Below are 49151 nucleotides of genomic sequence, written 5' to 3'. Positions count from 1 at the left end.
AAACTGGCACCCAGCACAAGCGGCTTGCAGAAGTTGAATCGACGATGAACCTCGACCAATACCTCCCCGTCCTGTTGTTTATCCTGGTGGGCGTGGCTGTCGGCGTGGTGCCCCAGGTGCTGGGCCGTCTGCTCGGTCCGAACAAGCCGGACAGCGAAAAAAATTCCCCCTATGAGTGCGGCTTCGAGGCGTTTGAAGATGCCCGCATGAAGTTCGATGTGCGTTATTACCTCGTCGCCATCCTGTTCATTCTTTTCGACCTCGAAATCGCTTTCCTGTTTCCATGGGCCGTGGCGCTCAAGGAAATCGGTCCGGTGGGTTTCTGGTCCATGATGATTTTCCTCGGCATTCTGGTCGTTGGCTTTGTCTACGAGTGGAAAAAAGGCGCCTTGGACTGGGAATAGCTCACCAAGACTCAGCGGTTGCACGCGCAGCCGCCACAAAGGGACGGGTATGTCACTAGAAGGTGTTTTCAATGAAGGCTTCATGACCACGAGTTACGACTCGGTGGTCAACTGGGCCAAGACCGGGTCGCTCTGGCCCATGACCTTCGGCCTGGCCTGCTGCGCCGTCGAGATGATGCACGCCGGCGCCGCGCGTTACGACATCGACCGCTTCGGCATGTTGTTCCGTCCCAGCCCGCGCCAGTCCGATCTGATGATTGTGGCCGGCACGCTGTGCAACAAGATGGGCCCGGCATTGCGCAAGGTGTATGACCAGATGTCCGAGCCGCGCTGGGTGCTGTCCATGGGGTCCTGCGCCAACGGTGGCGGCTATTACCACTACAGTTATTCGGTTGTTCGCGGCTGTGACCGCATTGTGCCGGTCGATGTTTACGTGCCGGGCTGCCCGCCGACGGCCGAAGCGCTGCTGTACGGCATCATCCAGCTGCAGCAGAAAATCCGCCGCACCAACACCATTGCGAGGGCTTGATGGGTCCTCTGCATCCTGCTACTGCTGAACAACTCGCGGACATTGTTGCTGCCGCCCTCGGTGCAAAAGCCAGACGCGTGAGCGTTGCGCTGGGTGAACTGACGGTCGTCGTGGCTGCGCCCGATTACCTCGCAGCCGCCTTGATCCTGCGCGACACCCCGGGCTGCCAGTTTGAACAACTGATCGACCTGTGCGGCATCGACTACTCCGAATACGCCGATGGCCGTTACGATGGCCGTCGTTTCTGTGTGGCGTCACACCTGCTGTCGGTCAGCCTGAACCAGCGCGTGCGGCTCAAGGTCTTCTGCGATGACGACGATTTTCCGGTCGTGGCCTCGCTCACCGAGGTGTGGAATTCGGCCAACTGGTTCGAGCGCGAGGCGTTCGACCTGTTCGGCATTATCTTTGAAGGCCACAACGACCTGCGCCGCATCCTGACCGACTACGGCTTCATCGGCCATCCTTTCCGCAAGGACTTCCCGACCACGGGCCATGTCGAGATGCGTTACGACCCCGAGCAGAAACGCGTGATCTACCAGCCGGTGACGATCGAGCCGCGTGAAACCACCCCGCGCGTGATCCGTGAAGACAACTACGGCGGTCTGCAGTAAGCAGCGAGGCAAGAGATATCCCCATGGCTGAAATCAAAAATTACACGCTCAATTTCGGGCCGCAGCACCCTGCAGCCCACGGTGTGCTGCGCCTCGTTCTCGAACTCGACGGCGAGGTGATCCAGCGCGCCGACCCGCACATCGGCCTGCTGCACCGCGCCACCGAAAAACTCGCCGAGAGCAAGACCTACATCCAGTCGCTGCCCTACATGGACCGCCTCGACTACGTGTCGATGATGTCCAACGAGCATGCCTACTGCCTGGCCATTGAAAAGCTCCTCGGCGTGGACGTGCCGGTGCGCGCGCAATACATCCGCGTGATGTTCTCCGAGATCACGCGCCTGCTCAACCACCTGCTCTGGCTGGGTGCGCACGGTTTCGACTGCGGCGCGATGAACATCCTGATTTACTGCTTCCGCGAACGCGAGGCGCTGTTCGACATGTACGAGGCCGTCTCGGGTGCGCGCATGCATGCAGCCTATTTCCGGCCGGGCGGCGTTTACCGCGACCTGCCCGAGACCATGTCGCAGTACAAGGTCAGCAAGATCAAGAACGCCAAGGCAATCGAGGCGCTCAACGAAAACCGCCAGGGTTCGCTGCTGGACTTCATCGACGACTTCGCCAACAAGTTTCCGGGTTATGTGGATGAGTACGAAACCCTGCTGACCGACAACCGCATCTGGAAACAGCGCACGGTCGGCATCGGCGTCGTGTCGCCCGAGCGCGCGCTGAACCTGGGCTTCACCGGCCCGATGCTCAGGGGCTCCGGTTTTGCCTGGGACCTGCGCAAGCAGCAGCCTTACGACGTGTACGCCCAGATGGACTTCGACATCCCCGTAGGCAAGACCGGCGACTGTTACGACCGCTACCTGGTCCGCATCGAGGAGATGCGCCAGTCCAACCGCATCATCAAGCAGTGTGTGGACTGGCTGCGCGTGAACCCCGGCCCGGTGATCACCAGCAACCACAAGGTGGCTGCCCCCGACCGCGAATCCATGAAGTCCAACATGGAAGAGCTGATCCACCATTTCAAGCTCTTCACCGAAGGCTTCCACGTGCCTGAAGGCGAGGCCTACGCCGCCGTGGAACACCCCAAGGGTGAGTTCGGCATCTACATCGTCAGCGACGGGGCCAACAAGCCGTATCGCCTGAAGATCCGGCCGCCCGGCTTTCCGCATCTGGCGGCCATGGACGAAATGGCCCGTGGCCACATGATTGCCGATGCGGTCGCCGTCATCGGCACGATGGACATTGTGTTTGGCGAAATTGACCGCTGAAAATCTATGACTTCTGAATCCAACCAAGCGCGCACGTCTGCGCTGTCAGTGCAGACCCTGGACCGTTTTTCCCGCGAGGTCGCCAAGTACCCGGCCGACCAGAAGCAGTCGGCCGTCATGGCCTGTCTGGCCATCGTGCAGGAAGAGCAGGGTTACGTGAGCGCCGAGAGCGAGAAGCTGGTTGCCGCCTACCTCGGCATGGCGCCGATTGCCGTGCACGAGGTCACGACTTTCTACAACATGTACAACCAGCAGCCGGTGGGCAAGTACAAGATCAACGTCTGTACCAACCTGCCGTGCCAGCTGCGCGAGGGCACCAGGGCGCTGGCCTACCTCGAGCACAAGCTGGGCGTGACCATGGGCGGCACGACGGAAGACGGCCTGTTCACCCTGCAGCAGTCCGAGTGCCTGGGCGCCTGCGCCGACTCGCCGGTCATGCTGGTCAACGACCTGCACATGTGCAGCTTCATGAGCAACGACAAGCTCGACCAGCTGATCGATGGCCTTAAATCTGCCGAGGCAAAGTAACCATGTCTGCTTCCAGCATCCTTTCCCAGTTTGAGGCCACCGGCGTCCAGACCTCGTTCCATGGCCGCCATATCGACCCCCAGATCATGGCGGGCCTCGATGGCGCCAACTGGCGCCTGAAAGACTACGAGGCGCGCGGTGGTTACCAGGCCCTGCGCAAGATCCTGGGCAAGGACGGCGGCGAAGGCCTGACGCAAGACCAGGTGATCGCCGAGGTCAAGGGCAGCGGCCTGCGCGGCCGTGGCGGCGCGGGTTTCCCGACCGGCCTGAAATGGAGTTTCATGCCGCGCCAGTTTCCGGGCCAGAAATACCTGGTCTGCAACTCGGACGAAGGCGAGCCGGGCACGGCCAAAGACCGCGACATCATGCAGTACAACCCGCACATCGTCATCGAAGGCATGGCGATTGCCGCCTACGCGATGGGCATCAATGTGGGCTACAACTACATCCACGGCGAAATCTTCACCACTTACAAGCGGTTTGAAGAGGCGCTGGAAGAGGCGCGTGCCGCCGGCCTGCTCGGCGACAACATCCTGGGCAGCAGCTACAGCTTCCAGCTGCATGCGGCCCATGGTTTTGGCGCCTACATCTGCGGCGAGGAAACCGCCTTGCTCGAATCGCTGGAGGGCAAAAAAGGCCAGCCGCGTTTCAAGCCGCCGTTTCCCGCCAGCTTCGGCCTGTACGGCAAACCGACCACCATCAACAACACGGAAACCTTCGCGGCCGTGCCCTGGATCATCCGCAACGGTGGCCAGGCCTACCTGGACTGCGGCAAGCCCAACAACGGCGGCACCAAGATTTTCACCATCAGCGGCGACGTCGAGCGTCCGGGCAACTACGAAATCCCGATGGGCACGCCGTTTGCCAAGCTGCTGGAACTCGCGGGCGGCATGCGCGGCGGGCGCAAGCTCAAGGCCGTGATTCCCGGTGGTTCGTCGATGCCGGTGCTGCCGGCCGACATAATGATGGCCACCGACATGGACTACGACTCGATCGCCAAGGCCGGCTCCATGCTCGGCTCCGGCGCGGTGATCGTGATGGACGAAACCCGCTGCATGGTCAAGAGCCTGTTGCGCCTGTCGTACTTCTACATGCACGAGAGCTGCGGCCAGTGCACGCCTTGCCGTGAAGGCACCGGCTGGCTTTGGCGCATGGTGGACCGCATCGAGCACGGGCACGGCCGCGAGAGCGACCTGGACATGCTCAATTCGATCTCCGACAACATCCAGGGCCGCACCATCTGCGCGCTCGGCGACGCTGCGGCCATGCCGGTGCGGGCCATGATCAAGCATTTCCGCGCCGAGTTCGAACACCACATCACCCACAAGACCTGTCTGGTCCCGGTTTACGCATAACAGCGCCTCCCTCAAAGCAAAATCACCATGGTTGAAATCCAGCTCGACGGTCAGAAAGTGGAAGTGCTCGAAGGCAGCACGGTGATGCATGCGGCCGAAAAGGCCGGTACCTACATTCCCCATTTCTGCTACCACAAGAAACTCAGCATCGCGGCCAACTGCCGCATGTGCCTGGTCGATGTGGAAAAGGCGCCCAAGCCGATGCCGGCCTGCGCCACACCGGTGACGCAGGGCATGATCGTGCACACCAAGAGCGACAAAGCCATCAAGGCCCAGAAGGGCGTGATGGAGTTTCTGCTGATCAACCACCCGCTCGACTGCCCGATCTGCGACCAGGGCGGCGAGTGCCAGTTGCAGGACCTGGCGGTCGGCTACGGCAGCAGCGGTTCGCGTTACGAAGAAGAAAAGCGCGTGGTGTTCCACAAGGACGTGGGCCCGCTGATCTCGATGGAAGAGATGAGCCGCTGCATCCACTGCACGCGCTGCGTGCGTTTTGGCCAGGAAGTTGCCGGCGTGATGGAGCTGGGCATGTCGCACCGCGGTGAACACGCCGAGATCGAGACCTTTGTCGGCATGTCGGTGGACTCCGAGCTGTCGGGCAACATGATCGACATCTGCCCGGTGGGTGCGCTGACCAGCAAACCTTTCCGCTACAGCGCCCGCACCTGGGAGCTTTCGCGCCGCAAGTCGGTCAGCCCGCACGACTCGACCGGTGCCAACCTGATTGTCCAGGTCAAGAACAACCGGGTCATGCGTGTCGTGCCGCTCGAAAACGAAGACGTCAACGAATGCTGGCTTGCCGACCGCGACCGTTTCTCGTACGAAGCCCTGAACAGCGACGAGCGCCTGACCACCCCCATGCTCAAGCAGGGTGGGCAGTGGAAGGCCGTGGACTGGCAGACCGCGCTCGAATATGTCGCCAACGGACTCAAGCAGATCAAGGCCGATCACGGTGCCGACAGCGTGGGCACGCTGGCCAGCCCGCACAGCACGCTCGAAGAGCTGTTCCTGGCGGCCTCGCTGATGCGCGGCCTGGGCAGTGACAACATCGACTACCGTCTGCGCAACGCTGAATTTGCCCCGTCGCCCGCCGTGCGCTGGCTGGGCACCCCGATCGCGTCGCTGTCGAATCTGCAGCGTGTGCTGGTCGTGGGCTCCAACCTGCGCAAGGACCACCCGCTGTTTGCCCAGCGAATCCGGCAGTCCGTCCGCAAGGGTTGTGCGCTGAGTGCTATCACTTCCGTAGCGGAACTGGCCTCGGCCGATGCCTGGGCCATCCCGGTGGCCAACGCTGTCCTGGCCGAGCCGGGTGCCTGGGCGCAGGCGCTGGCCGATGTGGCCGCGGCGATTGCGGCGGACAAGGGTATGGCGGCGCCCGCCGCCGGCCAGGCCACGGAGGCCGCCAAAGCAGTGGCCAAGTCCCTGCAGGGCGGCGAACGCAAGGCCATCCTGCTGGGTAACGCCGCCGCGCACCATGCCAACGCCGCCAGCCTCCTGGCCCTGGCCAACTGGATTGCCGAGCAGACCGGCGCCAGCGTCGGTTACCTCACGGAAGCGGCCAACACCGTCGGCGCCCAGCTGGCGGGTGCGTTCCCGGCGGGCAATGGTCTGGACGCCGGCCAAATGCTGGCGGGCAAGCTCAAGGCCGTCATTCTGCTCAACAACGAGCCCGAGTTCGATTCGGCGGCCGGAGCATCGGCCAAGTCCGCACTCAACAGCGCGCACATGGTGGTGACGCTGAGCCCCTTCAAGGCGAACATGGATTTCAGTGACGTGCTGCTGCCGATTGCACCGTTCACCGAAACGCCCGGCACCTTTGTCAACGCCGAAGGCCGCGTGCAGAGCTTTCATGCCGTGGTCAAGCCACTCGGTGAAACACGCCCCGCCTGGAAGGTGCTGCGCGTGCTGGCCAACCTGCTCGGCCTGCCGGGCTTTGATTTCGAGTCCGCGCAGGATGTGCTGCGGCAGATTCCCGATGCCGACGGCGCGATGGTGCCGGCGCAGCGACTTGGCAATGCAACGCAGGCGGCGGTCCAGTTGACGGCGGCCGGCGCGGCGCCTGTCGTGGCCGGCATTTACCAGCTCGACAGCCTGGTCCGGCGCGCCACCTCGCTGCAGCTCACGGCCGATGCGCGGCAGGCCGCGCACGTAGAAGGAGCCACAGCATGATTGACGCCATTTTCGGCTTCGGCCAGGGTTTGATGGGGGGCATCTGGCCCGGCACGGTCTGGCCGGTGCTCTGGGCCCTGATCAAGATTGTCGTGGTGCTGCTGCCACTGATGGGCTGTGTGGCCTACCTCACGCTGTGGGAGCGCAAGGCGATCGGTTTTACCCAGATCCGCCTGGGCCCGAACCGCGTCGGCCCCTTCGGCCTGTTGCAGCCGATTGCAGACGCGCTCAAGCTGCTGACCAAGGAAATCATCATTCCGACGGCGGCCAGCAAGGGCCTGTTTGTGCTCGGCCCCATCATGACCATCATGCCGGCGCTGGCGGCCTGGGCGGTCGTGCCTTTCGGGCCCGATGTGGCGCTGGCCAACATCAACGCCGGCCTGCTGTTCCTGATGGCCATCACCTCGCTCGAGGTGTACGGCGTCATCATCGCCGGCTGGGCGTCGAATTCCAAATACGCTTTCCTGGGCGCCATGCGGGCGTCGGCGCAGATGGTCAGCTACGAAATCGCCATGGGTTTTTGCCTGGTGGTGGTGCTGATGGTGTCGGCCAGCCTGAACATGACCGACATCGTGATGGGCCAGTCCATTGGCATGGCGGCCGACAAGGGCCTGAACTTCCTGTCCTGGAACTGGCTGCCGCTGCTGCCGATTTTTGTGGTGTTTTTCATTGCCGGCCTGGCCGAAACCAACCGCCACCCGTTTGACGTGGTCGAGGGCGAGTCCGAAATCGTGGCCGGCCACATGGTCGAGTACTCGGGCATGGCCTTCGCCATGTTCTTCCTGGCCGAATACGCCAACATGATTCTCGTGTCCATCCTGACCGTGATCCTGTTCCTGGGCGGCTGGTTGCCACCCTTTGAGTTCCTGTCCTTCATTCCGGGCTGGATCTGGCTGGGCCTGAAGACCTTTGTGGTCGTCACCCTGTTCCTGTGGGTGCGCGCCACCTTCCCGCGCTTCCGTTATGACCAGATCATGCGTCTGGGCTGGAAGATCTTCATTCCTGTGACCCTGGTCTGGCTGGTGGTCATCGGGGCCTGGATGCAGACCCCGTACAGCCTCTGGAAATGATTATGAGCCCCCACGTTCGCTCACTTCGTGTAGCTCTCTGCCCCCCGAGGGGGCGCGTTTTTCCTAGGGGCGGCCCGTCGGAAAAACCTGGCCCATACGTTCGCTCACTTCATGTAGCTCTCAGGAAATCATCATGAGTGCAGTTGCCTCCGTCAAAGACTTCGTATCCAGCTTCATGCTCGCCGAGCTGTTCAAGGGCATGGCCCTGACCGGCAAGTACATGTTCAAGCGCAAGATCACGGTCCAGTTCCCGGAAGAAAAGACGCCGCTGAGCCCGCGTTTTCGCGGCCTGCATGCGCTGCGCCGTTACGAAAACGGCGAGGAGCGCTGCATTGCCTGCAAGCTGTGCGAGGCCGTCTGCCCGGCGATGGCCATCACGATCGAATCGGACGTGCGCGAAGACGGCAGCCGCCGCACCTCGCGTTACGACATCGACCTGACCAAGTGCATCTTCTGCGGCTTCTGCGAGGAAAGCTGCCCGGTGGACTCGATCGTCGAGACCCACATCTTCGAATACCACGGCGAAAAACGCGGTGACCTTTATTTCACCAAGGACATGCTGCTGGCGGTCGGTGACCGTTACGAAAAAGAAATCGCTGCCAACCGCGCCGCGGATGCCAAGTACCGCTGACACCGCCTCCAGGTCGTTGGCTCAAGAAAGACTCGCAGAACATGGACGCTAAAACAGGTCTCTTTTATCTCTTTGCCCTGGTGCTGCTGTTTGCCGCATTCCGGGTGATCACGGCGCGCAATCCCGTGCATGCCGCCCTGTACCTGGTGCTGGCCTTTTTCCAGGCGTCGGCCCTGTGGATTTTGCTCAGGGCCGAATTCCTGGCCATCACGCTGGTGCTGGTGTATGTCGGCGCCGTGATGGTGCTTTTCCTCTTTGTCGTGATGATGCTGGACATCAACATGGAAGGGGTGCGCAAGGGTTTCTGGAAGCACTTTCCGCTGGCTGCCAGCGTGGGCGCGCTGATTGCACTTGAAATGTCTGCCGTACTGATGGGTGGTTTCCGCCTGAGTGAGGCGCCCAAGCAGGCCGTGGTGGCAGGGCAGGCCGCCGCGCAGTATTCGAACACCAAAGAGATCGGCAAGGTGCTGTATTCCGAGTACCTGTACCCGCTTGAAATCGCGGCGGTGATTCTGCTGGTGGCCATCATTGCCGCCATTGCGCTGACCTTGCGCGCGCGCAAGGATTCCAAAAACACCAACCCGGCCGACCAGATCCGCGTCAAGCGCGGCGATCGCGTCAGCCTGGTCAAGATCAAGGCCACGCAGGCGGCCCCTGTGGTTGCCGCACCGGAGGAAAAGGCATGATGCTCACGCTGGGACACTTCCTGACACTGGGCGCGATGCTGTTCGCGCTGTCGGTGATCGGTATTTTCCTGAACCGGAAAAACCTGATCATCATCCTGATGGCAATCGAGCTCATGCTGCTGGCCGTCAACATGAACTTCGTGGCTTTCTCGTACTACCTCAATGACCTGGCCGGTCAGGTGTTCGTGTTTTTCATCCTGACCGTCGCGGCCGCCGAATCGGCCATCGGCCTGGCTATCCTCGTTCTGCTGTTCCGCAACAAGGCCAGCATCAACGTGGACGAACTCAACACGCTCAAGGGATGAAGATGACGCTCCCCCCCGAAGCGGCCTTTGGCCGCCTCCCCCTCCAAGGGGCGCCGCTGACGGCCCGGCAAAGCCGGTTCCGTGGCGGCCTTAGCATGGCTCCCTTGTTTGCCTGCGCAACTGGCTTGGCGGAAGAAATCTGATATGGCATCCACCCTCAACGCTTCAACCCTGCTGGCTGTTCCCCTGGCGCCCCTTGCGGGCGCCTTGCTGGCCGGCATTTTCGGCACCACCTTCGGCGGCAACTGGATAGGCCGCCGCCTGTCGCACACGCTGACCATCGTCGGCGTGCTGGTGGCCTTCATCATCTCGGCCATGACGCTCAAGAGTGTGGCGATCGACGGTGCGCGTTTCAATGAAACGCTTTACACCTGGATGGTTGTTGGTGGCCTGAAGATGGAAATCGGCTTCCTCGTGGACGGCCTGACCGCCATGATGATGTGTGTCGTGACCTTTGTCTCACTGATGGTGCACATCTACACCATCGGCTACATGGAAGAAGACGAAGGCTACAACCGCTTTTTTGCCTACATCTCACTGTTCACCTTCTCCATGCTGATGCTGGTGATGAGCAACAACCTGCTGCAACTGTTCTTCGGCTGGGAGGCCGTGGGCCTGGTGTCCTACCTCCTGATCGGTTTCTGGTTCAACAAGCCGACCGCCATCTTCGCCAACATGAAGGCCTTCCTGGTCAACCGGGTCGGCGATTTCGGTTTCATCCTTGGCATCGGCCTGCTGGCGGCCTATGCCGGCACGCTCAACTACACCGAGGTGTTCGCCAAGTCGGGTGACATCGCCCAGCTTGGATTCCCCGGCACCGACTGGATGCTGATCACCGTGATCTGCATCTGCCTGTTCATCGGCGCCATGGGCAAGTCGGCCCAGTTTCCGCTGCATGTCTGGCTGCCAGACTCCATGGAAGGCCCGACGCCCATTTCCGCGCTGATCCACGCCGCCACCATGGTCACGGCCGGCATCTTCATGGTGGCCCGCATGTCGCCGCTGTTCGAACTGAGTGACACCGCGCTGAGCTTCATCATGGTGATCGGCGCCATCACGGCCCTGTTCATGGGGTTCCTGGGCATCATCCAGAACGACATCAAACGCGTCGTGGCCTATTCCACCCTGTCGCAGCTCGGCTACATGACGGTGGCGCTGGGCGCCTCGGCCTACTCGGTCGCCGTCTTCCACCTGATGACCCACGCCTTCTTCAAGGCGCTGCTGTTCCTGGCGGCTGGTTCCGTCATCATGGGTGTGCACCACAACCAGGACATTCGCTGGATGGGCGGGCTGCGCAAGTACATGCCCATCACCTGGATCACCGCACTGCTCGGTTCGCTGGCGCTGATCGGCACGCCGCTGTTTGCCGGTTTCTATTCGAAGGACAGCATCATCGAAGCGGTGCATTTCAGCAACCTGCCGGGCGCCGGCTTTGCGTACTTCGCGGTGCTCGCCGGTGTGTTCGTGACGGCCTTTTATTCCTTCCGCATGTATTTCCTGGTGTTCCACGGCAAAGAGCGTTTTGACCAGAACCCCGATGCGCACCACGACGACCACCATGGCCATGATGCGCACCATGGAGCCCATGTGCCGCACGAGTCGCCCTGGGTGGTGACCGCGCCGCTGGTCCTTCTGGCCATTCCCTCGGTGGTGATCGGCTTCATGAGCATTGACGCCATGCTGTTCGGCGACTTCCTGAAAGACGCCATCATCGTCAACGCGGCCAAACACCCGGCCATGGCCGAACTGGCGAAAATGTTCCACGGCCCGGCGCAGATGGCCCTGCATGGCCTCATGACGGCACCGTTCTGGCTGGCACTTGCCGGCGTGGCTTCGGCTTATTACATGTACATGATCAACCCGGCCCTGCCGGCGGCCATCAAGCGCCGCGTCGAGCCCCTCTACACGCTGCTCGAGAACAAGTACTACATGGACTGGTTCAATGAGAACGTTCTCGCACGCGGTGCGCGCGGCCTCGGCATCGGCCTGTGGAAGGGCGGCGACGAGAAGCTGATCGACGGCGCGCTGGTCAACGGCTCCTGGAAGCTGGTCGGCTGGGTGTCGGGTGTGGTGCGCAAGGTGCAGACCGGCTACATCTACCACTACGCGCTGGCCATGATCGTCGGTATTTTCATCCTGGTCAGCTATTTTTCGACCTGGCCGATGATCAAAGAACTGCTCAGCAAATAAGCGACAAGGAGAAGAATAAAAATGGGATTGTTGAGCCTTGCCATCTGGACGCCGATCTTTTTCGGCGTCATCCTGCTGGCCCTCGGACGTGACGACCAGGCGCGCAGCGTGCGCTGGATCGCGTTGATCGGTGCCATCGTCAGTTTCCTTGTGACCCTTCCTCTTTACGGCGGTTTTGAAACCGGCACGTCGGCCATGCAGTTTGTCGAGAAGGCCTCGTGGATAGATCGTTTCAATGTCAATTACCACCTCGGCGTGGACGGCATCTCGCTGTGGTTTGTGCTGCTGACGGCCTTCATCAACGTGGTGGTCATCATTGCGAGCTGGGAGTCGATCACCAGCCGCGTCAACCAGTACATGGCCGCCTTCCTGATCCTCAGCGGCCTGATGATAGGTGTGTTCGCGGCGCTCGACGGCATGCTGTTTTACGTGTTCTTCGAAGCCACGCTGATCCCGATGTACCTGATCATCGGTGTCTGGGGTGGGCCGAGAAAGATCTACGCGGCCTTCAAGTTCTTCCTGTACACGCTGCTCGGCTCGCTGCTGATGCTGATCGCGCTGATCTTCCTGTACGTCAAGTCGGGCGGCAGTTTTGACCTGGCCGTCTGGTACAAGCTGCCTCTGGGCGCTACCGCGCAGACCTTGCTGTTCTTCGCCTTCCTGGCGGCGTTTGCGGTGAAGGTGCCGATGTGGCCGGTCCACACCTGGCTGCCCGATGTGCACGTCGAGGCGCCCACCGGCGGCTCGGCCGTGCTGGCAGCCATCATGCTCAAGCTCGGCGCCTATGGTTTTCTGCGGTTTTCGCTCCCGATCGCTCCGGACGCCTCACGCGAATGGGCCGGGCTCATGATTGCCCTGTCGCTGATTGCCGTGATTTACGTCGGCCTGGTGGCCATGGTCCAGCGGGACATGAAGAAGCTGGTGGCGTATTCGTCGGTGGCGCACATGGGTTTTGTCACCCTGGGTTTTTTCATCTTCAACGACATCGGTGTGTCCGGTGGCATTGTGCAGATGATTGCGCACGGCTTTGTCTCCGCCGCCATGTTCCTGTGTATTGGCGTGTTGTACGACCGGGTGCATTCGCGTGAAATCGCCAGTTACGGCGGTGTGGTCAATACCATGCCCCGGTTCACGGCTTTTGCGCTGCTGTTTGCAATGGCCAACGCCGGCTTGCCCGGCACGGCCGGTTTTGTCGGCGAGTGGATGGTCATCCTCGGTGCGGTCAGATTCAATTTCTGGACCGGTGCGGCGGCCGCTTCAGCGCTGATTTTCGGTGCGGCCTACACCCTGTGGATGTTCAAGCGCGTCTACCTCGGACCGGTCGCCAACGACGATGTCAAGGGCCTGGCCGACATCAACAGCCGCGAATTCCTGATGCTGGCCCTGCTGGCCATTGCCGTGTTGTTCATGGGTATCTATCCCAAGCCCTTCACCGATGTGATGGACAGCTCGGTCATCGACCTGCTCAAACACGTCGCGGCTTCCAAACTGCAATAAGCAACCATTTCAAAGAATTCAGATGATTGACAAACTCAGTTGGCTATCGGTCTACCCGGAAATCGTGCTCCTGGTCATGGCCTGCGTGATCGCGCTGGTCGACCTCGGCGTGAAAAGCCCGCAGCGCACCCTGACCTATGTGCTGACCCTGCTGACGCTGGCTGCCGTGGCTGCCCTGGAGGCCGTGTACGCCGTCAAGGGCAACACGTTTTACGGCTTCGGCAACATGGTCGTGAGCGACCCCATGGGCAACTGGCTCAAGTGTTTCGCCTCGATCGCGATGATGGTCACCCTGGTGTACGGGCGTGGGTATGCGGCAGACCGCGACATGCTGCGCGGCGGCGAGCTGTTCACGCTGGGCATGTTTGCGCTGCTCGGCATCTTCGTGATGATCTCCGGCAACAACTTCCTGGTGCTCTACATGGGCCTGGAACTGATGACGCTTTCCAGCTATGCCCTGGTGGCGCTGCGCCGTGACAACGCAACGGCCACCGAAGCCGCGATGAAATACTTTGTGCTCAGCGCCATGGCCTCGGGTTTCCTGCTTTACGGCCTGTCCATGATGTACGGCGCCACCGGCTCGCTGGATGTCAATGAGGTGTACCGGGCCATTGCCAGCCGCCAGGTGAACCACCAGGTGCTGGTGTTCGGCCTGGTGTTCATCGTGGCCGGCCTGGCCTTCAAGCTGGGTGCCGTGCCGTTTCACATGTGGCTGCCCGACGTTTACCAGGGCGCACCCACGGCGATCACGCTGCTGATCGGTGCGGCGCCGCAGTTTGCCGCCTTTGCCATCTGCATCCGCCTGCTGGTGCAGGGCCTGCTGCCGCTGGCCATCGACTGGCAGCAGATGCTGGCGCTGATGGCCATCGGTTCGCTGCTGGTGGGCAATCTGGCGGCGGTGGCGCAGACCAACCTCAAGCGCATGCTGGCGTTCTCCACCATCTCTCAAATGGGTTTCCTGCTGCTGGCGCTGTTGGCTGCTGTGGTTCCCGGCAGGCCGCTCAATGCCGAGTACGCCTATGGCGCGGCCATGTTCTACGTCATCACCTATGTGCTGACCACACTCGCAGTGTTCGGCATCATCCTGCTGCTGGCGCGTGCCGGCCACGAGTCCGAGGAAATCACCGACCTGGCCGGCCTGAACCAGCGCAGCCCCTTGTTTGCCGGCGTCATGGCCATCAGCATGTTCTCGCTGGCCGGTGTGCCGCCTGTGGTTGGCTTCTATGCCAAGCTCGGTGTGTTGCAGGCCCTGGTGTCCTCGCAGCAGACCAGCTACATCGTGCTGGCGGTTTTTGCGGTGTTGATGTCGCTGGTCGGTGCTTTCTATTACCTGCGTGTGGTCAAGGTGATGTATTTTGATGCGCCCAACGTCGGCATGCCCACGGCCATCGTGGCCCCGGCCGATGCCCGCGTGGTGCTGTCGATCAACGGCGCGCTGGTGCTGCTGCTGGGTGTCATGCCCGGCGGCCTGATGACGCTATGCCAGCAGGCGATTGCCAGCGTTGTGAAGTCCCTCGGCGCATGAACCAGACTGTCTCGATATGGTTGGTGGTGGCGCTGGCCCTGCTGGCGGCCAACCTGCCTTTCATCAGCAACCGCGTGCTGCTGGTTTTTCGGCTGCAGAACCCCAAGAATCTGGCGGTGCGTCTTGCCGAGATGGTGTTCTGGTACTTCGTGGTGGGCGGTATCGCCTTGCTGCTGGAGCAGCGCGCCGGCCAGATCGCGCCGCAGGGGTGGGAGTTCTACGCGATCACGGCCACGCTGTTCATCACCTTTGCCTTTCCGGGTTTTGTGTTTCGTTACCTGTTCAAACATCGTTGAGCGCGGCGTCCGCCCGGTCCTCCGACATGCCTGAGCATCCCGCAGAGCCCCTTGGTCCGGCCGACAGCCATCTGATCGAGCACAAGGTCGGCAGCCAGGAGCTGTTGCGCGGCCATTTCCTCCATGCTTTCCGCGACACGGTCCGCCTGCCGGACGGGCGTGAAGCCTCGCGCGAATATGTGCGCCATCCGGGCGCGGTCATGATCATTGCCCAGCTCGGCGACGGCCGCCTGGTGCTGGAGCGGCAATACCGCTACCCGGTGCAGGCCGTGATGCTGGAGTTTCCCGCCGGCAAGCTCGATGCCGGCGAGGAACCGCTGGCCTGTGCGCAGCGCGAGTTGCTCGAGGAAACCGGTTACAGCGCGGCTTCCTGGGCCCGCGCCGGTGTCATGCACCCGGTGATTTCCTACTCGACCGAGTTCATGGACATCTGGTTTGCCCGGGACCTGACCCTCGGGGAGCGCAAGCTCGACGCGGGCGAGTTTCTCGACGTGTTCACGGCCACCCCGGCCGAACTGCTGCAGTGGTGCCGCGATGGCCGTGTCACCGACGGCAAGACGCTGACCGGTGCGCTGTGGCTGCAGAACGTCCTGTCGGGCGCATGGTCGCTGGACTGGCAGACCGGCGCTTCCCGCACCGGGGCCTGATAATCGGCCCATGAAAGTCCTCAACCTCCAGTGTTCGCACCAGCACGCCTTTGAAGGCTGGTTTGCGTCGGAAGATGATTTTCAAAGCCAGCTGGGGCGCGGCCTGGTGACTTGCCCGCTGTGCGCCGACCCGACCGTGCGGAAAATGCCCAGCGCCCCCCGGCTCAATCTGGGCGGCGCGGGCGGGGAGCCGGCAGCGGCTTCACCCTCGCGCGAATTGTCCGTGCCGGCTACCGCGCCGGCCGGTAACCCGGTGCATGAGGTGATGGCTGGCGCCGGCAGCCCGGCCGTGCAGGCCGAGTTCCTGAAGGCCTTGCGCCACGTGATGGCCAACACCGAGGACGTGGGGGAACGGTTCGCCGACGAGGCGCGTGCGATGCATTACGGCGACGCCGAGCAGCGCAGCATCCGCGGCCAGGCCAGCCGGGCCGAAGCGGTCGAGTTGCTGGAGGAGGGCATTGAGGTGATGCCGCTGCCGCTACCGGCCGCAGTCAAGGAAACGCTTCAGTAAGCAGCCACGAGCTCCGGGTCGCAGTCAAGCAGGGGCCGCGGGACTGGTTTTGCCAGACCGCAGGCGCAGCGGCCCCCTCGGGGGGCAGGGAGCTACACGCAGTGAGCGACCGTGGGGCTCACATGCTTCAGGGGTACAAACCGCGCAGCTCGCGCGTGTGCAAAATGCGTTTGCAGGCCACGATAAACGTTGCAGTGCGCAGGCTGACCTTGTGGTCCTGCGCCACCTGCCAGACGCCGGCAAAGGCTTCTTTCATGATGCGCACCAGGCGGGCGTTGATTTCGGCTTCGTCCCAGAAGAAGCTGGAGAAATCCTGCACCCATTCAAAATAGCTGACGGTCACGCCGCCGGCGTTGGCAATCACATCGGGCAGCACCAGCACGTTGCGTTCCTGCAGGATGTCGTCGGCCTCGGGGGTAGTCGGTCCGTTGGCGCCTTCGATGATCATGCGTGCCTTGATGCGCCCGGCGTTGTCCCGGGTGATCTGCTGCTCCAGCGCGGCGGGGATCAGAATCTCGCAGTCAACTTCCCAGAATTTGTCGTCGTCGATTTTTTCGGCCTGCGCAAAGCCGGCCACACTGCCGGTTTCCGCCACGTGTTTGAGCAGCGAGGGCACATCGAGCCCGGCCTCGCGGTAAATCGTGCCGCCGTGGTCCTGCACGGCGACAATGCGTGCGCCGGCTTCGGCAAACAGCTTGCCGGCCACGCCGCCCACATTGCCGAAACCCTGCACCGCCACGCGGGCGGTCGCGATGTCCAGATCGATGTGTCTGGCCGCTTCGGCGCCTACCGTGAACACGCCGCGGCCGGTGGCTTCGCGCCGGCCCAGCGAGCCGCCCAGGTCCACCGGTTTGCCGGTGACCACCCCGGTGGCCGTCGAGCCGGTGTTCATCGAGTAGGTGTCCATCATCCACGCCATGATCTGCTCATTGGTGTTGACGTCGGGCGCGGGAATGTCCTTGTTCGGGCCGATGATGATGCCGATCTCGCTCGTGTAGCGGCGCGTCATGCGCTCGAGCTCGCCGCGCGAGAGTTTCTTCGGGTCCACGCGGATGCCGCCCTTGGCGCCGCCGTAAGGCACGTTGACCGCGGCGTTCTTGATCGACATCCAGGCCGACAGCGCCATCACTTCCGACAGCGTCACGTCCTGGTGAAAACGCACGCCGCCCTTGCCCGGGCCGCGCGAGACGTTGTGCTGCACGCGGTAACCTTCAAAGTGCGCCACCGTGCCGTCGTCCATGTGGATGGGCACGTCGACAATCAGGATGCGCTTGGGCCGTTTGAGTGTCTCGGCCCAGCGCGCCAGGCTGCCCAGGTGCGGAATCACGCGGTCGACCTGCTGCAGGTAATTGCCCCAGGGGCCGAGCTTGTCGGCCTGCAGGTAGGAGGGCAGGGGGTGCAAAAGCGCGGGGGCGCCGACGGTGGTGGCGGTGGTGGCGGGGCTGGAAGCTTGCGACATCAATAAACTCCTGGTGGAAGATCAATGCGCAGAGCTTAGGCTCGCCGTGTCCAGCTGTCCAAGGCCGGGTTTATGGGTTGTTATGCATAAAACACATAACAACGATTTTGAATTTAAAAGTCACGGTTCCGCAACATGGTCCGTCTGCGTCATGCGCCAGGGAAGCGCATGGCCTCAGGCGTTGAACTGCAGCGCAGCCAGCCGCGCATAAATGCCGCCGCGGCTCACCAGCTCGGCATGGGTGCCTTGCTCCACCAGGCGGCCGTGGTCCAGCACCAGGATGCGGTCGGCCTTCTGCACGGTGGCCAGACGGTGCGCCACCACCAGCGTGGTGCGGCCCTGCATGGCCGACTCCAGCGCCGCCTGCACCATGCGTTCGCTTTCGGCATCGAGGGCGCTGGTGGCTTCGTCGAGCAGCAGCAGCGGCGGGTTCTTGAGCATGGCGCGTGCAATCGCAATACGCTGGCGCTGCCCGCCCGACAGGCGCACGCCGCGCTCGCCCAGAAAGGTGTCATAAGCTTCCGGCAGCGCCATGATGAACTCGTGCGCAAAAGCCGCCTGCGCCGCGGTCCGGACTTCGTCGTCGCTCGCGCCGGGCTTGCCGTAGCGGATGTTTTCCAGCGCGCTGGTCGAGAAAATCACCGCGTCCTGCGGCACGATGCCGATGCGCTGGCGCAGGTCGTGCAGCGCCAGGTCGCGGGTGGCCACACCATCGAGCTCGATGCGGCCCGTGGCCGGGTCGTAGAAACGCAGCAGCAGCTGGAACACCGTGCTTTTGCCGGCGCCGCTGGGCCCCACGATGGCCACGGTTTCGCCGGGCGCCACGCTCAGGGAGAAGTCGCTCAGCGCCGCCTGCGCCGGGCGCGACGGGTAGTGGAAAGTCACTGCTTCGAATTTGATAGCGCTTCCCGCCCGTACCACGGGGGCTGGCACCGGATTTGATGGTGATGTCACGGGGGAGCGGGTTTCCAGCAGTTCCATCAGCCGTTCGGTAGCGCCGGCGGCGCGCAGCAGGTCGCCATACACCTCGCCCAGCACCGCGGTGGCGCTGGCCAGGATGATCACGTACACCACCGTCTGGCCCAGGTGGCCGGCGGTGATGTCGCCGCGCATCACCGCCTGCGTGCCCTGGTACAGGCCCCACAGCAGCGCCGCCGAGGTGGCGATGATGATGAAGGCCACCAGCACCGAGCGCGCCCGGGTCCGGCGGATCGCCGTGTTGAAGGCATTGGTGGTCGATTCGTCGAAACGGGCGGCCTCGCGTGCCTCGGCGGTGTAGCTTTGCACCACGGGGATGGCATTGAGCACCTCGGCCGCAATCGCGCTGGAGTCGGCCACCCGGTCCTGGCTGGCGCGCGAGAGCTTGCGCACGCGTCGGCCGAACCACGCTGACGGCACGACGATCAGCACCAGCCCGCCCAGCACCTGCACCATCAGGTAGGGGTTGGTCACCACCAGCATGCCCAGCGCACCGATTCCCATCACGGCGTTGCGCAGGCCCATGCTCAGCGACGAGCCCACCACCGTCTGCACCAGCGTCGTGTCGCCGGTCAGGCGCGAGAGCACCTCGCCGGTCTGCGTGGTTTCAAAAAACTCGGGGCTTTGCCGCACCACGTGTGAATACACCGCGTTGCGCAGGTCGGCCGTCACGCGCTCGCCAAGCCAGCTGACCATGTAAAAGCGACCAGCTGAAAACAGGCCCAGCGCTGCCGCCACCGCAAACAGCTCGAAGAAGTGGGTGCGCAGCGCCATCAGCTGCGCGCCCCTGTCACCCGCACCCAGGCCGCCGTCGATCAGGCCGCGCAGCGCCAGCGGAAACACCAGCGTGGCCACCGCCGCCATCACCAGAAAGAAGATGGCCAGTCCGATGCGGCCGCGGTACGGGCGCAGGAAGGGCACAAGGCCGGAGAGGGAACGCGGCGAACCCTTGGGTGCGTCGGAGGGAGAGGAAGTAGCCATGACGGGAGTTTAGTCGGCACGGCCGGGCCGGCTCAGGCGAGAAAGCCGGATGGCCTTTGCACGGCTTGTCATAGATCAAGCACGCTACCGGGGGGCAGCCCACAATGGATGTTGCAGTTTCACCGGGCGTTGCGCCCGGGTTGTCAGGCTGCAGGGTGGCGGCACCGGGCCGCGCAACACATAAAGGATAAACACATGCTGAAAAACAAGGTAGCACTGGTCACCGGCGCGTCGTCAGGCATTGGTCGCGCCATTGCGCTGGTCTGGGCGCGCGAGGGCGCCCGGGTGGTGGTGTCGGATATCAACGAACAGGCCGGCGAGGAAACGGCCTCGCTGGTGCGTGCCCTGGGCGGCGACGCCATGTTTGTGGCGGCCGACGTTGGCAAGCCCCAGGACGGCGAGGCGCTGGTGGCGCGCACCCTGGCGCTGCACGGCCGGCTCGACATCGCCTGCAACAACGCCGGCATAGGCGGCCCGCAGGCCCCCACGGCTGATTACCCGCTGGACGGCTGGGCGCAGGTCATCAACATCAACCTGTCGGGCGTGTTCTACGGCATGAAGTACCAGATTGCCGCCATGCTCAAAAGCGGCGGTGGCTCCATCATCAACGTCGCCTCCATCCTCGGCAACGTCGGTTTTGCCGGCGCCCCGGCGTACACCGCCGCCAAACACGGCGTGGTCGGGCTGACGAAAGCGGCCGCGCTCGAATACAGCGCACACGGCGTGCGTGTCAACGCCGTCGGACCGGGCTTCATCCACACCCCCATGATCAGCGGCCTGGAAGAAGACCCCGCCATCAACGCCATGCTGGTCGGCGCCCATCCGATAGGCCGCCTGGGCCGCGCCGAAGAAGTGGCCGAACTGGTGGCCTGGCTGTCCTCGGACAAGGCTTCGTTTGTGACCGGGTCCTATTACCCGGTTGACGGTGGTTACCTGGCGCGCTGAAGCTGGCGGCTCGTTGCTATTTATTTGATAGCTGCTCACGCTTTCCGGGAAAGGGCTGGAGGCCTGAAAGGCTTGCAAACCCGGCGTGACATCGTGTTGACCCTGCGCAAGACGTGACCAGCCACGCGGCAAGGGGGCCGGCTACGCCCGTGATAGCCGCCGTGCCGGTCGCGCGCCGCCACCCGGCAGGTTGGCGCTGACCAGTGCCGCGGCCAGCGTGACGAGCCACGAGTAATACACCCACACCAGGAAGGCCAGCAAAGGCGCGAAGGCGCCGTAGATCGTGCGGTATGTGGGCACATTGGCGAGGTAAATCGCGAAGCCGTGCTTGCCCATCTCGAACGCGATGCCGGCGAGCAGGCCGCCCGCGATCGCATCGCGCCACCGCACCACGGTGTGCGGCACGAAGCGGAACAGACAGGCGAAGCCGGCGACGCTCAACACCACCGGCCCCAGGTTCAGGGCATGCGGCACCCAGGCGGGGCGCGTTCCCACCAGTCCGCTGGAGGCCGCCAGAAGGTAAGAAGCGGCCCACAGGCTCGCGCCTATGATCACCGGGCCGGTGAGCAGCATGGCAAGATACAGGGCCAGCCGGCGCAGCACCGTGCGCGGTTTCTTCACGCGCCATATCCGGTTGAGCGTGTTCTCCACGCTCAGTAGCAGCGTGAGGGCCGACACCAGCAGGACCGCGAAGCCCACCTGCGTGAGGCCGCTGGCGTTGCCCGCGAACTGCGCCAGGTGTTTCAGCACCGTCCTGGCGATGTCGGCCGGCAACAGGCCGCGCAGCAGGTGCTCGCGAATCGCTTCCCCGGCCGCGCGCAGGGCCGGGGTCCGCGCAAACAGGGCAAAGCTCACCGCCAGCAGCGGCACCATGGACACCGCCATCGTGAAGGTCAGGCCGCCCGCCGCCTGGGCGAGGCGTTCCTCCCGGCCGCGCCGGAGGATGCGGGTGATCAGGTTGCCCTGGTTTCGGCTTGCAGTGGTCATGGCAGCAATATAGCCACGTCCTTGCAGTTTCTGGCCCGGCGTCGGGGAAATGTGGAAGCTGGCTCGCTCAAACGCGGCATCCGCACGACAAAGTCCAGCCGGCCACCCGCAGCGCGCAAGCAGCGCTTAGGCGATGCAGCAGGCTAGAACTCCAGCCGCACCCCGGCGTTGACACTGCCTTGCACCGACCCGCGACGTGCCTCGCCCGACACGCGCAGATAGGCATACGCCTGGTGGGCAAGCCGGGTCGTACCCTCGAAGCCGGCCTGTACAAAGCCGGAGCCGGCACACGGTGTGTGGATGGTGGTAGGCAGGCCGGCCAGCGAGGCGTCGAGCACGGGGTTGATCAGTTTCGGGGAATCGGCGCCGACCGCGACATTGAAGCGGTAAGTGTTCTGGTCTTTCACGGGGTCCATGGTGCGGGAGGCGACGGTCAGTCCGATCACCGCGCGCAATCCCTGTCCGTCAAAGCTGCTGACGCCCAGTGCAGCCGCAGAGGGGCCTTCGTTCAACGAGGACTGGTGCACCTGTTGCCAGCTGAGGCGGGCATAAGGTGTGAAGCGGGTGCCCTCTGCCTCCATGGGTCGGCTCACGCCCGCGCTGAGCAGGGCGTCCCTGCCGCGCACCTTGGCGCCCAGACCCGCGGTGAAACCCGTCGGGTCCGTTCGTGTGGGGTCTGCGGCGTGCAGGCCCACGCTGCCCATGGCGTCGATTTCCCAAGCGCCGGCGGGCAGCCGGGCGTACGCGAAAAGGGCGCCTTGCTGCACGGTGCCTTGTCCCTGAGCGGCGCTGACCTCGGTGGCTGACAGCGCCATTCCGCCACCTGCCGTGATGCCGTGCGCGGCGTGGGTGTCGGCGCCAAGCACCAGTTGGTACAGGCTGGTGCTCAAGCCGCTGGCCTGGCCGTCGCCGGGGCGGCGACCGCGCTGGTAGGCGATCTCGCCCCAGGCCGCGCCTTGCGCGGTTGCTGCATTGTTGGTGCTGCCGGCAGCGTGGTCAAAGAGGGTGCCCGCGGTCTGGACGCTGCCCACGCTGGCGAGCAGCACGCCACGCTGTCCGTTTGCCAGCCGGGGGGCACTGTCCGTGGCGGCTGGGCCCGCGTCCGCCAGGCGCGACATGACCGCCTGTTGCAGACGCAGCGTGGTCTGGGGAACGGTGGCCAGCGTTGCGCCATAGACCTCGCCGGCCAGCGCACGCGTGAAGGAAGGCAGGCTCGCGGCGCTCTGGCCCGACGCGGCATACAGCAACTGATCCTGCAGGCCGGTGGCCGAGCCGCCCTGGTTGACCCGCACGATGCTGTCCAGCGCGCCGGCCACGGAGCGGGCGTTGCCGTTCTGGGCGCCCAGGGTGGTGGTGTACGAGGTGGGGATCACCGCCAGGTCCAGGCTCTTGCTGCCGGCGACGTTGTAGAACTGCACGAACTGGGTGCCGGCAGCCAGTTCTGCCGGCTGCGTCAGGGTGCTGAAGCGGCCGGAGATGCCGCCGTCGGCCGTCACCAAGCGGAACCGGTCGCCAAGCACCGGCGTGTAGGGCGTGCTGCCGTAACCTGATTCGCCGGGGGTGAAGAGTCCCGAAAGACGCGGCCTCAGGGTGGCGTTGGGCTGGATCACGAACTGCCCGCCCGCGATGTTCATGAACGAGTAGTAGCCGGCCGCGCCCACCGGGCTGGCCGCACTGGCTTGCACGGTGCCTGCAATGTCCTGCTGGTAGGTGCTGCCGGCGTTCATCGTGGTCGTGGCGTTCACCGTCAGGTAACCCGGCGAGTTGCCGGGTTTCAGCGTGCCTGCCACGGTGAGTGGTCCGCGGATGGTGCCGGTGCCCATCAGGGTGCCGGCAGCGGCCACAAAAACCGCCCCTGTGCCCAGCGGCGAACTGCCGCCGACAGTCAGCGTGCCCGAGCTCACAGTGGTGCCGCCCGAGTAGCTGTTGTTGCCCGTCAGCACCAGCGCCCCCGCGCCATTGACGCTCAGCCCGCCCACGCCGGACACGGGACCGGGGAGCTGGGCCGAGCCGTTGCCGGGGCTGGTGAAGGTGCCGCCTGACGCATTCAGCGTAAACGCCTGGCTGGTGTTGGCGCCGGCCAGCAAGGTCAGTGTTCCGCCGTCAAAAACCGGGTTGGCCGAGCCGCCCACATTCGCCAGGGTGTAGCTGTTGCCCGAAGTCATGTTGGCGCTGCCCGCAGAAAAAATGAGGTCCCAGAGCGTGGTGCTTCCCGACGCCAGGCTCAATACCCAGTTCAGTCCGCCGAAGCTTCCGGAGGTTGCGCCTGTGAGGTTGCTGGCTGTCAGCCCGCTCAACACCCCGGTGTAGGACCCGAGGGCCACGGTCGAGGTGCTGTAGATGCCGAAACCCATGCTGCCGGTGACGCCGTCCTTGTTGGCCAGTTTTCCGTAGGTGCCGGGGCTGTTGATGATGATGTTGTAGTTCGTGGGCAGCTCACCCGTGTAGGTGACCGCGCCATTGGCATGGCCCGCGCCCTGCAGGTTGTTGAAGGTCTGCAGCAGGCCGCCTGAGTTGTTGGTAACGCCCGAAAAGGGGCCAACAATGGCACCGGTGTTGGTCAGGACGCCGATCTTGCCGGTGACGCCATTGATGACGATGCCGCGCCTGACATTCGATGAAATCCGTCCGGTGTTGACCAGGCTGTTGAGGGTGCCGTTGACGATGACGCCAATTTGCTGGCCCGTGGAAATCGTGCCGTTGTTGGTCAGGTTGGACGCCGTGGCCGACGCCAGCACCGAGATGGGGTCACCGTTTCTTCCGCTGCCCGCGTCGTTGGAAACCGTCACACCGGCATTGACTGTCAGGTTCGCGCCGGTGTCCATTCCCAGCGGTTTGACCCCGCCGTTGGAGCAACTGGTGCTAATGGTCAGTGTCGACGTTACCGTTGCCCCGCCATTGCACAGGGCCCAGGCTTGGCCCCAGGGCAACACGGAACAGGGCAGCACCAGAAGCAGCAATGAATGTTTGCGGAATACGTGGCCTGGATCGCTAGGCATGGAGGCTCAGAGGTGGAGTGAGGAAGATGAGGAGTCCAGGGGGAGGGTGGAGAGCAGGGCGGCAATTCCATGGTAGTCCAATGGCCGCAGGGGTACTTCGGGATATGGACGGCGTTTACCCCTTTCCTTCCTGAATTGCTATGCCTGCGAACGGTGGGTTCTGCAAAGAGCCATCCATGGGATACCACCCCTCGAACGGCTGGCCGCTCCGGTGGCTCAGTTCATCAGCAGGCGATAGCCGACCGCCGTTTCCGTCAGCAGGTGCTGGGGCCCGGATCGGCCTCCAGCTTTTGCCGCAGGTGTCCCATGTAAATACGCAGATAGTGGTTCTGCTCGGCGTGCGAAGGTCCCCATACTTCCCACAGCAGCTGGCGGTGCGTCCGGACCCGTCCCGCATTGGCCATCAACACGCCAAGGAGCCGGTATTCAATCGGTGTCAGATGAATTTCCACAACACCACGGCGTACGACACGGGCATGGCGGTCCACCTCCACCTCGCCAAAACGGAGCAAGGGGTCGGCCTCTTTACTTTCCGCTTTCGGGGGTGGCGGCCCGAGGCCGGCGCAGGTTGGCGCGCACCCGGACCAGCAGTTCGCCCACGCCAAAAGGTTTGGTCAGGTAGTCGTCGGCACCGGCATCAAGCACGGCGAGTTTGTCGACTTCGTCGGCGCGTCTTGACGCTCTTCCCGTGGCTCGGATGTTTCCCCGCCGCGGGTCAGCCTTTGGAGGTTGACAATCAATCTAATAAACGTTAGATTGATGGCATGAGACAAATCAAGGACCATCTTTACGAGCAGGTCGCCCGCATCGGCAAGGCCGTCGCCAGCCCCAAGCGCCTGGAGCTGATCGAGTTGCTTTGCCAGGGCGAGAAGACCGTCGAAGTGCTCGCGGCACAGGCGGAAATCAGCGTCAAGCTGGCCAGCGCCCACCTGAAGCAGCTGCGCATGGCCCGACTCGTCGATACGCGCAAGGAAGGCAAATACGTCCTGTACCGTCTGGCCAGTACCAGTGTGGCCGATCTCTGGGTGAACTTGCGCGCTGAAGCCGAGGAACGGCTGGTCGAGTTGCAGGTTGCATTGGCCTCCATCGTCGAGCACGGCGATGAACTCGAGGGTATCGACCGGGCGGCCATCCTGAAGAAAGCCAAGGCCGGGGAGGTCCTGGTTCTGGACGTGCGGCCGGAAGAGGAATTCGCCAGCGCCCATTTGCCCCACGCCCGCTCGCTGCCCGTGGACGAGCTCAGGAAGCGGCTGAAAGAGCTTCCCAAAGATGTGCCCGTCGTCGCCTACTGCCGCGGCCCGTTTTGCCTGATGGCCAGGGACGCCGTTGAGTTGCTGCGCAGACGGGGCTACCGCGCCTTTCACCTGACCGATGGCGTGGCCGAATGGCGCGCCCGTGGCCTGCCCCTCGAACAGACAACGTAAGGCTTCGACATGAACACACTGCTCATCCTGAACGACGCTCCCTACGGCAGTGAGCGAACGTACAACGGGGCTCGACTGGCCGGCGCGCTGGCCAGGCAGTCGGGCAACGAGGTCCGGGTTTTTCTGATTGGTGACGCCGCGGCCGCCGCGCACCGCCTCCAGAAAGTGCCAACCGGCTTTTACAACCTTGAAGTGATGCTCGGTTCGGTGGTGAGCCACGCGGGTGTTATCGGCGTCTGCGGCACCTGCATGGATGCACGCGGCATCAGCGTCGAGGACCTCATCCCGGGCGCGCACCGCAGCACCCTGGACGAGCTCACCCAGTGGACGGTCTGGGCCGACAAGGTCCTGGTGTTCTGATACAGGAGGCAAACATGTTCTTCAAACAACGACCGGCGGACAACGCCACCCTGTCCTATTTTTTCGGCTGCGCGGGCCTGGCGAAAGCCGTGGCCGTTGACGTGGTGGCCGGCGACGAGGACTGGTTCCTGGCGGAGGCCCAGAAGGCGGGCGTCAGGATTGCCCACGTCATCGACACCCATGTGCATGCCGACCACTACTCGGGTGGCCCGGCACTGGCCAGGCGCGCCGGTGCGCCGTATTACCTGCACGAGAGCAACCAGGGACGGGTCTTGTTCGAATTCGCGCCAGTCACGGACGGCCAGCGGCTCGAGGCTGGCAACGTGGTGGTTGACGTGATGCATACGCCCGGGCACACGCCAGACAGCATCTGCCTGCTGGTGCGCGACCTGCGCCGGGGCGACGAGCCCTGGTTCGTCATCACCGGCGACACCCTGTTTGTTGGCGCGGTAGGGCGCCCCGACCTGGCGGGCCGCGAACGGGAGATGGCGGGCCAGCTGCACGATACCTTGCATGGCAAGCTGCTGAGCCTGCCCGCCGACCTCGAAATCTATCCCGGCCACCAGGCCGGCAGCGCCTGCGGTGCGGGCCTGTCCGGCAAATCCGCATCGACCCTCGGTTTCGAGAAACGTTTCAACCCCATGCTCGCCATGTCGCGTGAGGACTTCGTTGATGCGCTCACGGCAGAAACTCCGCCGCAGCCGCAGGACATGGCCCGTATCGTGGCGGCCAACCTGCGTGGAACGGCGCCGGAGCCGGCGCACGCCTGAGCTGTATGCAGATGGAATACGGCATCCGCGCCAATCTCCGCCAGGTCCTGCAGCAACTGCTGCAGGTGCTGCTCGTCGGTATGACCATCGGGATGATGCGCAACGTGGTTCCGGCGCTGGCCGAAACCGAGTTCGGCGTGCCGCGCGGTTCGTTCATGCTGCTGGCGGCTTTCGTCGTCGCCTTCGGTTTCGTCAAGGGCGCGATGAACTTCGCCGCTGGTCGCCTGGCTGAACGCATGGGCCGCCGGCGCGTGCTGTTGCTGGGCTGGCTGGTGGCGTTGCCGATTCCGCTGATCGTCTACTTTGCCACGTCGTGGAGCTGGATTGTCCTGGCAACCATCCTGCTGGGCGTCAACCAGGGGCTGACCTGGTCGATGACACAGACGGCCAAGCTCGACATCACGCGGGCCGACCAGCGCGGACTGGTCATCGGACTCAACGAGTTCGCAGGTTATGTGGGTGTCGCCATCGCCGGTGTGGTGACGGGTTATGCCGCCTCGCTGCTGGGCCCGCGTGAAGGCTTGTTGTGGTTTGGTGCGGCCGTCATCGGCCTGGCCACGCTGCTGGCCTGGTTGGGCGTGAAGGAGACGCTGCCCTGGGCGCATGCCGAGGTCAAGCGCCACGCTGCGGCCCCTGCGGCGCATGCCTTGCGGCCGCGCTACCCGACGGGCATCAGCGAGCAACCGACCACGCGGGAAATGTTTGCCCTCATGAGCTGGGGTGACCGCCGCATGGCCGCGCTGTGTCAGGCGGGCATGGTCGAGAAGTTCGTTGATGCGCTGGTCTGGGCCTTTTGGCCGGTGTATCTGCACCAGCAAGGCGTCAGCTTGCCCGGCATCGGCTGGATCGTGGGCGTCTACGGTTTCACCTGGGGTGGGGCGCAGTTCTTCACCGGCAAGCTGTCCGACCGCATCGGCCGGCACCGCCTGAACGTCTGGGGCATGTGGCTGTGCGGCGCCGGTGTCGCGCTGTTGCCGCTGGGCCATGGCTCGGCGTGGTGGAGCGCCTCGGCCGCCATGGCCGGTCTGGGCATGGCCATGCTGTACCCCAACCTCAGCGCGGCGGTGGCCGACATCGCCCACCCCAACTGGCGTGCTTCTGCCATTGGCATTTATCGCTTCTGGCGCGACCTGGGTTACGGCATCGGCGCCCTGGGCCTGGGTGCGGCCGCAGCCCTGGGCGGACGCATCGAGACCGCCTTCTGGTTCGTCGCCGTGGCAATGTTTCTGTCCGGCGCTGTCCTCCATCACTGGGGTGAAGAAACCCACCCCCGGCTCAGCCCCGCGCATTGACGCATTGACGCATTGATTTTTTCAAGCTCTTAAAAAACCCGGAAACAAGCCATGACACTGACGTTCCTCACCCTCTGTTCGCGCCGCCTGGCCGCATCCGCCGCCTTGGCCGCGCTTGCGGCGCTGCCGGTCGTTGCGCATGCCCAGCTCGACAAGGCCACCACCGAAGCGCTCGAGACCTACTTCGAATTTTCCGACTACAACAGCGGCACCATCGCCGCCGAACAGATTCCGGCCGAGGACTACAAGAGGTTCTACGTTCTCGACGTGCGCGACGCGGGGCAGTTCGCGAAGGCGCACATTCCGGGGGCAAGCAACATCGAATGGCGCAAGGTCTTTGCCGAGCGCGCCAAACTGCCCAAGGACAAGACCATCCTGGCGTACTGCAATACCGGTTCGTTTTCAAGCCAGGTGGCGATGGCGCTGAGGATGGCCGGCTACGAAAACGTGCGCATCCTGCATGGCGGTTATGGGGAATGGAAGGCCCGCGGCGGGGTCGATGCCCATGCCCGCGCCAGCAAAGACCGCAAGTGAATCCGCCCACCTGGAGCGCTTCCCGCTGACGAGAGGCGCAGCGTGCCGTCGGGGGGCCGTTGGTTAGCCAATTTCTGCGACATCCATGCCTCAACCCCGCCGTAGAAGAGACACTGGATAGCTATACATTTAATAGCTGCTTGCGCCCGTGCAGAAAGGGCTGGAGGCATAAAACATGCATGAACTTCGCCATGGCGTGTTTTTTTTCGGTGCTGCGGGTCCCGTGAAGCCGCGCGCGTTCTGCAGCACGGCAAGGCCCGCTTCCCCTACGATAGGGTCTGGCGTCAAGCGCACCGGCCGCATCGGTGCGGCCGCCGCAACCTGGGCCCACAGCGATGTACCGTATGCCGGTTGGTCAAGAAACCCATGTCTTCAGCGACCTTGCCACGCTGATGGCGTGTGCCTCGCCGCTGCGCAGCGGCGACGTGCTGGCCGGGCTGGCCGCCACCTCGGCCGAGCAGCGGGTGGCGGCGCAGTTTGCGCTGGCCGACGTGCCGCTGAAAGACTTTCTCAGCCACGCCCTCGTGCCGTATGAGGCCGACGAGGTCACCCGGCTCATCATCGATACGCATGACACTGATGCCTTTGCGCCGGTCGCGCGCCTCACGGTGGGCGGCCTGCGCGACTGGCTGCTGGCCGACAGCACCGATACCGCCGTCTTGAGCGCCCTGGCGCCCGGCCTGACGCCCGAGATGGTGGCCGCCGTCAGCAAACTCATGCGCCTGCAGGATCTGATGATCGTGACCGCCAAATGCAGCGTGGTCACGCGTTTTCGCAACACCGTCGGCCTGCCTGGGCGTTTTTCGGTGCGGCTTCAGCCGAATCACCCGACCGATGATTTGCGCGGTATCGCGGCCAGCATCCTCGACGGCCTGCTGCTGGGCGCCGGCGACGCGATGATAGGCATCAACCCCGCCACCGACAGCCCCGACAGCGCGCACGCGCTGCTGTGCCTGCTCGACGAAGTGCGCAGCAAGCTCGCCATTCCCACGCAAAGCTGTGTGCTCGCGCATGTCACCACCACGCTGGAGCTGATCGCCCGCGGCACGCCGGTGGACCTGGTGTTCCAGTCCATCGCCGGGAGCGAGGGGGCCAACCGCAGCTTCGGCATCAACCTCGCTCTGCTGCAGGAGGCACATGATGCCGCCCAGTCGCTGGGGCGCGGCACGGTCGGCAGCAACCTCATGTATTTCGAAACCGGGCAGGGCAGCGCCCTGTCGGCCGGGCAGCACCACGGCGTGGACCAGCAGACCATGGAGGCGCGCGCCTACGCCGTGGCGCGCCATTTCAAGCCTTTCCTCGTGAACACCGTGGTCGGCTTCATCGGCCCCGAATATCTGTACGACGGCAAACAGATCACGCGTGCCGCGCTGGAAGACCAGTTCTGCGGCAAGCTGCTGGGCCTGCCCATGGGCTGCGACGTTTGTTACACCAACCACGCCGAGGCCGACCAGGACGACATGGACGCGCTGCTGGCCCTGCTGGTGGCCTCGGGCGTCAACTTCGTCATGGGTGTGCCCGGCGCCGATGACATCATGCTGGGTTACCAGAGCACCTCTTTCCACGACGCGCTGGCCATGCGCGACCTGCTGGGCAAGCGGCCGGCGCCCGAGTTCGAGTTATGGCTGGAAGCGCAGGGCCTGGTGGACGGCCAGGGCCGCGTGCGGCAGGGCGGCGTGCCGCTGCCTTTCCGGCAACTGCTGGGCAACAGCACCAACTCATGAACGACAAGCCCCAGCTTCCGGATCCTTTAGATACACCGTCCGGCGTGGCCGAGCTGTGGGCGGCGCTGCGGCCGCTGACCGCCGCACGCATCGGCCTGCCACGCACCGGCGCCTCGCTGGCCACACCCGCCTTGCTGGACTTTCGCCTGGCCCACGCCCGGGCGCGTGACGCCGTGGGCGCCGCACTGAATGCCGATGCCCTGCAGGCCGGCCTGTCGCTTTTGCTGGGCCAGCCCGCACTGGTTTGCCGCAGCGGCGCACCCGACAGGCGCACCTACCTGATGCGGCCCGACCTTGGGCGCCAGCTTGATGCCGGCTCGCTGGCGCTGTTGCAAGCCAGCCCGTCGCGTGGCGGCCTGGCCGTGGTGCTGGCCGACGGCCTGTCCGCGCAGGCCACGCAGCGCCATGCCCTGCCGGTGCTTGAAGCGCTGGTGCCGTTGCTGCACGCGCAGGGCTGGGCGCTGGCGCCGGTCGTGCTGTTGCACCACGGCCGCATTGCGGCGGGCGACGTCGTCGCGCGCGCCCTGCAGGCCGATGCGGTGCTGGTGCTGATCGGTGAACGGCCCGGCCTGTCGTCGCCCGACAGCCTGGGCGCCTACATCACCTGGGCGCCCGGCGCAGCCACCAGCGACGCTGACCGCAACTGCGTCTCCAACATCCGGCCGCAAGGCCTTGCGCCGGATGCTGCGGCCGGCAAAATCGCGTGGTTGCTGGACCAGATGCGCAGTCAACAACGCTCGGGGGTGGCGCTCAAGGACCTGACGGGCCAGCGGGTGCATGGCGACTGATGCGCGCCAGCCCGTATTTGCTTTCAATTTTATAGCTGCTCGCGCCCGCTGGCTATGGGCTGAAGGCCAAAATTGTTGATGAACGCGGGGGTCTGACGGGGTACAGCACCGCCCCATCATTCGTTGTGCAGCTATGCCGCCCGTGCTCAGCGGGCCTGCTTGAGCTCGTCGATAAGCTGTTTCATCTCGGCAATCTCCCGGCGCTGGGCGTCGATGATGGCATCCGCGAGCCGCCTGACACGGGGATCTGAAATGTGGGCGCGTTCGCTCGTCAGGATGGCAATCGAGTGATGCGGAATCATGGCCCGCATCCATGAGACCTCGTCAACCGTCTGCTGGCTGCGAACCAGCCACAGCGACAGCGCGAACATTAGCGCGCTGACCAGCAGCACGCCCGTGTTGACGCGCCGGTCAGGGTACATGGGCCACATGAACACCAGCATGACCATGGCCATGACGGCGCCCATCAGCAACGCCATCCAGGCCCGCGTCTGGCTGAAGAAAATGTGATCCAGCGCGTAGGTGTTCAGGTACATGAGCCCGAACATCACGATGGTCGAGGTCGCAATCATTGCGCCGAACTTGAGATAAGCCTTCATCTGAAATCCCTTTCTGACAGAAAACCATGGCACCGGGCTACCTGACCCGTGCCTTACCCGTGCCGCAAAAGCCTGATCGTGGGGGATGCGGGCGGCCAGCCCTGTCCGCACGACCTGACAAAAGCTGTAGGAAAACGACGGGGAGGCTGGCGGTAGGGCGTCCGGCCGATGGCGTGCCGGAAGCTGCCAAATTGATAGCTGCTGCGCCCGCCAGATAAGGGCTGGAGGCCAAATATGCGAGATCGCGAGGTGTCGGCGAGGCAGTGTCGGTGTCCGTGTCTTCGCAGTGCAGGTATAAGCACAGCATTCCTTTCTCCGACACGCCATGACTTCATCCCCCGCTTCAGACCGCTCCACCCCGCGCATCGCCATCCTCGGCCTGGGCGCCATCGGCCGCAATCTGCTGGCCAGCATCCAGTCGTCCATCCTGCCGGGCGCCCCGGTGGCTGCGCTGGTGCGCGCCGGCTCGACTGCGGCTCACGGACACGCGCCCGGGCTTGAAATATTCACAGACACCGACGCACTGCTGCGCTGGAAACCCGACCTGGCTGTCGAATGCGCTGTCCATGAGGTTGTCAGCTCGGTGGTGCCACCCTTGCTGCAAGCCGGCGTGGACGTGATCGTTGTGTCCCTGGGCGCGCTCGGCGACGCAGCCCTGCGCGAGTCGCTTGCGGCCGCGGCGAATGCGGGCCGCGCACGGCTGATCACCGTGTCGGGCGCCATCGGCGGACTGGATGCGCTGGCCGCGGCACGCGGTGCCGGTATCCGCTTGGTGCGTTACACCGGGCGCAAGCCGCCACAGGCCTGGCTGGGCACGCCGGCCGAGCAGGTCTGTGACCTGGGTGCCATCGGCGAAGCCACGCTGCTGTTCGAGGGTTCGGCCGCCGACGCGGCGCACCTGTACCCCAAAAACACCAACGTCACCGCCGCCGTTGCGCTGGCCGGCGTGGGCTTCGAGAAAACCGGGGTGCGCCTGCTGGCCGATCCGGCCGTCAGCAAAAACGTGCATGAGCTGGAAGTCGAAGGCGACTTCGGCCGCTTCGCCATCCGCCTGGAAAACAGCGCCTTGCCGGAAAACCCGAAGACTTCCTGGCTGACCACGCTGAGCATAGAGGCCGAACTGCGCAAGTACCTGGCCTGGCCGCGCCGATAAGCCCGTGGCGGCTTGGCAGGCCCTGCAGCAAGTTGTGCGTGATGACGGCCCACAGCACCGCAGTTAATGCGCAGGCAAGTTGTTCTGAGGACATCGAGGGGGTGTCGGCCGTCAGATGCTGCAAAAAGGATAGCTGCCAGCGATTGCTGGATATGGTCAGGAGGCCGATTTTGTTTGGGAAGGCGCTTACTGCAGCAATCGCTGCACTTCCTCGAACACCGCCTCGAAAGCCGGTGTGCCCGGGGTCACCAGGTCGAAGTGACCGGCAGCCGCCACATCGCGCAGGCGCACGCGGCTCGCGGCGTCTGCGGCCAGCGCGTTGCGGTACTGGCGCGCGGCAAGCGGCGGCACGATCTGGTCGTTGGCCGCGCTGACCATCACCACGGATCTGACCATCTCGGGCAGGCCCAGCCGCGCCGGTGACACATCGGCATAAGCGTCGCTGCCCCCGCCGCTCAGGCGCTCCAGGATGCCGCGCCCGCAACTGCCGGGCAGGCGCGGGGCAAACGCGGCCAGGTCGCCCACACCGGCGATGCTCACCATGCCACGCACCGGCAGCGGCTCGCCGCCTTGGTGCAATGGGCTGCAGACCGGCAAGCGTGTGCGCGAGGCCGCCCACAGCGCCAGATGCCCGCCGGCCGAATCGCCGGACAGCACGCTGCGCGTTGAGTCGATCCCGAGCCTGGCCGCTTCGCTGCGCAGCCGGTCCACCGCGGTCGCCACGGCGCGGTACAAGTGGGGGTAGCCGCCGCCGGCCTCGTTGGCGCGTCGGTAACCAATGCTCCACACTGCGATGCCGCGCCGCGCCCAGTCGGACGCCAGCGGCCGCATCTGTTCACGCCCGGCCCCCGGAAAGTCCGACCAGTAGCCGCCGTGAATCAGGATGGCCACCGGGTGCGGGCCTTTGCCCGCCGGCAGGAAAACATCAATGCCCTGGCTTTGCGCGGCGCCGTAGCTGATTTCGTGTGTAGGCGCAGGTTTGGGCAGGGCGAGAAAGTCCTTGAGCTCTGCCGCACCCGCGGTGGGCGTCAGCGCGCAGAGGGCGAGGGCCGCCAGCGTTGAAAGTTTCTTGAGAAGGACATGCATGGTGGTGGCCCTGAAGACAATCCGTCAGCAGGCCACGCGCACCCGTGACGCTTTGCAGGCGATCAGTCCGCACGCGTGAACGTCATCACCCAATTTGTTTCCCACGTCGCTCCGCCGTCGCTTGAGAAAGGGTAGCGTTGCCGACATCTTCTGCCCGCCGACAACTGCGTGATCGAGCTCGGCACGTGGGGGCAGATTTGAGGCAGGGCGATGCGCGTTACAGCCGCAGCGGCGAAGCGTAACCCGTCATCTCCAGGTAGCCGCGCCCGACGATCTTGCCGTTGCTGTCTATCAGCTCGCTCAGGCCTTCCCAGTAGATCGCGCCGGTGGATTGGCGGCTGTCGAGCTCCTGGTTGTCGATGACGGCACGCACGGTGTAGACGTCGGCCGGCGTGCGCACCAGCCATTCGACCGGGTAGCTGGCCTGGCTCAACGGGCTTTTCCAGCGGCGCAGCGGCTGGAAGATCACCTCGCCGCGGCTGAAGATGTGGAGTGCACCACTGGCGGAGCGAAACGAGCCGCCGTCCCAAAGCGCCTGGCCCTGTTTGTCACGCAAACGGAAAGCGGTGAGGGCGCTGCCGTCGTCCAGGTTCATGCCTATCCAGTCCCAGCCGGTGGCATCGGGGTGCAGGATCTCTTCGCTCCATTCATGGTCCAGCCAGGCCTTGCCCGTGACCTCGAACTTCTGGCCTTTGACGGTCAGTGCGCCGCGCGTCGCCAGTTGCGGCAGGCTGTAGTAGTAACTGGCTTGCTTCGCTTCCGGGCCCTTGCGCGACAGGCCCTGGTTGCCCTGCAGCAGCAGCGGCTGGGTTTCGGTGAACTGCAGGTCCAGGCTGAAGTCGGTGGCTGGGAGTTTTGCGGTGTGGGTCTTGCCATCGCTGTTCAGCGTCCAGTCGCGCAGCTTGAGGGCCATGCCCTGGGTGTCGGCGCTGGCGATGTCGAAACCTTCGCGCGCAATGCGCTGGTCGTGCCAGAGTTTCTTGCCCTGGACATCGGTGATGGCGGCGTGCGCAAAAATCAGTTGCCTGGCGGCAAACTTCGAGGCCATGGCCTGCGTGCCGTCCACGCGCGAGCGGAAAAAGGTCAACTGGAAGCCGAAGATAGGCGTGCCGGTACTGACGGCGCCGGTGATGTACCACCACTCGGTGCGAAAGTCGGGGTGTGCACCAAAGTCGCGCGGAAACTGCAGCACCCTGGCGGGCAGTGCGAAGGCCGGGCGGGCGCCGGCCGCCATGCCTGCAGCCAGTGCCTGCAACAGGCGGCGGCGCACCGGGCTGTGCGAAAGAGGGGCGGGTGTGGCGGGACGGCGCATCGAATCATTTTCGCAGCAAGCACGGCCGGTGTGCGGGACAACACCGGGTTGCGAGGGCCGGGTGTAAGGTCTATCCTTGAAGCGTTGATGAAACCTTTCCCTTTGACTCTCTGCAGGAGATGCACCCATGTACAAGCAAATTTTGTTGGCGTATGACGGCTCCAAGGCGGGGCAGAAGGCGCTGCTGGACTGCCAGGAGATTGCGCAGTGGAGCCAGGCCTCGCTGACCCTGATTGCCGTGACGCCGCTTTACATGGACCTGATCGGTGTGGAAGGCGGCGTGTACGACAGAAGTTTGGCCGAACACGAGAAGGAAAAATACACAGGCATTCTGGACGAGGGCTTGCGCCAGCTCGCCGGCGCGGGCCACCAGGCCAAAGGGGAGGTGGTGGTTGGTGAAACCGTCGACGAAATCACCAAGTACGCGAAAAAGATCAACGCCGATTTGATCGTCGTGGGTCACAAACATCTGGATGGCTGGGCGGCGCGCTGGTGGCGCGGTTCGGTGTCCAAGTCGCTGATCGAACACGCGCCCTGCAGCGTGCTGGTGGCCATCACCCACTGACCGGCCGCCTGGCCCCTTGCTCGCGTTCGCCCTGAGCTTGTCGAAGGGCCCTTCGTCAAGCTCAGGACAGGCCTCGACAGGCTCAGCCCGAACGGGTGGGGTGTCGTGAGTCGCGAAAACATCACCATCGGCCGGAAGGGCGGGGTGTCCTGAATCACGAGGACATCAAAGCCATTAACAATGCCTGTCCCTGCGCCAGCCCGCCGGGTCGTCGAGCAGGGCGGGAATGTCGCCACGGCTTATGCCCAGGTCGTTCAGCTCCCGCGTACTCATCTGCTCCAGCTCGGCACGGCTTTGCCGCAACCCCTTGTCCTGCACCGGCCCGCCTGGCCTGGGCTGCAGCCGTCGTGCAAGTCCGCGCGCCAAGGCGGCGAAGGGGAGGACGAGGGTCTTGTGCAGCATGGCGGTACTCCTGAGATGGAAGTCCCCGATGGTGCGGTGGATCGTGGTATTGTGGAAGTTGAGTTTTCTGATCAAAACTATCAGGATTTCTGATGCGCGAACTGAATCTTGACCAACTCCGCACCCTGGTGGCCATCACCGACCTCGGCACCTTTTCGGCGGCCGCGCGCGCGCTGCACCTGGCCCAGCCCACCGTGAGCCTGCACATCAGCGAGCTGGAAAGCCGGCTCGGGGCAACGCTGGTGCTGCGCGGCGGCAGAAAGGTGGAGCCCACCGCGGCCGGCGTGGTGCTGGTTGAGCGCGCCAGGCGCCTGCTGCGCGATGCCGACGACGCGGTGGACGCCGTGCAGCGCCATGTCGAGGGCCGCACCGGCCGCGTGCGGCTGGGCAGCTCGACCGGCGTGCTGGTCTACCTGCTGCCCGAGGTGCTCAAGGCCATGGAACGCGCCCACCCGGACATTGATGTCGAGGTCAGCATCCTGGGCTCGACGCAGTCCATGGAGCGGCTCAGCCAGGGCACGCTGGATGTGGGGCTGGTGGCCCTGCCGCAGGCGGACCGGCCCGGCATTGTCATGACGCATTGGCGCAGCGACCCGATGATGGCCTTTGTGCCCCGGGCATGGACCGTGCCCAAACGCATCACGCCGCAATGGCTGGCCGCGCGGCCGCTGATCTTCAACGACTCGACCACGCAGATGTACCGCCTGACCATGGAGTGGTTTGCCGACGCGGGCCTGAGCCCGCGCACCCGCATCGAGCTCAACTACAACGAGGCCATGAAAAGCCTGGTGGCCGCGGGTTACGGCGCGGCGATGCTGCCGCTGGAACATGCTGGTGAGCAGTTGCACCAAGGGGTGCAGGTGGTTCCGCTCAAGCCCGCCTTGACGCGCCACACCGCGGTGGCACACAGGCCGCTGGAAGCGGTGGACGGCGCCACCCGCAACCTGCTGCTGACGCTGGCGCAGTTCCGCCAGGCTTGACGGGGGTCAGTGCCTCGGCGCCGTCTGGAAAACAATTTCGCCGCTGGCGACGTGCACCACACGGATCTCCTGGCAGGTCGGGTCGGCCAGGCTTTTGACCGCGACGGCCACGGCCAGTGAGCGGTCTGCGTAGAGTTGCCGGAGGGTGTTGGGCGGGAGCAGGCTGCCTCTTAGCGTGTTCCTGCTTTCAATGCGGTATTGAGCGGGCGCCATGGTGATGCCTTGTTGAGTGATGTGTTCATCGTAGGCCGATCATGCGGCGTTGTGATGACAATGCCGCCTTCAAAGCGTCATGTTGGTAAGCAAAAGAAAGCGCGCATCGCCCACTGCCGCTGCATAGCCGGCAGCAAACAGCCGGCCGCAAAGCTGGCGAACCGGCCTACCAGTCTTCCTTGACGGCCAACACAGCATCCTTGCCCGCCGCTGCGCGCCCGGCCAGCCAGGCGGTGACGGTGCCAGCCAGGATGACCGCCGCGCACAGGCCCAAGAGCCGCGCCCAGGGCAGGGCCAGGTCCATGGTCCAGTGAAAGCTTTGCGGGTTGACCACATGCACCAGCACCAGCGACACGGCCAGGCCCAGGCCCAGCCCGGCCAGCGCGCCAGCCAGTGTCCAGGCGGCGCCTTCACCGGCCACCAGCGTGAGAATCTGCCGGCGCGTCAGCCCCAGGTGGGCCAGCAGGCCAAACTCCTTGCGCCGCGCCAGCACCTGCGCGCTGAAGCTGGCCGCCACGCCGAACAGGCCGATCGCAATGGCCACGGCCTGCAGCCAGTAAGTCACGGCGAAGCTGCGGTCGAAAATGCGCAGCGAAGTGGCGCGGATCTGGCCGCTGGACGCAAACTCGATCAGCTCGCCCGAACCCGTCTGCGCCTGCGCCAGCGCGCGCACGGCCTGCTGCAGTTGCGCGTCGCCCGCGCCGGGCGCGCGCCACAAGGCCAGGTCGTTCACGCGCCGGTCGCCGGTGAGGGCTTCAAAGTCGCGCCTGTCCATGGCAATGGCGCCGAACTGGCGCGCGTAGTCACGCCAGACACCGGCCACGTAGAACTGTTCGCCCCCACGCTTGTCGCCCCGTGTTTCCGTTCGTCCTGAGCCTGTCGAAGGATGCCCGACCAGGGGGCCGTCGCTTGCTCGGGGCGGCCCTTCGCTGCGCGGATCCTTCCTGGGTGTCGCTTCGTTTGCTCCTGAATTCATAGCTGCTTGCGCCCGTCCATCAAGGGCCAGAGCCGTAAAAGACTGTGAAAGCGGGGCGAACACGGTACCCGGGCGGGCGCCGTACAGGTCGACCATGGGCTCGCTCACATAAATCGCCACGTGACCGGCCGGCACCGGCAGCGCGCTGCCCACCAGTGGCAGGCTGCCGGCGGGGTCCTGCAGGTCGCGCGCAATCAGCGCCACCGCGGGCTGGTTGGGGTCCAGCAGCAGGGAGCTCACGCGCAGCGTGCCCAGGCGCGCCACGCCCGGCAGCTGCGCGAGCGCCTGCACAAACGCCGGCGAGAAAAACACCGTGTCGCTGGCGGCGGTGGAGCTGGCCGTGCGCACATACAGGTCGGCCGGCAGCACTACGTCCAGCCAGTGGGTGACCGAGTCGCGAAAACTCGCCACCATCACCGTCAGCGCCACGGCCAGGCTCAACGAGGCGACCACGCCGCTGACGGCCACTGCCGCACTGCCGCGCACACGGCGCGCGCGTTCCACCGCCAGCAGCGGCAGCAGGCGGCGCGACACATGCGGGGCGATGCGGTCGTACAGCAGGGCAATCAGCCAGGGCAGCGCGCTGATGCCGCCGACCAGCAGCAACCCGACCGACAGGTAGGCGCCGAGTGCAATGCCAAAGACCGGCGGCGTCAAGGCCAGCAGGCCGGCGGCGGCCATCAGCAGCAGGCTGAGCCGGTACGGCGTGCCGCCGGCCGGTGGTGCGCCCAGGCCCTTGAGGGTTTGCGCCGGCGGCAGCTTTTGCGCGGCGCGCGCCGGCCACCAGCCGCCCACCAGCGCCGCGGCCACGCCGAGCAGGCCGTACACCACGGCCGCGCCCGCATTCCACTGCAGGGCCGGGGCCACACCGGAAAAGTAGCCGCCGCCCAGGTCGCCGCCCAGCACCCGCAGCGCCAGCGCGGCCAGCGCCGTGCCCAGCGCAATGCCGGCGGCGCTGCCGACCGTGCCCAGCAGCGCCGACTCCCAGAGCACCAGGCGCAGGCGTTCGCGGCCGGTCAGGCCCAGCACGCCGAGCAGGGCAAACTGCTGCGCGCGTTTGGCCACGCTCAGCGACAGCACCGAAAACACCAGGAAGGCGCCGGTGAACAGCGCCACCAGCGCCAGCACGGTGAGGTTGACGCGGTAGGCCCGCGACAGGTTGCTCACGCGCTGCGCGTCGTCGCCCGGCTCGGTGGCCGTGATGCCGGCCGGCAGTTGCAGCGAGGTGATGAAAGCGGCACGGTCGGCACCAGGCTGCAGGCGGATGTCGATGCGCGAGAGCTGGCCGAGCCGGCCAAACAGTTCCTGCGCCGCGCCTATGTCCATCACCGCCAGCGCCGCACCGCTGGCGCTGATACTGCCGGCCACCCGGGCGTCCAGCAACTGCAGGCCGCTTTGCAACTGCAGCCGTTCGCCGGGCAGGTTTTGCCGCCCTGCCGCGTTGAGGAAAACCGCGCCGGGGGCGAGCAGGGCCAGGCGTTCGGCCCCGGCCGAGGGCACGGGCATCAGGGCCGGTGCCAGCGCGGCGACCACCAGCGCATCGACACCGACCACGCGCAAGGCCACCCGCTGCCCATTCATGGCGACGGCGTAGGTGCTGAACTCCAGCACCGGGCTGGCCAGCGCCACCTGCGGGTGGTTGGCGACCCGCGCGTAGACCGCTTCGTCAAACCCGCCGCGCACCGCGCGCAGCTCCAGGTCGGGCTGGCCGTTGACCGAACGCACGGCCTGCGAAAACTCGGCTAAGGCCGAGGCATTGATCAGTTGCACCGAAAACGCCAGCGCCACACCGAGCATGACGGCCACCACGGCCGCCGCGTTGCGCCACTTGTGGTGCAGCAGCTCCTGCCAGGAGAAGGTGGAAAGAAGGGCGAGCATGCGGCTGATTGTGCCTCCCAGTGTGCCAACGGTGATTAAGCTATGGTCTTTCCAGCCATTGAATGAAAGCCCAATCGCCATGCAGCTCCCTACCTACGACGATGTTGTTGCCGCCGCCGCGCGGATCGCAGGCCATGCGCATCACACACCGGTGCTGCGGTCAGCCACCGCCGATGCACGCTGGGGCGCGCAGTTTTTCTTCAAGTGCGAGAACTTCCAGCGCATGGGCGCCTTCAAGTTTCGCGGTGCCTTCAATGCGCTGTCGAAGTTTGATGCCGCGCAGCGCAAGGCCGGCGCCATCGCGTTTTCCTCGGGCAACCATGCGCAGGCCGTGGCGCTGTCGGCGCGGCTGCTGGGCATGCCGGCGCTGATCGTGATGCCGCAGGACGCACCGGCTGCCAAGCTGGCGGCCACACGCGGCTACGGCGCCGAGGTGGTGCTGTACGACCGCTTCACCGAAGACCGCGAGGCATTGACCCTGCGCCTGGCGGCGGAGCGCGGCATGACGCTGATCCCGCCCTACGACCACCCCGATGTGATCGCCGGCCAGGGCACGGCGGCGAAAGAGCTGTTCGAGGAAACCGGCCCGCTGGACCGCCTGTACGTGTGCACCGGCGGCGGCGGGCTGACCAGCGGCTCGGCACTGGCCGCCCGCGCGCTGGCGCCGCAGTGCAAGGTTTACGGGGTCGAGCCCGAAGCCGGCAACGACGGGCAGCAGTCGCTGCGTGCCGGCCGCATCGTGCACATTCCCGTGCCCCAGACCATCGCCGACGGCGCGCAGACCCAGCACCTGGGCGAGTACACCTTCGGCATCATCCGCCGCGATGTGGACGACATCCTGACCGTCAGTGATGCGCAGCTGGTCGAGGCAATGCGCTTTTTTGCAGAACGCATGAAGATGGTGGTGGAGCCCACCGGCTGCCTGGCCTTTGCCGGCGCCTACATCGACGCGGCGGCGATCAAGGGCGCCCGGGTCGGCGTGATTGTGAGCGGCGGCAATGTGGATCTGGCGCGGTATGCCGACCTGCTGACCGGGCGCTGAGCTGCCTGCGACAGTGCCAGTGGCCCCTTGCAGGCCGTGAAGAGGTTCTTAGGGAACCACCAACACGTCGCGCAAGGTGTGGTGCAGCACGTGCTGGGCGGTGCTGCCCAGGAAGAGCGCCTCAAGCGCACCCTGGCCGTGGTGGCCCACCGCCACGCAGTCTGCGGGAAGCACTTGCGCCTGTTCGATGAGGGCCCGTGCCGGCAGGGCGTTGACCACTTCGGCCGCCACCGGATGCTGCGCAGCCCCGCTCAGTTCCCGTGCCAGCCGGTCCATCTGCTGCACCGTTTCGGTGTGCATGGACTCCCGCAGTACCTGCGCCTGCTCCTTCGTCACGTCGCCCAGCCGCAGGGCGTGATCCAGCGCAGGGTCCATCGCCATGAGCAGGTGGTGCTGCGATGCCGGGAACAGGGCGACGGCGGTAAACGCAGCACGCATGGATACTTCACGCAAATCGACGGCCGTGAGTACCTTGCCGTAGGGGTGGGACGGGGTCAAACGCACGACGAGCACCGGACAGGCCGGCGAGCGGACGACTTTTGACGTGGTACTGCCCACGCCCGGCACGGCGGGGTCGGCACGTGACGCAATCACGACGAGCGAGGTCGCATGGGCCGCTACATAAGCCTTGATCGCGCTGTCCGGGTCGCCGATGTTGAAGCGGGCGTCCACCTGAAGCCCGGTCCGTTCGGCCAGCGCTGCCGCCAGGGCGGTCAGGCGCTGCTGCATGCGCACATCCGCAGGCGGGTCCATGGTCAGGCGCTTGGCGTCGAAAACGCCCTTCAGGCTGTGCCAGGCGCTCACCTCGAACGCATGCAGCAAGCGCAGCGGTGCGCCGTGCGCCAGGGCGATTTGCACAGCGCGTTCGACGGCTGCATCCGAGCCGGGTGAAAAATCGGTGGCAGCCACGATGCTGTGAATCGTCGTCATGGTCAAAATTCTCCTGGAAGGTGAAGCGCTGCTGTCACCTCGTGAGGCGACGTGAGGCGACGGTGCTTGTGCTGATGCTGAATCATTTCCAGGCAGCACGCTTGATCTGCATCAATCTGTACGAACCCCGGCGTTGATCCGGCGGCAGATTCCATCACCACAGAAGTACATGGCGCGGCAGGACCCGCCATGCCGCCTGCGCGAAACGTCACGCGCCCCACACACCACTGACAAGGACCAGGGTCACCAGCAAGGGCACGGCGTAGCGCAAACTGGCGTGCCAGAGCCGGCCCGCGAGGCTGTTGTCCAGGTCGCTGGCCGCCAGCGCATCGCGACGCGGCCAGATCCAGCCCAGGAACAGCGCGATCAACAGGCCGTTCAGGGGCAGCAGGATGTCGGCCGTGATGAAGTCCATCAGGTCGAGAATTCCCCGACCGCCCGTCGTTGTCAGGCCGGCCCAGGGGCCGTACCCCAGCGAAGCGGGGATACCCAGGACGAAGATGAGGCTTCCGAATCCCAGGCTGGCAAGCGGGCGTGACCAGCCGAAGCGTTGCATGGCGAAGGCCACCGGCACTTCGAGCAGCGACACCGCCGAGGTCAGGGCCGCGATGGCCAGCAGCGCAAAGAAGGCGGCTCCGACCCACGCCCCCCAGGGCATCTGGGAAAAAACCTCCGGCAGCACCACAAAAGCCAGGGCGGGACCCTGGGCCGGGTTCAGTCCGAAGCTGAAGACGGCAGGAAAAATGATCAAGCCGGCCGTCACGGCGAACAGCGTGTCGCCCAGGGCGATGGTCAGCACGGCGCCGGGCAAGCGGCGCTTGGTGGGCAGGTAGCTGCCGTAGGTGATCATCACCCCCATGGCCAGTCCCATCGAGAAAAATGCCTGGCCGAGCGCAGCCAGATAGACCTTGGGTTGCGTCAGCGCCGTCCAGTCGGGGCTGAACAGAAAGGCCAGGCCGCGCTGGAAGCCGGGCAGGGTGGCGCTGTGGACGGCCAGTGCCAGCAGCAGCAAGCCCAGGGCCGGCATCAGGAGTTTGCTGACAGCCTCAATGCCACGCTCAATGCCACCGGCGACGACGGCAACCGTCAGCGCCATGACGGCAAGCTGCCAGACCAGCGGTTCGACCGGCTGCGCAATGAAGCTGCGAAACCCGCCGGCGAAACCTGCCACTGCGAATTCCTGCGCGCTGCCACCGAGGTACAGCGAGAAATATTTCAGGACCCAGCCGGCGATCACCGCGTAGTAGGCCAGGATCATGCTGGCGACAAAAACGCCCAACAGCCCCACGCGCCTCCATCGCGAGTCGGGCGCCAGCATTTCCATGGCCCCCGCACCTTCGCGCTGGGTACTGCGGCCCAGGGCGAATTCCCCCAGCAGCAAGGGCACACCGACGAGAAGCACCATCACAACATAGACGAGAAGAAACGCACCGCCGCCGTTTTCTCCCGCCACGTAGGAGAAGCGCCAGACGTTGCCGATTCCCACGGCGGACCCGAGTGTCGCCAGCAGGAAGCCCCTGCCGGGGCCCCAGTGTTCACGATCCTTCTGCTGGCTGGTTTGTTTTTGCATCGAGCTGGTTCCTGTTTCGCGCCGTGCAGTTTTGTGTGAATGAAGCCGCAATGTATCAGGACACTCTACGTGCCAATGTCATGGAGCATCCTTCAGGGGGCTGGCTTCCCCGGAGCGCCAGAAACACCGCGTACGCCGGTCCGTCGGCCGTGAAGGGGCCGCTGGCGACTGGCCGGATTTGTGGGCCTGCATTGATAAATCGCAAATTTCTTTTTCAGCGGCTGCCCACAATGGAAACATCTGTTATTCACTGGGGACGACGATGCAGATTCCGGTTCATATCCAGTTTCGCGGCTTGGCGCCTTCCGACGCGCTGGAGGCCCGTGCACGCGAGCATGCCCACCGACTGGAGACGTTTGCACCAGACATCATGAGCTGCCGGGTTGCCATCGAGCTGGCGCAAAAGCACCAGCACCAGGGGCGGCCTTACAGCGTGCACATCGACCTCACGCTGCCCGGCCATGAACTCGTGGCGAACCGGGTCCAGGATGAGGATGTGTATGTCGCCTTGCGGGACGCCTTCGACAACATGAAGCGCCAGATCGAAGACGTGGTGCGCCAGCGCAGGGGGCATGAAAAGCAGCATGCCGTGCCCTTGCATGGCGAGGTGGTGCGCCTGGACGGTGAGGGCGGCTTCGGCTTCATCCGCACCCCCGATGGCAACGAGTATTACTTCAGCCGCGACAACGTGGCCGGCACGCCTTTTGAACACGTGCAGACCGGCAGCGCCGTGCAGTTCCTTCCCGAGGCCGGCAGCCAGGGGCTGCAGGCCCGGCGCGTGAGCCTGGGCAAACACGGTATGGGTTGAGCGACCAACACGAAGGGACAGGAATTAACAGGAATGGACAGGAATTGACAGGATGTGACATGTCCCGGCAACCAGGAGAAAAGCATGGGTGAACGTTTGACGACAGGAGAAATCTGCACACGCAGTGTGACTATCGCTTTCCGGACGACGCCCGTGGACGGGGCGGCGCGCCTGATGCGGGACAACCATGTTGGCTGTCTCGTGGTGGTCGATGAGGTGGAAGGCCGGCGCATCGTGGTGGGTGTACTCACTGACCGTGACATCGTGACTGCCGTGGTTGCGCGGGGGCTCGATGCCTCGACCCTGACCGTTGACGACGTGATGACCACCGATCTGGTCACCGCACGCGAGGACGACTCGCTGATCGACCTGATGCGCAGCATGCGCCGCAAGGGGGTGCGCCGCATTCCGGTCGTGGGCGGCCTGGATGAACTGATAGGCGTGGTGACACTCGACGATGTGCTCGGCGTCCTGTCCGAGGAACTGGGCCTGCTGGTGGGCACCGTCGACAGCGAAGGCAAACGCGAACGCAAGATGAGGCAATAGGCCCATCACCACCTGAGTTGCCAGCTTCCGTCGGCCTGCGGTTCCAACCCTGTGCCTGATTCCCGGTCCCCGGATTCCAGCAGCGATTGCAGGCGCTGCCGCGCCGCGGCGTCGGCGTGCCTGAGCTGCAGGCAGCGCAGCTGCATGGGCACGATGTCGAGCCGCTGCAGCGCGCCGGTCTCGCGCGAGAGCTGCACAAAATACAGGCACACGGCGCTGGCGTCAAAACGCTCCCCGGACGAGATGCCTTCATAGTCGTTGATGAGGTCGCCGCAGCCATACAGAATGAGCCGCCCGCGGTATACCTCGACAGGCCGCGGAGGGTGCGACGAATGGCCGTGGATCACATCGGCCGCGCCCAGGTCGATCAGGTGCCGCGCAAAACGGCGGTGCAGCCGGGGTACCTCGGCGCCCCAGTTGCCGCCCCAGTGCAGCGAGACCACGACCAGGTCCCCGGCCCGGCGCTGCCGGGCCACCTGTGCGGCAACCCGCTGTGCGCTGGCCTCGTCCCACGCGGGCAGAAGGGCGACGCCGGCGTGGCCCCCAGCATTGCCCGGTGTGGCGGCCCAGTCCGACGGTACGCCGCTGTCCGGCGCCGCCCAGGAAAACACCAGCAGGCGCGCGTTTTCACCGAGAGGCCAGACGGCGGGTGCGCAGGCGGCCTCCAGATGGCTTCCGGCGCCTGCTGTGTGGATGCCGGCCTGCCGCAGGGTGTGCAGGGTCTGGGCCAGTCCCGCCCGCCCCCAGTCCAGCACATGGTTGTTGGCCAGCACGCAGCCGTCAATGCGCGCGGCCGTGAGGCAGCCGATGTTGGCCGGATGCATGCGGTAGTGAATGCCCTTGCCGGGCCAGGGTTCACTGGCCGTCGTGATCGCCGTCTCCAGATTGACGATACGCAGCGCCGGCTCGCGCCGTTCGATCTCGGCCAGCGCGTCGCCCCAGATATAGTCCGGCGCCACCGGTGCCGGCACCGGCCCGCTGACACGCTCGGCCAGCCGCACGTACTCGCGTGCGTCGTGCACCCAGCTCTCGTACAGCTCCGGCGCAACGGCGTGCGCCTGGATCTGGTCGATGCCGCGCCCGGTCATCACGTCGCCGGCGAGCCAGAGGGTCAGCAGGTCCTTGCTGGCACCCATGTCTCAACCCTTGACACACACCAGCGGCTCCAGCCGCGCCACCTTGCGCGCCAGGCCGGCCGCGTCGGCTGCATCGACGACCGCGTTCACGTCCTTGTAGGCGTCGGGCGCTTCCTCGGCCACGCCGCGCATGGAGGGGCTGCGCACCAGGATGCCGCGCCGGGCGAGGTCGTCGACCACGGTGCGGCCGTCCCAGTTCCTGAGCGCCTGGTTCCGGCTCATGGCCCGCCCCGCGCCATGGCAGGCGGACGAAAACGCCAGGGATTCCGAGGCCGCGGTGCCCGCCAGCACATAGGAGCCCGTGCCCATCGAGCCGCCAATCAGCACCGGCTGGCCCGAGGCGCGCAAGGCCTGCGGCAGTTCGGGGTGGCCGGGGCCCCAGGCGCGCGTGGCGCCCTTGCGGTGCACATACAGTTCGCGCTGGCGGCCATCGACCTTGTGCGTCTCCAGCTTGCAGGTGTTGTGCGACACGTCGTACAACACCGGCAGTCGGGCCGAAGGCAGCAGGTCGGCGAACACGTCACGCACCAGCTGGGTCAGGATCTGCCGGTTGGCCAGCGCGCAGTTGATGGCGGCGCGCATCGCGCCCAGGTATTCCTGGCCCAGGTCGGAATGCAGGGGCGCGCAGGCCAGTTCGCGGTCGGGCAGCACCAAGCCGTGGCTGGGGGCCGCCACGACCATGCGGCGCAGGAACTCGGTGCCGATCTGGTGGCCCAGCCCGCGCGAGCCGCAGTGGATCATCAGCACCACGTCGCCGGGCTGCAGGCCGTAGGCCGCCGCAATGGCCTCGTCGTACACCGCGGTCACCTCCTGCACTTCCAGGTAGTGGTTGCCGCTGCCCAGCGTGCCCATTTCCTCGCGCTGGCGCTTCTTGGCCTGCTCCGAAACAAACTTGGGTTTGGCGTGCAGCATCTGGCCGTGCTCCTCGATGCGTTCCAGGTCGGCGCTGGTGCCCCAGCCACGCCCGACCGCCCACTTCGCGCCGCCGCTGAGCATGGCGTCCATCTGCGCGCTGCCCAGCCGGATGGCCCCGGTGCTGCCGACACCCGCCGGGATGCGCTCAAACAGCGTGTCGGCGAGCTTGTTTTGCACGGCCAGGATGTGTTCGCGGCGCAGCCCGGTGTGCAGGCAGCGCACGCCGCAGGAGATGTCAAACCCCACGCCGCCGGCCGACACCACGCCGCCGGCATCGGCGTCAAACGCCGCGACGCCGCCTATCGGGAAGCCGTAACCCCAGTGGGCGTCGGGCATCACGTACGAGGCGCCCACAATGCCCGGCAGCATGGCCACGTTGACCGCCTGCTCCCAGACCTTGTGGTCCATGGCACGCACCAGTTCTTCGCTCGCATAGATCATGGCCGGCACACGCATCTTTCCCTGCGCCGGGATTTCCCAGGCACAGGGCGCGTGTTGTTTCAAAAGCTTCAGGTCCATGGTTCTGGCCGTACTTAAACATCCACCACGGTTTGCGCCAGCCAGCCGCCGTCAGAAGGGGCAACACGCAAGGCGGTGTAGGTCGCACCCTTGATCTCGACCGCCGGCTGGTGGCGCTGCACCGACACCGGCTCACCGGTGGCTTGTGCCTCCAGGCGGGTACCGTCAAGCGCCACATGGAAGCGGCCAAACAGCATGCGGCGCACAGCCATCTCGTAAATGAGTGCATTGAGCCACTCGACCAGCAGCAACTCGTCGTCCTGCGCCGTGCAACGGATGTGCACGGTCGTGACCGGGACAACGCGGGGCGGGTCGGTGATCACGGCCGTCAGCGCCAGCGCCGCTTGCTCGAAGGCGGCGGCCTTGGTCGCGCCCAGGCCGCGCACGCCGATGTCGGCGCCGTGCTCGAAGTGTTCCCAATGGTTGTCCATGGTGGCAGAGGAAGGCGGGGTGTGCTCTGGCCTTCATTTATGCGCCTGGGCGTCGAAGTCGGGTTTGACCATCCGCAAAAGGGGTGTGATCAGCAACGCGATGTTTGCCGCCCTGTCCGCAGTGCCAGGTAAAAACACTGCCGGCTTGACCTTTGTCAACGCAGGCTGGGTGGCCTCTTGAACAATGGCTGGTTTGATCGGTACAACCTGCGGCCGCCTGTGGCGTGCCGGCACCCGGGGAAGGAACTGGGCCATGCTGCTTTTTTCGCTGGATTCCGACACCACCTTTGCGCAGGCATTGGCAGATGGTCTGGCTGTGCCGCTGGCGCCTCACGAAGACCGGGGCTTCGAGGACGGCGAGCACAAGCTCCGGCCCCTGGTAGACCCGCGCGGCCGGGACGCCTACGTGATCCACAGCCTGCATGGCGGGCCGGTGGACAGCCCGCATGACAAGCTCTGCCATCTGCTGATGTTCATGGCCACCTTGCGCGAGCATGGCGCAGCGCGGGTGACGGCGGTGGTGCCCTACCTGGCCTATGCCCGCAAGGACCGGCAGACCAAGCCTTTTGACCCGGTCACCCTGCGGTATGTCGCACAGCTGTTCGATGCGGTCGGCAC

The 49151-nt window shown here is 65.1% G+C and carries 48 protein-coding genes and 1 pseudogene (1 of these 49 only partly in view); 32 read left to right on the top strand and 17 right to left on the bottom strand.

Annotated elements, in window-relative coordinates:
• Window positions 1–44 precede the first annotated feature (44 nt).
• The 17 genes from PSV40_RS11135 (at window position 45) to PSV40_RS11055 (ending at window position 16231) form a co-directional block, all read left to right on the top strand.
• A complete protein-coding gene (locus PSV40_RS11135) occupies window positions 45–404 on the top strand; it encodes an NADH-quinone oxidoreductase subunit A (protein WP_300537433.1) in 360 nt (119 codons plus the stop codon).
• A gap of 49 nt (window positions 405–453) precedes the next feature.
• The gene (locus PSV40_RS11130; RefSeq protein ID WP_096665943.1) at window positions 454–933 is read left to right on the top strand and encodes an NADH-quinone oxidoreductase subunit B family protein; all 480 of its coding nucleotides are present in this window, start codon (window positions 454–456) and stop codon (window positions 931–933) included.
• Entirely contained in the window at window positions 933–1544 is a 612-nt protein-coding gene (locus PSV40_RS11125) for an NADH-quinone oxidoreductase subunit C (protein ID WP_300537414.1), read from the top strand. Before PSV40_RS11130 ends, PSV40_RS11125 begins: the two co-directional genes overlap by 1 nt.
• Window positions 1545–1567: 23 nt before the next feature.
• Complete coding sequence (locus PSV40_RS11120) at window positions 1568–2821, top strand: NADH-quinone oxidoreductase subunit D (protein ID WP_300537412.1); 1254 nt, start codon at window positions 1568–1570, stop codon at window positions 2819–2821.
• Between the two features lie 6 nt (window positions 2822–2827).
• Entirely contained in the window at window positions 2828–3349 is a 522-nt protein-coding gene (nuoE, locus tag PSV40_RS11115) for an NADH-quinone oxidoreductase subunit NuoE (protein ID WP_300537410.1), read from the top strand.
• Window positions 3350–3351: 2 nt separating this feature from the next.
• Window positions 3352–4704, top strand: a complete 1353-nt coding sequence (nuoF, locus tag PSV40_RS11110; RefSeq protein ID WP_300537408.1) for an NADH-quinone oxidoreductase subunit NuoF — start codon at window positions 3352–3354, stop codon at window positions 4702–4704.
• A 27-nt stretch (window positions 4705–4731) separates the two neighbouring features.
• The gene (gene nuoG / locus PSV40_RS11105) at window positions 4732–6873 is read left to right on the top strand and encodes an NADH-quinone oxidoreductase subunit NuoG (RefSeq protein ID WP_300537406.1); all 2142 of its coding nucleotides are present in this window, start codon (window positions 4732–4734) and stop codon (window positions 6871–6873) included.
• Window positions 6870–7943, top strand: a complete 1074-nt coding sequence (gene nuoH, locus PSV40_RS11100; protein WP_300537404.1) for an NADH-quinone oxidoreductase subunit NuoH — start codon at window positions 6870–6872, stop codon at window positions 7941–7943. The genes nuoG and nuoH overlap by 4 nt, the downstream gene beginning before the upstream one ends.
• 133 nt (window positions 7944–8076) lie before the next feature.
• Complete coding sequence (gene nuoI / locus PSV40_RS11095; RefSeq protein ID WP_300537402.1) at window positions 8077–8574, top strand: NADH-quinone oxidoreductase subunit NuoI; 498 nt, start codon at window positions 8077–8079, stop codon at window positions 8572–8574.
• A 41-nt stretch (window positions 8575–8615) separates the two neighbouring features.
• Window positions 8616–9260, top strand: a complete 645-nt coding sequence (locus PSV40_RS11090) for an NADH-quinone oxidoreductase subunit J (protein ID WP_300537400.1) — start codon at window positions 8616–8618, stop codon at window positions 9258–9260.
• Window positions 9257–9565: an NADH-quinone oxidoreductase subunit NuoK gene (gene nuoK, locus PSV40_RS11085; RefSeq protein ID WP_096665916.1), complete on the top strand. Its 309-nt coding sequence runs from the start codon at window positions 9257–9259 to the stop codon at window positions 9563–9565. Before PSV40_RS11090 ends, nuoK begins: the two co-directional genes overlap by 4 nt.
• Window positions 9566–9709: 144 nt before the next feature.
• A complete protein-coding gene (gene nuoL / locus PSV40_RS11080) occupies window positions 9710–11755 on the top strand; it encodes an NADH-quinone oxidoreductase subunit L (RefSeq protein ID WP_300537397.1) in 2046 nt (681 codons plus the stop codon).
• A gap of 21 nt (window positions 11756–11776) precedes the next feature.
• Window positions 11777–13252 (top strand): NADH-quinone oxidoreductase subunit M, encoded by a 1476-nt coding sequence (locus tag PSV40_RS11075; RefSeq protein WP_300537395.1) that lies wholly within the window; start codon window positions 11777–11779, stop codon window positions 13250–13252.
• Between the two features lie 22 nt (window positions 13253–13274).
• The gene (nuoN, locus tag PSV40_RS11070; protein WP_300537393.1) at window positions 13275–14777 is read left to right on the top strand and encodes an NADH-quinone oxidoreductase subunit NuoN; all 1503 of its coding nucleotides are present in this window, start codon (window positions 13275–13277) and stop codon (window positions 14775–14777) included.
• A complete protein-coding gene (locus PSV40_RS11065; RefSeq protein ID WP_300537391.1) occupies window positions 14774–15073 on the top strand; it encodes a DUF2818 family protein in 300 nt (99 codons plus the stop codon). Before nuoN ends, PSV40_RS11065 begins: the two co-directional genes overlap by 4 nt.
• 26 nt (window positions 15074–15099) lie before the next feature.
• Entirely contained in the window at window positions 15100–15720 is a 621-nt protein-coding gene (locus tag PSV40_RS11060) for an NUDIX hydrolase (protein ID WP_300537389.1), read from the top strand.
• A gap of 10 nt (window positions 15721–15730) precedes the next feature.
• A complete protein-coding gene (locus tag PSV40_RS11055) occupies window positions 15731–16231 on the top strand; it encodes a DUF1178 family protein (RefSeq protein WP_300537387.1) in 501 nt (166 codons plus the stop codon).
• 127 nt (window positions 16232–16358) lie between these two features.
• On the opposite strand, the gene PSV40_RS11050 is transcribed toward PSV40_RS11055, so the two are convergent.
• Window positions 16359–17690, bottom strand: a complete 1332-nt coding sequence (locus PSV40_RS11050) for a Glu/Leu/Phe/Val dehydrogenase (RefSeq protein ID WP_300537385.1) — start codon at window positions 17688–17690, stop codon at window positions 16359–16361.
• Window positions 17691–17864: 174 nt separating this feature from the next.
• Complete coding sequence (locus tag PSV40_RS11045) at window positions 17865–19649, bottom strand: ABC transporter transmembrane domain-containing protein (RefSeq protein WP_300537383.1); 1785 nt, start codon at window positions 19647–19649, stop codon at window positions 17865–17867.
• A 195-nt stretch (window positions 19650–19844) separates the two neighbouring features.
• On the opposite strand from PSV40_RS11045, the gene PSV40_RS11040 reads away from it, so the two are divergent.
• Window positions 19845–20594, top strand: a complete 750-nt coding sequence (locus tag PSV40_RS11040) for an SDR family oxidoreductase (RefSeq protein WP_300537381.1) — start codon at window positions 19845–19847, stop codon at window positions 20592–20594.
• 141 nt (window positions 20595–20735) lie between these two features.
• Here the strand turns inward: PSV40_RS11040 and PSV40_RS11035 are convergent, their stop codons facing one another.
• The 3 genes and pseudogenes from PSV40_RS11035 to PSV40_RS11025 all read right to left on the bottom strand — a co-directional run.
• A complete protein-coding gene (locus PSV40_RS11035) occupies window positions 20736–21581 on the bottom strand; it encodes a YhjD/YihY/BrkB family envelope integrity protein (RefSeq protein WP_300537379.1) in 846 nt (281 codons plus the stop codon).
• A 143-nt stretch (window positions 21582–21724) separates the two neighbouring features.
• Window positions 21725–24406, bottom strand: coding sequence for an autotransporter domain-containing protein (locus PSV40_RS11030; protein ID WP_300537377.1), 2682 nt, complete (start codon window positions 24404–24406; stop codon window positions 21725–21727).
• Between the two features lie 390 nt (window positions 24407–24796).
• Window positions 24797–25258, bottom strand: a pseudogene (locus PSV40_RS11025) (winged helix-turn-helix domain-containing protein); the annotation flags it as partial.
• A gap of 86 nt (window positions 25259–25344) precedes the next feature.
• Between PSV40_RS11025 and PSV40_RS11020 the strand changes: the two are divergent.
• From PSV40_RS11020 to eutC, 7 genes are all read left to right on the top strand, one after another.
• Window positions 25345–26004 carry a metalloregulator ArsR/SmtB family transcription factor gene (locus tag PSV40_RS11020; protein ID WP_300537375.1) on the top strand — a complete coding sequence of 220 codons (660 nt, stop codon included), beginning with the start codon at window positions 25345–25347 and terminating at the stop codon, window positions 26002–26004.
• 9 nt (window positions 26005–26013) lie between these two features.
• Window positions 26014–26364, top strand: a complete 351-nt coding sequence (locus tag PSV40_RS11015) for a DsrE family protein (RefSeq protein ID WP_300537373.1) — start codon at window positions 26014–26016, stop codon at window positions 26362–26364.
• A gap of 14 nt (window positions 26365–26378) precedes the next feature.
• Entirely contained in the window at window positions 26379–27134 is a 756-nt protein-coding gene (locus PSV40_RS11010; RefSeq protein ID WP_300537371.1) for an MBL fold metallo-hydrolase, read from the top strand.
• Window positions 27135–27139: 5 nt separating this feature from the next.
• Window positions 27140–28426 carry an MFS transporter gene (locus PSV40_RS11005; RefSeq protein ID WP_300537369.1) on the top strand — a complete coding sequence of 429 codons (1287 nt, stop codon included), beginning with the start codon at window positions 27140–27142 and terminating at the stop codon, window positions 28424–28426.
• Window positions 28427–28477: 51 nt separating this feature from the next.
• Complete coding sequence (locus PSV40_RS11000) at window positions 28478–28960, top strand: rhodanese-like domain-containing protein (RefSeq protein ID WP_300537368.1); 483 nt, start codon at window positions 28478–28480, stop codon at window positions 28958–28960.
• A 344-nt stretch (window positions 28961–29304) separates the two neighbouring features.
• Entirely contained in the window at window positions 29305–30684 is a 1380-nt protein-coding gene (locus PSV40_RS10995) for an ethanolamine ammonia-lyase subunit EutB (protein WP_300537366.1), read from the top strand.
• A complete protein-coding gene (gene eutC, locus PSV40_RS10990) occupies window positions 30681–31472 on the top strand; it encodes an ethanolamine ammonia-lyase subunit EutC (protein WP_300537364.1) in 792 nt (263 codons plus the stop codon). Before PSV40_RS10995 ends, eutC begins: the two co-directional genes overlap by 4 nt.
• Before the next feature lie 146 nt (window positions 31473–31618).
• Here the strand turns inward: eutC and PSV40_RS10985 are convergent, their stop codons facing one another.
• Window positions 31619–32071, bottom strand: a complete 453-nt coding sequence (locus PSV40_RS10985) for a DUF305 domain-containing protein (protein WP_300537362.1) — start codon at window positions 32069–32071, stop codon at window positions 31619–31621.
• 325 nt (window positions 32072–32396) lie between these two features.
• Between PSV40_RS10985 and PSV40_RS10980 the strand changes: the two genes are divergently transcribed.
• Window positions 32397–33224: an aspartate dehydrogenase gene (locus PSV40_RS10980; protein WP_300537361.1), complete on the top strand. Its 828-nt coding sequence runs from the start codon at window positions 32397–32399 to the stop codon at window positions 33222–33224.
• Window positions 33225–33410: 186 nt separating this feature from the next.
• Here PSV40_RS10980 and PSV40_RS10975 read toward each other — a convergent pair whose 3' ends face one another.
• Both PSV40_RS10975 and PSV40_RS10970 read right to left on the bottom strand, forming a co-directional pair.
• On the bottom strand, window positions 33411–34310 hold the full coding sequence (locus PSV40_RS10975; RefSeq protein ID WP_300537359.1) for an alpha/beta hydrolase: 900 nt from the start codon (window positions 34308–34310) through the stop codon (window positions 33411–33413).
• 217 nt (window positions 34311–34527) lie between these two features.
• Window positions 34528–35544, bottom strand: coding sequence for a lipocalin-like domain-containing protein (locus PSV40_RS10970; protein WP_300537431.1), 1017 nt, complete (start codon window positions 35542–35544; stop codon window positions 34528–34530).
• 205 nt (window positions 35545–35749) lie between these two features.
• On the opposite strand from PSV40_RS10970, the gene PSV40_RS10965 reads away from it, so the two are divergent.
• Window positions 35750–36187, top strand: coding sequence for a universal stress protein (locus PSV40_RS10965; protein ID WP_300537358.1), 438 nt, complete (start codon window positions 35750–35752; stop codon window positions 36185–36187).
• Between the two features lie 174 nt (window positions 36188–36361).
• Here PSV40_RS10965 and PSV40_RS10960 read toward each other — a convergent pair whose 3' ends face one another.
• On the bottom strand, window positions 36362–36664 hold the full coding sequence (locus PSV40_RS10960) for a DUF1127 domain-containing protein (RefSeq protein ID WP_300537356.1): 303 nt from the start codon (window positions 36662–36664) through the stop codon (window positions 36362–36364).
• A gap of 17 nt (window positions 36665–36681) precedes the next feature.
• On the opposite strand from PSV40_RS10960, the gene PSV40_RS10955 reads away from it, so the two are divergent.
• Complete coding sequence (locus PSV40_RS10955; protein ID WP_300537354.1) at window positions 36682–37569, top strand: LysR family transcriptional regulator; 888 nt, start codon at window positions 36682–36684, stop codon at window positions 37567–37569.
• Window positions 37570–37575: 6 nt separating this feature from the next.
• On the opposite strand, the gene PSV40_RS10950 is transcribed toward PSV40_RS10955, so the two are convergent.
• Both PSV40_RS10950 and PSV40_RS10945 read right to left on the bottom strand, forming a co-directional pair.
• Window positions 37576–37782, bottom strand: coding sequence for a hypothetical protein (locus tag PSV40_RS10950; protein WP_300537353.1), 207 nt, complete (start codon window positions 37780–37782; stop codon window positions 37576–37578).
• A 166-nt stretch (window positions 37783–37948) separates the two neighbouring features.
• Window positions 37949–40636, bottom strand: coding sequence for an ABC transporter permease (locus PSV40_RS10945; RefSeq protein ID WP_300537351.1), 2688 nt, complete (start codon window positions 40634–40636; stop codon window positions 37949–37951).
• A 79-nt stretch (window positions 40637–40715) separates the two neighbouring features.
• Between PSV40_RS10945 and PSV40_RS10940 the strand changes: the two genes are divergently transcribed.
• A complete protein-coding gene (locus PSV40_RS10940; protein ID WP_300537349.1) occupies window positions 40716–41678 on the top strand; it encodes a threo-3-hydroxy-L-aspartate ammonia-lyase in 963 nt (320 codons plus the stop codon).
• A 48-nt stretch (window positions 41679–41726) separates the two neighbouring features.
• On the opposite strand, the gene PSV40_RS10935 is transcribed toward PSV40_RS10940, so the two are convergent.
• Window positions 41727–42608 carry a universal stress protein gene (locus PSV40_RS10935; protein WP_300537347.1) on the bottom strand — a complete coding sequence of 294 codons (882 nt, stop codon included), beginning with the start codon at window positions 42606–42608 and terminating at the stop codon, window positions 41727–41729.
• A gap of 208 nt (window positions 42609–42816) precedes the next feature.
• Complete coding sequence (locus PSV40_RS10930) at window positions 42817–44178, bottom strand: sodium-dependent transporter (RefSeq protein WP_300537345.1); 1362 nt, start codon at window positions 44176–44178, stop codon at window positions 42817–42819.
• A 262-nt stretch (window positions 44179–44440) separates the two neighbouring features.
• On the opposite strand from PSV40_RS10930, the gene PSV40_RS10925 reads away from it, so the two are divergent.
• Both PSV40_RS10925 and PSV40_RS10920 read left to right on the top strand, forming a co-directional pair.
• Window positions 44441–44986, top strand: a complete 546-nt coding sequence (locus tag PSV40_RS10925) for an HPF/RaiA family ribosome-associated protein (protein ID WP_300537343.1) — start codon at window positions 44441–44443, stop codon at window positions 44984–44986.
• Window positions 44987–45070: 84 nt separating this feature from the next.
• Entirely contained in the window at window positions 45071–45532 is a 462-nt protein-coding gene (locus PSV40_RS10920) for a CBS domain-containing protein (protein WP_300537341.1), read from the top strand.
• Window positions 45533–45537: 5 nt separating this feature from the next.
• On the opposite strand, the gene PSV40_RS10915 is transcribed toward PSV40_RS10920, so the two are convergent.
• Genes PSV40_RS10915 through PSV40_RS10900 form a run of 4 tightly spaced genes read right to left on the bottom strand, consistent with a single transcriptional unit; the run spans window position 45538 to window position 48788 of the window.
• On the bottom strand, window positions 45538–46668 hold the full coding sequence (locus tag PSV40_RS10915) for a CapA family protein (RefSeq protein ID WP_300537340.1): 1131 nt from the start codon (window positions 46666–46668) through the stop codon (window positions 45538–45540).
• A gap of 3 nt (window positions 46669–46671) precedes the next feature.
• Window positions 46672–48102, bottom strand: coding sequence for an RtcB family protein (locus PSV40_RS10910; protein ID WP_300537338.1), 1431 nt, complete (start codon window positions 48100–48102; stop codon window positions 46672–46674).
• 14 nt (window positions 48103–48116) lie between these two features.
• On the bottom strand, window positions 48117–48533 hold the full coding sequence (locus PSV40_RS10905; RefSeq protein WP_300537336.1) for an archease: 417 nt from the start codon (window positions 48531–48533) through the stop codon (window positions 48117–48119).
• A gap of 33 nt (window positions 48534–48566) precedes the next feature.
• Window positions 48567–48788, bottom strand: a complete 222-nt coding sequence (locus PSV40_RS10900; RefSeq protein WP_300537334.1) for a hypothetical protein — start codon at window positions 48786–48788, stop codon at window positions 48567–48569.
• On the opposite strand from PSV40_RS10900, the gene prs reads away from it, so the two are divergent.
• Window positions 48787–49151: the start of a ribose-phosphate diphosphokinase gene (prs, locus tag PSV40_RS10895; protein WP_300537332.1), read on the top strand. Its footprint extends 595 nt past the window's final position; only the first 365 of its 960 coding nucleotides appear in the window; it begins with the start codon at window positions 48787–48789; its stop codon lies off the right edge, out of view. The genes PSV40_RS10900 and prs overlap by 2 nt on opposite strands.

This window comes from Polaromonas sp. (assembly GCF_029945925.1).
GTDB lineage: Bacteria > Pseudomonadota > Gammaproteobacteria > Burkholderiales > Burkholderiaceae_C > Polaromonas.
Note: the sequence above shows the minus strand (reverse complement) of the source record. Positions and strands in the feature narration are given on the sequence as shown.

Excerpts from the sequence above, each read along its gene's own strand:
- PSV40_RS11135 (WP_300537433.1), top strand. The coding sequence starts at position 45 with ATGAACCTCGACCAATACCTCCCCGTCCTGTTGTTTATCCTGGTGGGC.
- PSV40_RS11130 (WP_096665943.1), top strand. The coding sequence starts at position 454 with ATGTCACTAGAAGGTGTTTTCAATGAAGGCTTCATGACCACGAGTTAC.
- PSV40_RS11125 (WP_300537414.1), top strand. The coding sequence starts at position 933 with ATGGGTCCTCTGCATCCTGCTACTGCTGAACAACTCGCGGACATTGTT.
- PSV40_RS11120 (WP_300537412.1), top strand. The coding sequence starts at position 1,568 with ATGGCTGAAATCAAAAATTACACGCTCAATTTCGGGCCGCAGCACCCT.
- nuoE (WP_300537410.1), top strand. The coding sequence starts at position 2,828 with ATGACTTCTGAATCCAACCAAGCGCGCACGTCTGCGCTGTCAGTGCAG.
- nuoF (WP_300537408.1), top strand. The coding sequence starts at position 3,352 with ATGTCTGCTTCCAGCATCCTTTCCCAGTTTGAGGCCACCGGCGTCCAG.
- nuoG (WP_300537406.1), top strand. The coding sequence starts at position 4,732 with ATGGTTGAAATCCAGCTCGACGGTCAGAAAGTGGAAGTGCTCGAAGGC.
- nuoH (WP_300537404.1), top strand. The coding sequence starts at position 6,870 with ATGATTGACGCCATTTTCGGCTTCGGCCAGGGTTTGATGGGGGGCATC.
- nuoI (WP_300537402.1), top strand. The coding sequence starts at position 8,077 with ATGAGTGCAGTTGCCTCCGTCAAAGACTTCGTATCCAGCTTCATGCTC.
- PSV40_RS11090 (WP_300537400.1), top strand. The coding sequence starts at position 8,616 with ATGGACGCTAAAACAGGTCTCTTTTATCTCTTTGCCCTGGTGCTGCTG.
- nuoK (WP_096665916.1), top strand. The coding sequence starts at position 9,257 with ATGATGCTCACGCTGGGACACTTCCTGACACTGGGCGCGATGCTGTTC.
- nuoL (WP_300537397.1), top strand. The coding sequence starts at position 9,710 with ATGGCATCCACCCTCAACGCTTCAACCCTGCTGGCTGTTCCCCTGGCG.
- PSV40_RS11075 (WP_300537395.1), top strand. The coding sequence starts at position 11,777 with ATGGGATTGTTGAGCCTTGCCATCTGGACGCCGATCTTTTTCGGCGTC.
- nuoN (WP_300537393.1), top strand. The coding sequence starts at position 13,275 with ATGATTGACAAACTCAGTTGGCTATCGGTCTACCCGGAAATCGTGCTC.
- PSV40_RS11065 (WP_300537391.1), top strand. The coding sequence starts at position 14,774 with ATGAACCAGACTGTCTCGATATGGTTGGTGGTGGCGCTGGCCCTGCTG.
- PSV40_RS11060 (WP_300537389.1), top strand. The coding sequence starts at position 15,100 with ATGCCTGAGCATCCCGCAGAGCCCCTTGGTCCGGCCGACAGCCATCTG.
- PSV40_RS11055 (WP_300537387.1), top strand. The coding sequence starts at position 15,731 with ATGAAAGTCCTCAACCTCCAGTGTTCGCACCAGCACGCCTTTGAAGGC.
- PSV40_RS11050 (WP_300537385.1), bottom strand. The coding sequence starts at position 17,690 with ATGTCGCAAGCTTCCAGCCCCGCCACCACCGCCACCACCGTCGGCGCC.
- PSV40_RS11045 (WP_300537383.1), bottom strand. The coding sequence starts at position 19,649 with ATGGCTACTTCCTCTCCCTCCGACGCACCCAAGGGTTCGCCGCGTTCC.
- PSV40_RS11040 (WP_300537381.1), top strand. The coding sequence starts at position 19,845 with ATGCTGAAAAACAAGGTAGCACTGGTCACCGGCGCGTCGTCAGGCATT.
- PSV40_RS11035 (WP_300537379.1), bottom strand. The coding sequence starts at position 21,581 with ATGACCACTGCAAGCCGAAACCAGGGCAACCTGATCACCCGCATCCTC.
- PSV40_RS11030 (WP_300537377.1), bottom strand. The coding sequence starts at position 24,406 with ATGGACACCGGCGCGAACCTGACAGTCAATGCCGGTGTGACGGTTTCC.
- PSV40_RS11020 (WP_300537375.1), top strand. The coding sequence starts at position 25,345 with ATGAGACAAATCAAGGACCATCTTTACGAGCAGGTCGCCCGCATCGGC.
- PSV40_RS11015 (WP_300537373.1), top strand. The coding sequence starts at position 26,014 with ATGAACACACTGCTCATCCTGAACGACGCTCCCTACGGCAGTGAGCGA.
- PSV40_RS11010 (WP_300537371.1), top strand. The coding sequence starts at position 26,379 with ATGTTCTTCAAACAACGACCGGCGGACAACGCCACCCTGTCCTATTTT.
- PSV40_RS11005 (WP_300537369.1), top strand. The coding sequence starts at position 27,140 with ATGCAGATGGAATACGGCATCCGCGCCAATCTCCGCCAGGTCCTGCAG.
- PSV40_RS11000 (WP_300537368.1), top strand. The coding sequence starts at position 28,478 with ATGACACTGACGTTCCTCACCCTCTGTTCGCGCCGCCTGGCCGCATCC.
- PSV40_RS10995 (WP_300537366.1), top strand. The coding sequence starts at position 29,305 with ATGCCGGTTGGTCAAGAAACCCATGTCTTCAGCGACCTTGCCACGCTG.
- eutC (WP_300537364.1), top strand. The coding sequence starts at position 30,681 with ATGAACGACAAGCCCCAGCTTCCGGATCCTTTAGATACACCGTCCGGC.
- PSV40_RS10985 (WP_300537362.1), bottom strand. The coding sequence starts at position 32,071 with ATGAAGGCTTATCTCAAGTTCGGCGCAATGATTGCGACCTCGACCATC.
- PSV40_RS10980 (WP_300537361.1), top strand. The coding sequence starts at position 32,397 with ATGACTTCATCCCCCGCTTCAGACCGCTCCACCCCGCGCATCGCCATC.
- PSV40_RS10975 (WP_300537359.1), bottom strand. The coding sequence starts at position 34,310 with ATGCATGTCCTTCTCAAGAAACTTTCAACGCTGGCGGCCCTCGCCCTC.
- PSV40_RS10970 (WP_300537431.1), bottom strand. The coding sequence starts at position 35,544 with ATGGCGGCCGGCGCCCGCCCGGCCTTCGCACTGCCCGCCAGGGTGCTG.
- PSV40_RS10965 (WP_300537358.1), top strand. The coding sequence starts at position 35,750 with ATGTACAAGCAAATTTTGTTGGCGTATGACGGCTCCAAGGCGGGGCAG.
- PSV40_RS10955 (WP_300537354.1), top strand. The coding sequence starts at position 36,682 with ATGCGCGAACTGAATCTTGACCAACTCCGCACCCTGGTGGCCATCACC.
- PSV40_RS10950 (WP_300537353.1), bottom strand. The coding sequence starts at position 37,782 with ATGGCGCCCGCTCAATACCGCATTGAAAGCAGGAACACGCTAAGAGGC.
- PSV40_RS10945 (WP_300537351.1), bottom strand. The coding sequence starts at position 40,636 with ATGCTCGCCCTTCTTTCCACCTTCTCCTGGCAGGAGCTGCTGCACCAC.
- PSV40_RS10940 (WP_300537349.1), top strand. The coding sequence starts at position 40,716 with ATGCAGCTCCCTACCTACGACGATGTTGTTGCCGCCGCCGCGCGGATC.
- PSV40_RS10935 (WP_300537347.1), bottom strand. The coding sequence starts at position 42,608 with ATGACGACGATTCACAGCATCGTGGCTGCCACCGATTTTTCACCCGGC.
- PSV40_RS10930 (WP_300537345.1), bottom strand. The coding sequence starts at position 44,178 with ATGCAAAAACAAACCAGCCAGCAGAAGGATCGTGAACACTGGGGCCCC.
- PSV40_RS10925 (WP_300537343.1), top strand. The coding sequence starts at position 44,441 with ATGCAGATTCCGGTTCATATCCAGTTTCGCGGCTTGGCGCCTTCCGAC.
- PSV40_RS10920 (WP_300537341.1), top strand. The coding sequence starts at position 45,071 with ATGGGTGAACGTTTGACGACAGGAGAAATCTGCACACGCAGTGTGACT.
- PSV40_RS10915 (WP_300537340.1), bottom strand. The coding sequence starts at position 46,668 with ATGGGTGCCAGCAAGGACCTGCTGACCCTCTGGCTCGCCGGCGACGTG.
- PSV40_RS10910 (WP_300537338.1), bottom strand. The coding sequence starts at position 48,102 with ATGGACCTGAAGCTTTTGAAACAACACGCGCCCTGTGCCTGGGAAATC.
- PSV40_RS10905 (WP_300537336.1), bottom strand. The coding sequence starts at position 48,533 with ATGGACAACCATTGGGAACACTTCGAGCACGGCGCCGACATCGGCGTG.
- PSV40_RS10900 (WP_300537334.1), bottom strand. The coding sequence starts at position 48,788 with ATGGCCCAGTTCCTTCCCCGGGTGCCGGCACGCCACAGGCGGCCGCAG.